This window comes from Streptococcus sp. OMI750, from assembly GCF_047463895.1.
GTDB lineage: Bacteria > Bacillota > Bacilli > Lactobacillales > Streptococcaceae > Streptococcus.
Genome location: NZ_JASHCZ010000001.1, coordinates 862812 through 912427, shown reverse-complemented (window position 1 = coordinate 912427; position 49616 = coordinate 862812). Strand labels below are relative to the sequence as shown.

General features: G+C 42.0%; 40 protein-coding genes and 5 pseudogenes (1 of these 45 only partly in view). 35 read left to right on the top strand and 10 right to left on the bottom strand.

The genetic code is table 11. The annotated features are described in order from the left end of the window. The 3 genes and pseudogenes from QM830_RS04590 to QM830_RS04580 all read right to left on the bottom strand — a co-directional run. Positions 1–71: pseudogene (locus QM830_RS04590) on the bottom strand (transposase); the annotation flags it as partial. 80 nt (positions 72–151) lie between these two features. Next, the gene (locus QM830_RS04585) at positions 152–841 is read right to left on the bottom strand and encodes an ABC transporter ATP-binding protein (RefSeq protein ID WP_414325777.1); all 690 of its coding nucleotides are present in this window, start codon (positions 839–841) and stop codon (positions 152–154) included. A gap of 1 nt (position 842) precedes the next feature. Further along, the gene (locus QM830_RS04580; RefSeq protein WP_414325776.1) at positions 843–1946 is read right to left on the bottom strand and encodes an ABC transporter permease; all 1104 of its coding nucleotides are present in this window, start codon (positions 1944–1946) and stop codon (positions 843–845) included. A gap of 249 nt (positions 1947–2195) precedes the next feature. On the opposite strand from QM830_RS04580, the gene QM830_RS04575 reads away from it, so the two are divergent. Further along, positions 2196–2735 (top strand): T6SS immunity protein Tdi1 domain-containing protein, encoded by a 540-nt coding sequence (locus QM830_RS04575; RefSeq protein ID WP_414325775.1) that lies wholly within the window; start codon positions 2196–2198, stop codon positions 2733–2735. Between the two features lie 1056 nt (positions 2736–3791). On the opposite strand, the gene QM830_RS04570 is transcribed toward QM830_RS04575, so the two are convergent. Next, positions 3792–4703, bottom strand: a complete 912-nt coding sequence (locus QM830_RS04570; protein WP_414325774.1) for a hypothetical protein — start codon at positions 4701–4703, stop codon at positions 3792–3794. A 289-nt stretch (positions 4704–4992) separates the two neighbouring features. On the opposite strand from QM830_RS04570, the gene QM830_RS04565 reads away from it, so the two are divergent. The 3 genes from QM830_RS04565 (at position 4993) to QM830_RS04555 (ending at position 7859) form a co-directional block, all read left to right on the top strand. Continuing rightward, a complete protein-coding gene (locus tag QM830_RS04565; RefSeq protein WP_414325773.1) occupies positions 4993–5934 on the top strand; it encodes an N-acetylmuramoyl-L-alanine amidase family protein in 942 nt (313 codons plus the stop codon). A gap of 414 nt (positions 5935–6348) precedes the next feature. Then, positions 6349–7365, top strand: a complete 1017-nt coding sequence (locus tag QM830_RS04560; RefSeq protein WP_414325772.1) for an N-acetylmuramoyl-L-alanine amidase family protein — start codon at positions 6349–6351, stop codon at positions 7363–7365. 188 nt (positions 7366–7553) lie between these two features. Continuing rightward, complete coding sequence (locus QM830_RS04555) at positions 7554–7859, top strand: hypothetical protein (protein WP_414325771.1); 306 nt, start codon at positions 7554–7556, stop codon at positions 7857–7859. Between the two features lie 268 nt (positions 7860–8127). On the opposite strand, the gene birA is transcribed toward QM830_RS04555, so the two are convergent. From birA to QM830_RS04540, 3 genes are all read right to left on the bottom strand, one after another. Continuing rightward, positions 8128–9063: a bifunctional biotin--[acetyl-CoA-carboxylase] ligase/biotin operon repressor BirA gene (gene birA / locus QM830_RS04550; RefSeq protein WP_414325770.1), complete on the bottom strand. Its 936-nt coding sequence runs from the start codon at positions 9061–9063 to the stop codon at positions 8128–8130. Positions 9064–9077: 14 nt separating this feature from the next. Then, positions 9078–10085, bottom strand: coding sequence for a LacI family DNA-binding transcriptional regulator (locus QM830_RS04545; protein WP_414325769.1), 1008 nt, complete (start codon positions 10083–10085; stop codon positions 9078–9080). A 67-nt stretch (positions 10086–10152) separates the two neighbouring features. Next, complete coding sequence (locus tag QM830_RS04540) at positions 10153–10986, bottom strand: AraC family transcriptional regulator (protein WP_414325768.1); 834 nt, start codon at positions 10984–10986, stop codon at positions 10153–10155. A 160-nt stretch (positions 10987–11146) separates the two neighbouring features. Here QM830_RS04540 and QM830_RS04535 point away from each other — a divergent pair, with 160 nt between their 5' ends. The 15 genes and pseudogenes from QM830_RS04535 to QM830_RS04465 form a co-directional block, all read left to right on the top strand. Continuing rightward, complete coding sequence (locus QM830_RS04535) at positions 11147–13309, top strand: alpha-galactosidase (protein WP_414325767.1); 2163 nt, start codon at positions 11147–11149, stop codon at positions 13307–13309. Between the two features lie 14 nt (positions 13310–13323). Further along, positions 13324–14583, top strand: coding sequence for an extracellular solute-binding protein (locus tag QM830_RS04530; protein ID WP_414325766.1), 1260 nt, complete (start codon positions 13324–13326; stop codon positions 14581–14583). A gap of 13 nt (positions 14584–14596) precedes the next feature. Then, a complete protein-coding gene (locus tag QM830_RS04525; RefSeq protein ID WP_000757161.1) occupies positions 14597–15463 on the top strand; it encodes a carbohydrate ABC transporter permease in 867 nt (288 codons plus the stop codon). 13 nt (positions 15464–15476) lie between these two features. Then, complete coding sequence (locus QM830_RS04520; RefSeq protein WP_129299155.1) at positions 15477–16310, top strand: carbohydrate ABC transporter permease; 834 nt, start codon at positions 15477–15479, stop codon at positions 16308–16310. Between the two features lie 472 nt (positions 16311–16782). Then, entirely contained in the window at positions 16783–18225 is a 1443-nt protein-coding gene (gene gtfA, locus QM830_RS04515; protein WP_414325765.1) for a sucrose phosphorylase, read from the top strand. A gap of 125 nt (positions 18226–18350) precedes the next feature. Next, positions 18351–20774, top strand: coding sequence for a glycoside hydrolase family 3 N-terminal domain-containing protein (locus QM830_RS04510; protein WP_414325764.1), 2424 nt, complete (start codon positions 18351–18353; stop codon positions 20772–20774). Between the two features lie 237 nt (positions 20775–21011). Then, entirely contained in the window at positions 21012–22190 is a 1179-nt protein-coding gene (locus QM830_RS04505; protein WP_414325763.1) for a galactokinase, read from the top strand. 12 nt (positions 22191–22202) lie between these two features. Further along, a complete protein-coding gene (gene galT / locus QM830_RS04500) occupies positions 22203–23675 on the top strand; it encodes a UDP-glucose--hexose-1-phosphate uridylyltransferase (protein ID WP_414325762.1) in 1473 nt (490 codons plus the stop codon). Between the two features lie 64 nt (positions 23676–23739). Continuing rightward, positions 23740–24738 (top strand): UDP-glucose 4-epimerase GalE, encoded by a 999-nt coding sequence (gene galE / locus QM830_RS04495; protein ID WP_414325761.1) that lies wholly within the window; start codon positions 23740–23742, stop codon positions 24736–24738. Between the two features lie 128 nt (positions 24739–24866). Further along, positions 24867–25451 (top strand): DUF1307 domain-containing protein, encoded by a 585-nt coding sequence (locus QM830_RS04490; protein WP_009731261.1) that lies wholly within the window; start codon positions 24867–24869, stop codon positions 25449–25451. 157 nt (positions 25452–25608) lie between these two features. After that, positions 25609–25917, top strand: a complete 309-nt coding sequence (locus QM830_RS04485) for a hypothetical protein (RefSeq protein WP_009731260.1) — start codon at positions 25609–25611, stop codon at positions 25915–25917. Positions 25918–26019: 102 nt separating this feature from the next. Beyond that, entirely contained in the window at positions 26020–26451 is a 432-nt protein-coding gene (locus QM830_RS04480) for a hypothetical protein (protein ID WP_414325760.1), read from the top strand. A gap of 91 nt (positions 26452–26542) precedes the next feature. After that, positions 26543–26965: pseudogene (locus tag QM830_RS04475) on the top strand (hypothetical protein). Positions 26966–26977: 12 nt separating this feature from the next. After that, entirely contained in the window at positions 26978–27187 is a 210-nt protein-coding gene (locus QM830_RS04470; RefSeq protein ID WP_009731257.1) for a hypothetical protein, read from the top strand. Positions 27188–27193: 6 nt separating this feature from the next. Continuing rightward, positions 27194–27577 (top strand): annotated as a pseudogene (locus tag QM830_RS04465) (ISL3 family transposase); the annotation flags it as partial. Positions 27578–27697: 120 nt separating this feature from the next. On the opposite strand, the gene gshAB reads toward QM830_RS04465, so the two are convergent. Next, complete coding sequence (gene gshAB, locus QM830_RS04460) at positions 27698–29962, bottom strand: bifunctional glutamate--cysteine ligase GshA/glutathione synthetase GshB (RefSeq protein WP_195529344.1); 2265 nt, start codon at positions 29960–29962, stop codon at positions 27698–27700. 324 nt (positions 29963–30286) lie between these two features. Between gshAB and QM830_RS04455 the strand changes: the two are divergent. From QM830_RS04455 to trxA, 10 genes and pseudogenes are all read left to right on the top strand, one after another. Continuing rightward, positions 30287–31413, top strand: a pseudogene (locus tag QM830_RS04455) (IS3 family transposase); the annotation flags it as partial. A gap of 130 nt (positions 31414–31543) precedes the next feature. Continuing rightward, a pseudogene (locus tag QM830_RS04450) lies at positions 31544–31908 on the top strand (hypothetical protein). Positions 31909–31920: 12 nt separating this feature from the next. Next, on the top strand, positions 31921–32304 hold the full coding sequence (locus QM830_RS04445) for a hypothetical protein (protein ID WP_414325759.1): 384 nt from the start codon (positions 31921–31923) through the stop codon (positions 32302–32304). A 395-nt stretch (positions 32305–32699) separates the two neighbouring features. Next, the gene (locus QM830_RS04440; protein WP_414325758.1) at positions 32700–33077 is read left to right on the top strand and encodes a hypothetical protein; all 378 of its coding nucleotides are present in this window, start codon (positions 32700–32702) and stop codon (positions 33075–33077) included. Between the two features lie 33 nt (positions 33078–33110). Next, complete coding sequence (locus QM830_RS04435) at positions 33111–33755, top strand: hypothetical protein (RefSeq protein ID WP_414325757.1); 645 nt, start codon at positions 33111–33113, stop codon at positions 33753–33755. Beyond that, entirely contained in the window at positions 33742–34188 is a 447-nt protein-coding gene (locus tag QM830_RS04430) for an NADAR family protein (RefSeq protein WP_414325756.1), read from the top strand. The genes QM830_RS04435 and QM830_RS04430 overlap by 14 nt, the downstream gene beginning before the upstream one ends. A 63-nt stretch (positions 34189–34251) precedes the next feature. Beyond that, positions 34252–35295, top strand: a complete 1044-nt coding sequence (locus tag QM830_RS04425; RefSeq protein ID WP_195529342.1) for a M42 family metallopeptidase — start codon at positions 34252–34254, stop codon at positions 35293–35295. A 327-nt stretch (positions 35296–35622) separates the two neighbouring features. Further along, complete coding sequence (locus QM830_RS04420) at positions 35623–37608, top strand: peptide ABC transporter substrate-binding protein (RefSeq protein WP_414325755.1); 1986 nt, start codon at positions 35623–35625, stop codon at positions 37606–37608. A 112-nt stretch (positions 37609–37720) separates the two neighbouring features. Continuing rightward, on the top strand, positions 37721–40750 hold the full coding sequence (locus QM830_RS04415) for a CocE/NonD family hydrolase (RefSeq protein ID WP_414325754.1): 3030 nt from the start codon (positions 37721–37723) through the stop codon (positions 40748–40750). A gap of 98 nt (positions 40751–40848) precedes the next feature. Next, a complete protein-coding gene (trxA, locus tag QM830_RS04410; RefSeq protein ID WP_003002728.1) occupies positions 40849–41163 on the top strand; it encodes a thioredoxin in 315 nt (104 codons plus the stop codon). 189 nt (positions 41164–41352) lie between these two features. On the opposite strand, the gene QM830_RS04405 is transcribed toward trxA, so the two are convergent. Next, a complete protein-coding gene (locus QM830_RS04405) occupies positions 41353–42834 on the bottom strand; it encodes an alpha-amylase (protein ID WP_414325753.1) in 1482 nt (493 codons plus the stop codon). Positions 42835–43046: 212 nt separating this feature from the next. Between QM830_RS04405 and QM830_RS04400 the strand changes: the two genes are divergently transcribed. From QM830_RS04400 to QM830_RS04390, 3 genes are read left to right on the top strand one after another with little or no spacing between them, the layout of a single operon-like run. Further along, complete coding sequence (locus QM830_RS04400) at positions 43047–44666, top strand: M20/M25/M40 family metallo-hydrolase (protein ID WP_414325785.1); 1620 nt, start codon at positions 43047–43049, stop codon at positions 44664–44666. A gap of 51 nt (positions 44667–44717) precedes the next feature. Then, positions 44718–45461 carry an ABC transporter ATP-binding protein gene (locus QM830_RS04395; protein WP_187540611.1) on the top strand — a complete coding sequence of 248 codons (744 nt, stop codon included), beginning with the start codon at positions 44718–44720 and terminating at the stop codon, positions 45459–45461. Next, positions 45451–47097, top strand: coding sequence for a hypothetical protein (locus tag QM830_RS04390; protein WP_414325752.1), 1647 nt, complete (start codon positions 45451–45453; stop codon positions 47095–47097). The genes QM830_RS04395 and QM830_RS04390 overlap by 11 nt, the downstream gene beginning before the upstream one ends. 194 nt (positions 47098–47291) lie before the next feature. On the opposite strand, the gene QM830_RS04385 is transcribed toward QM830_RS04390, so the two are convergent. Then, on the bottom strand, positions 47292–48134 hold the full coding sequence (locus tag QM830_RS04385; protein WP_414325751.1) for a DegV family protein: 843 nt from the start codon (positions 48132–48134) through the stop codon (positions 47292–47294). A gap of 129 nt (positions 48135–48263) precedes the next feature. Between QM830_RS04385 and QM830_RS04380 the strand changes: the two genes are divergently transcribed. From QM830_RS04380 to QM830_RS04370, 3 genes are all read left to right on the top strand, one after another. Further along, positions 48264–48833: a TetR/AcrR family transcriptional regulator gene (locus tag QM830_RS04380; RefSeq protein WP_037599347.1), complete on the top strand. Its 570-nt coding sequence runs from the start codon at positions 48264–48266 to the stop codon at positions 48831–48833. 99 nt (positions 48834–48932) lie between these two features. Then, positions 48933–49505 carry an HD domain-containing protein gene (locus tag QM830_RS04375; protein WP_414325750.1) on the top strand — a complete coding sequence of 191 codons (573 nt, stop codon included), beginning with the start codon at positions 48933–48935 and terminating at the stop codon, positions 49503–49505. A 37-nt stretch (positions 49506–49542) separates the two neighbouring features. Next, positions 49543–49616, top strand: the start of a protein-coding gene (locus QM830_RS04370) for a CPBP family intramembrane glutamic endopeptidase (protein WP_414325749.1). The gene runs 769 nt beyond the window's last position; the window shows 74 of its 843 coding nt (coding positions 1–74); its start codon is at positions 49543–49545; its stop codon lies beyond the right edge, outside the window.

The following is a 49616-nucleotide window of genomic DNA, read 5'->3' as shown; positions in this document are numbered from 1 at the left end:
AGTTGCTCTAAGCTATATCCTTGTTTTCTAAGTTCATAGATCTGAACTTTATCTTTATAAGTCAATTTCATAATAAAAACACCCCAAAAGTTAGATTTTTTCTGTCTAACTTTTGGGGTGCAGTTTAATTTCTCTTGTTCGCTTTTTGTATTTAATCAAGCTTTTCGACCTTTAGCAATTGGCCGTGTTTTAATTCATAAATGGTATCCACATAGGTCAGGATGGAGCGGTCATGGGTGACCATGATGGCGCTCTTGTTTTTGGATTTGACTTCTTTTTGGATCAATTGGGCGATTTCTTGCCCTCGATCTGGGTCTAGGCTAGCGGTTGGTTCATCGGCTAAGATGACCTGTGGATTTCCGATGAAGGCGCGAGCGATGGCTGCCCGTTGTTTTTGTCCACCGGACATCTGATTCGGATACTGGTGGTAACAAGCTTCGATGCCAAGATCTGCCAGTAAGGCTTTGACTTCCTCTTGGCGTTTTTTCTTGTCCTTTTCCCCTTTTAATTTGGCCACCAGTTCTAATTGGTCACCGATTTTCATATAGGAGAGGAGCTGGTGATCTTGAAAGATAAAGCCGAGTAATTCCAGCCGTTTTTGTGTCCACTGGCCTTGGTTGAGACCGGTCAAGTCTTGGCCAGCGATGCGAATCCGCCCCTCATCCGCTGACAAAAGCAAGCCAGCAATGGCCAAAAGAGTGGACTTACCAGATCCTGAAGGGCCCAAGATGGCGACGAATTCGTTGGGTTCGACGCTTAAATTAAGCTGGTTGAGGACATGGTGCATCTGGCTACCATCGGCGTAGGATTTTCTGATATTTTCTAATTCGATAATGGCCATCTTATTCTCCATTTCCACCAATGACTTCGATTGGATCTACTTTTTTGATTTTGACAAGGGACAAGGCACCACACAAGATAGAGGTCAGGATAAAGCTAACCGAGATGGTGAGATTGTCCTTCAGGGTCATAAAGGAAGGGACGCTATTGGGTAAAAATGGCGCCATCATAGTTGCCAAGCCAAGCCCCAGCAGTACTCCGATGAGGGAGATGATGGTGAGCTGGGATAGTTGGACATAGGTAATCTGGCTCATGGACATGCCAATGGCCTTCAAGACGCCGAACTGTTTCAACTTCTGCAGGGTGAGGATATAGAAGAAGACCCCAAGGATAGCAGAAGAAGCGAGTAAGAGAACCCAAGTGATCATCCTTAGCGTCAGGTTTTGAGCCTTGTAGCCAGGGATTTTATCAATCACCTGCTTCTTATCCGCCACCATTAAGTTGCTGGTTAGATCGTTAGAAGTGATACTTTTCTTGGTCACAAGGGTTTGGGCTTGCCATTGATAGCTTGGATCTGTCTTTTGTCGCATGCCTGTGTAGGTCTCCGAGCTGATAAAACCAATCTCGCTATAGCCGTATTTGGCATTTTTTGCGAAGGCCACGACCTTGAGTTTTTGCTTAGAGGTTTTATCGATCACGTGATCGCCGACTTGGATTCCCTCATCCTCTTTGAAAGAACTGTCCAAAATGACCTCGTTTTTCTTTAAGTCGGAGATCTTGAGGTCTGTATCTTCTATGATTGGATTGAGGATTTCCTCTTCGTTGTGATCGGTCGCGAAGTAGGTGATATCCAGAGTATTGGAATCCTCTGTTTTTGAGACGGTTGCTCGCTGGATGGACAAGCCCGAATAGTCCATCCCCTCTATCTTTTGGACCTCATCTAAATCCTTCGCCGTAATAGTTGAAAAGGGGATAATCCCTTCTGAATCCGTCGAAAGGATGTAGTGCAGGGCCCCATAGTTATCGATTTGGGCCGATACTGAACGCCCCAGTCCATTTGTCAGACCGGACAAGAACACCACCATAAACATGAGGATGGTAATGAGGAGTTCAATCAGGATAAACTTCTTGGGTTGGTATTTCATTTCATTCCATGCGATTTTCATATTCGTTCTCCTTTTAGCACGGAGGTGCTCAAGTAGTTTGGCACCTAAACATACTCTACCATCATACCACAAGTGGAGGGATAATATGGGGATGGTGTTTGGTAGAGTGTTTCAAAAACATTATTTTTTTAGATACTTAAATGCCTATGAAACTGTTATTCTTCTTGTTAAGTAGACTCTGATACATATGGTTTGTGGTATACTAGAGGCAGAGTGAAACGTGGATAGGAAATCAAATAGGAGGAAAATATGTTAGAAAACTTTGTAAAAGTGGCAGATATGCCCCAAGAAGTGATTGAAAAATACAAGGACCATGTCCCAGCTGAGTTGCTACAGATTTGGCAAAAGGATGGTCTGGGAACCTTTTTAGATGGTTATTTGAAGGTGATTAATCCAGAGGATTATCTTGAACTTCTCCGAGATAGCTATTTCAGAGGAGATGTCGCTTTTCCTATGTTCGTAACAGCATTTGGAGATATTATTACTTGGGAAGAGAATGCCTATGTGGGAATTGTCCAATATAATATTCAAGATTTGGATATTATTTGTAAGGGGATGGATTTATTCGTTCAATATTTAGATAACGAATATATTACAAAAAAATTTGAACTTGATTTATATAGACAAGCTGTGTCAAAACATGGTGCTCTGTCTTATAACCAATGTTTCGGTTTTGTCCCGCTCTTGGCATTAGGAGGCTTTAAAGAAGTGGATCACATGGATAAAGTAAAAGTCCTGGAACACATTTACCTCATGTACCAACTCACAGGCGGAGTGTTCGACGATTGATAAAAAAGAACCACCCTCGCGGTGGTTTTTTGATGAAAACAAGGTGTTAGATAAATAGCGAGTCTTGGTATGAGACTCGTTTATTTTGTGAATATAAAATTTTTGGTACAACACTTGGTACAAAAAACTATTGAAAATTTAAAAAAGCTTGATATATCAATCATTCTGTTGAATAATTGGATGCCCCCTGTAGAAATTTTCATTTTAGTATAGAATAAAATAGTAGCATAGCTAGAAATTGAGGGAGATTATAAAAAATTTCTTCGAATTAAAGTAATTTAAAATATAATTTGGTAGAAAAAAGTTTCAATTCTTATAATCAAAATATTATAAAGTACATAGCTAGCTGTTGATATTAAAGTTAAGATCCATGCTGATTGATAATTCAGTAGTTTTAGTAAATAACCATTTAAGTAGCGTGATTTGGTTAGCAAATTGAGAACATAATAAAAAAGGCAACTAAACGTCACCTATAATGGGTTAGGTGGGATTCGAACCCACCGCGGTAATTCTAACATAAGTACTACACATTATTAAACAACTGCTAACCCAACACCGCTTAAACACACCAAGATAATAAAGAATTTAATCATGCTTGCACCTCTCGTAATTTCTGTAAAACTTATAGCTAAATCAACAGTTGATAGAACAATAGGTAAGTCAATGTTTAAATTATAGTAGTACGCAACAAATGCTAGTAAATACTTATCAAATATCATAAACATTTGTTAGCATTCGACCTAAACATTATAACACTAAAAGGCAAAAAAATGTGCATTTTTTTGTTTTATAAGGAAAAATTTTTGAATGATAAATAATGAAATTATATTTCCCAAAAAAGAAACGATTCCCGGAAAGTTGAGAGTTTGCTATGATAAATATCAAAGACTTAATTTAAGACTTTTTAAATTTTGTTATTTTTCAAAATACTGGTTTTAGGGGATTTCGCAATCGATAAATGAGTCACATTATACTGGAGAGTAAATTGACAGTGACAGAGTGTTTGAAGGAGAGAAAAAGAGGCATAAGTGCCTCTTTTATTATAAACAATTCATGCTATTTTTTCAGTATGCCCTTGAATTTAACACTACTCGGATCCATAATATAATGATTTACCGCTATTTCTTCATTATCTATATAGTAGTAGAATCTCGGACTATTCACCCCATTATTTTTAGCTATGTTATAGAATGTTTCGTTCAGGGCACCTATGATTGTTCTTTGGTCAGATACTGAATAAGAAGCAATTAATGGAGAAAGGTTAATTTTTATTCCAGGAGTAACAGATGTTCTTTCCATAGAGAGCGTATCGCCAGTTTTATTATTCATCTCATCGATGGCTGATTGAATAGAATTATAATAGTTATCTAAATCAACTTTTTCAGTCGGAGTACTGGCCTCTGTTGTATCATCACTGTCAGGCATTTTTTTATCTGATCTGTTTAAACTTTCCTTTTCGTGAGAGTTTTCTACACCCAATAATTCAAGACTTGATCTTCCAATTCCTTTATAATTTTTAAGACCAATTGTAATACCGTTGAATTCTAGATTACTTTTAAGATATTGGTCCCAATCAACAAAATCATTAAAGGTAATAACAATAATATGTGCTTTATCTATCTCATACTTTTTACTTCCTGTTGAAGTTTGGATAACAATGCTTTCTACTTCAAACTCATATAGCATTTCCTCAGAATTTGACTCATACGGTAGACGTTTTAAAAGTTTACCTTCTATTGTGAAAACTTTTGAGTTACTATTAAGATAACTATCTAGTTCAGTATTACCGAACGGTCTCCATTCTTCGTTAGCTCGGGTCAATGTAGAATTAGATTCTTCATGAATTCTGTTTAGCTCTGTTTTAATAGCATTTGCTAATGGAAATATAGCAATTAACGATAGTAAAATGACTATCTTTTGCCAATGTATTTTGATTCCCAATTTAAAATCCTCTTTCTTAATTTTCATAAATGATTTTTAATATATCACTAGTTGATAATAATATACAGTATGTCATACTTGCTGTCAATAAATAATGGCATGATTTTATTTATAATTTTAGAAGTTAAAGGTGTTGGTGTGTATCAATAAAAAAGAAGAACATTTATTTTTAGGCATTCTTATTTTTATCAATTCGATATTGTAATCCATTGGACGCTAAAAATAGCAACCTCCTTATATTCACACATTATTTGATTTAGAGAAATAAACATGCTACAATGAAAGCGTATACAAAAAATATAAGGAGGAGAAGGAAATGAAAAAAGCAACTAAGTGTTTGCTAGGTGGTGCATTGCTAATATTGCTTTTAACTCCAGTATCTCAAGTTAAGGCTGATTGGCATCAAGATAATGTTGGTTGGTGGTATTCACTATACAGGGGTCACTATTATAAAAACGAGGAAGCTGAAATTAACGGGAAGAGGTATAAATTTGATGACAGAGGTTATATGATGACCGGTTGGCAGCTACTATGGGAGCGTAATGATAGTAATTATGGGAATATAAAAAACTGGTCTTATTTTGATCCAGTAAATGGTGATAAAAAAAATGGCTGGCAAAATATAGATGGAAAGTGGTATTATCTAACTAATGACGGTGCCCTTATGGGTGACCAATATATAGATGGGAAGCATTATTATTTTGATCCAGTTAATGGAGATATGCAAACGGGTTGGCTATCTAAACAAGAAAATTCAGATACAAATTGGTTATATTTTGATCCAGTAAGTGGAGCACAAGTAAAGGGTTGGCAAAAAATAGATGGAAAATGGTATTACTTTTCAAATTATGCAGTTAAAGGTTTCCAGAATATAGATGGAAAAACATATTATTTCGACCCAATTAATTGCGATATGCAAACAGGATGGGTATCTAAACAATTGGATTATGGAACAGAGGAGTATTATTTCGACCTAGAAAGTGGAGAACAGCTATTAGGTTGGCAAGACATAGATGGTAAAAGGTATTACTTTAGTAAGTTTGGAGCACATAGGTCGTATAAAGATATAGCTAATAAAAGATATTATTTTGATCCAGATACTCGTGAATTGAAGATAGGCTGGTTCGAAGTATACGGATACAAATATTATGCAGATCCTAACGATGGTGGTGCACTTGTATACGATAAAACTTTAGTTATTGATGGTGTTTCTTATACATTTGGTAAGCATGGCTTTGTTATCAATAATGAGCCTTAATTGCTTAGCACCTCAAAAATTATTTTTTCAAACTTTCGAGGTGCTCTTACTATGAAAATAAAGAATTGCATTATACAATCAGAGCGAGTTATTTAGGTTCCAAGAAACTTTTTTTAAAAAAATACTTACTTATAGCTAGTCAATGATAAAACTAGTTGATAAAATTTTATAAGTTCTGCAGTAATAGAGAAGTTTGTTTATTTAATTGTCTTTTTAGATCTATTACAGAAAGTATCTTCTAAAATTTCACCTAAAAGTGGGCATTGACAGACTTTTGAAGGATAAAAAAAGAGACCAGCTTTATATTTTATTTTAGTGATAATAACCTCACTCTATCCATACATTATTTGATTTTAAGTAATAAAGACACTACAATGAAAGCGTACACATTCGATGATATAAGGAGGAATAAAAATGAAAAAAATAACTAAGCTATTGCTAGGTGGTGTATTAGTAATATTGCTTTTAGCTCTAGCATCTCAAGTTAAGGCTGATTGGCATCAAGATAATGTTGGTTGGTGGTATTCACTAAACAATGGTTCCTATATTAAAGGCAGAATAGCTCATATTGATGGGAAACTTTATAAATTTGATGAAAGAGGTTATATGGTGACCGGCTGGCATAAAGAGGACTATGACTATAGGGATGCTAGAGGGGCACTAGAAAAAAGGTGGTCTTATTTTGATCCAGTAAGTGGAGCAAAAGTACAGGGTTGGCAAAAGATAGATGGAAAATGGTATTATCTCATAGCAACCGGGCCAATTACGGGTGAGCATGAAATAGGTGGAAAAAAATATTATTTTGACCCAGCTAATGGTGATATGAAAACAGGTTGGGTATCTAAGATAGGAGATTCTGGCACAGAATGGTATTATTACGACCCTGTGAGTGGGGAACGAGTAGAGGGTTGGCAAAATATAGATGGAAAATGGTATTACTTTTTTCCTCATGCGTTAAAGGGTTTCCAGAAGATAGATGGTAAAAGTTATTATTTTGACCCAGCTAATGGTGACATGAAAACAGGTTGGGTATCTTGGATAGGATTGTCTGGCACAGAATGGTATTATTACGATCCAGAAAGTGGAGAACAGCTATCAGGTTGGCAAACAATAGATGGAAAAACGTATTACTTTGATCATTTTGGTGAGGCCAGTATTGGTCTGGTTATGTTCCTAGATGGAAAAACGTATAACTTTGATCAATTTGGTTTGCCCAACATTGTTACTCAGGTTAAGTTACTAGATGGAAAAACTTATTATTTTGACCCGGATAATTGTGATTTAAAAACAGGTTGGCTTGATTTATTGGGAAGAAGATATTATGCAGATCCTAACGATGGTGGTGCATTTGCATCAAATAAAACTTTAGTTATTGATGGTGTTTCTTATACATTTGGTATTGATGGCTCTGTTATCAATAATGAGCCTTAATTGATTAACGCCTCAAAAGTTGGATTCTTTCTAACTTTTGGGGTGTTTTTAATTATGATAATAACGAACCACCCTCTAGGTGGTTTGTACCACACTGGAAATACATCGAAGCGGAGCTAGAAAAGAAGTGAGGAGAGGAGGATGTCTGTGCTAAAAAAAGAATGATCTTTCTATTGTTAGGAATGACTGTGTTAGTAGCTTGGCTTCTCTTTGTTACGGATGAACAACCAGCTCCAAATTTTTCATCTAAAAATAAAATTGAATTGCTGGCAAGAATACTTGATCATCGTAATGCTAATGCCATTAGAGAAGCTGGCTATGGGATTCCTTCAGACGCAAAGATCAGACATGTGGGAGGCATAGACCATCTGGAAATGGATGGGGATTTGAAATGGATCGTAGGAGTGCCAAGTCAAGATGATAATAAAAACTTGATTACCTCTTCAACGATCATTGAGGGTGAAAAAAATAAATGTAGCCTTTTCATTAGATAAAGAGTGGGAATTACTACATGCTAGTTATTTCCATACGGAGAAAGATGGGACCACTAAACGGGTTAAGGTCAGTGACTCTCAGAAAAAAGAGCTCCTAGAAAAAGTGCAAACAGAATTAAATCGCTTTGTAGAAAAATGGAGCAAGAGCTAAAGCCGTAACTAGTTTAGATATCTTAGAATAGATAAAGCTTCCCAAGTCTTTGAGAAGAAGGAGCTTTCAAAATAGATCAAAAAAACCACCCTCGGGTGGCTTTTTCTATACTTCATTTCACCATTTCGTCAAGGAAATTTCGCCACTATTGAGCCAGATTTCTTCTTGATTTTCTAACTGAACCAAGAGTTGGCCGGTATCGGAAATGTCTTTTGCAAGGCCCTGATAGGTCTGCTGGTTCTGCTCAAAGGTGACGGTTCGTCCTAAGACCAGGGAGCGCTCTTTGTAGAGGTAGACCAGTTCATCGATATCCGTATGAAGAAATTCCCTCCAAATCTCGCTGATGAGGTCATTGCGGGTGATGGGACAAGGGCCTTCAAATAAGGAACCAGCCTTGCTTTCTAGCTCATCTGGAAAAGTAGAGATAGCCAAATTGAGACCGACTCCGATAATGACATCCGTGACAAGGCCTGTCTCGATGGATGTGATAGCTTCGGTTAGGATTCCCCCAATTTTTTTATGGCGATAGTAAATATCATTGACCCATTTGATATCGACATCGATCAGGGTCAGATTTTTAATAGCTTTATAGATGGCTCCTGCGACCATGAGGGTATAAGGGGGGAGCTCCGCAGGTGGGAGTTGGGGCTTGAGATGAAGAGACATATAGATGCCGCCTTGATCGGGAGAGTAGTAGTCGCGACCAAAGCGGCCCTTTCCAGCAGATTGGGACTTGGCCAGGTAGAGAGCCCTGCCCTCTTTATGGGCTTCCATGCCTAATTTTGCGTCCAATTGGGTAGAATGACATTCTTCATTCAAAGTAACGGTCAACTGGGTATTGCTTGCGATGACTTCAGGAAGCAGAATATCGCCTGAGACCAGTCTATAACCCTTCTTTTTTAGAGATTCGATGACGACCCCATCTTTTTCCAGGCGCTGAATAGCCTTCCAGATGGAGGTGCGAGAAACACCTAATTCTTTTGCCAACTGTTCCCCGTTGACGTAATCATCTGCCTGAGAAAGGGTTTGAAAGAGGATTTCGTGTGTTTTCATAAGACTAAGATCTCCTATCGACTGCTGTCTCGAATCGTCAGTTTGGTGGCTAATTTGACCATGCAGGGAACGCTTGGTTGACTCCCTTGAAAGGTTTGCCGCAACAGCTGAATGGCTTGCTTGCCCATTTCTTCTGTGTATACGGTCACTGTAGAGAGGGCAGGAAAGACATACTTAGCAATCGAGGTATCATTGAAGGAAATGAGACTGACGCGATCAGGTACAGCGATTTGGTGTTCCTGAAGGGACCGGAGGGCCCCAACAGCTATGGCATCACTGGCCATGAAAAAGGCAGTTGGTAAGTCGTCGCCCAGTGCTTGAATCAGCTGCTCCATCATCTGATAGCCTGACTCAGTTGAGAACTGGCCGACAGCGACAAAGCGCTCCTCATAAAGCCCTTTTTCCGTGAGAAACTGTTGAAAGACTCGTTGACGAGGATCCATCTGAAGCGGTGTCGCATCTGCGGTCTCTTCCTGACCGACCAAGAGTCCAATATCCTTGTGGCCATGATCAAGGAAATACTCGAGAGCGGTGATGAAAGAATCTTCTAGATCGGTCGTCACGCAAGAATGCCCCAGATAGAGGGTATTGCTATCGACAAAGATCAGGGGTTTGCCGTAGCTTTCTAGATCTTGAATGGTCTTGGGACTGAATTTCCCAAGAGCAATAATGCCGTCTGCCTCCTGAATCAAAGACCAATCGTCCTTGTTGAAGATACGAAAGATCTCATAGCCTAATTCCTGGGCTTGTTTCTCCAAGCCCATCCGAATGGCATAGTAGTAGAGGTCCTCTAATTCTTCTTCGCGCGTGTACCATTCAAAGATGACGATTTTATGAGAATCTTCGACTGGTTGAGGCGCTGTTTTGCGGCTTTTCTTTTGGTAATGCAGGTCTTCAGCGATGCGAAGAATCCGACTGCGCGTGTCTTCACCAACCGATAAGGTCACATCTTGGTTGAGGACGCGAGAGACCGTTGCCTGAGAAACGCCTGCTTTTTCTGCAATGTCTTTAATCGTTGCCATGGTTCATCCTTTATTGCTTACTAGTTCCAGTATACTCTAAATGCTAGTAAAAAGAAATAAATTTTTACTAAATTTTATGTTTGCTGCGATATTGGCTAGGAGTCAGGTGGCTATAGGCCTTAAAGGCCTTTGAAAAATAGAGGGGATCTGAAAAGCCAACCGAGTAAGCCACGATCTTGATGCTTTCGTCTGTATTGGTCAGTAACTGCTGGGCACGTTGCATGCGGACCGAGTGCAAGAATTCTTTGGGAGAGATCTGGTGGAACTCCTTAAAAACAGTTGTCAGGTAAGACCGATGGACATTGAGGTCATCGGCGATCTCTTGAATACTGAGATGCTCTATAGCGTAATACTTCTCAATCACATGCTTGCAGGTCAGATAGAGTTGATAGGTTGGAGATGGATGGCTCCGATGGATATCGGGAGCCACTTCACTGATAAGAAATAGCAGTTCATAGATCTGAGAGAGAAGGTGGAGTTGGTAGTGCGAGGTCATCTTTGAAGCCTCTGCCTTGTGGACAAGTTGCTCCATAAACAGCCCGATCCGCTCTGTGTCCACTTCATTTTTCTTTAGAAAGCCTTTTGCATGAAGAGTTGAAAAGCGCATGAAATCACTCACCTTGGTGCCACTAATCCCAATCCAGTAGTAGGACCAAGGATCTTCTGCGTCTGCCTGGTAGTAGGTCACCATATTTTTAGGGAGAAGGAAGAGATCCCCGGCTTCTAAAGGGATTTCATTTTTATTGATGTGAAAGACACCTTTTCCCTCGGTGATAAAATGCAGAACAAAATTGTCTCGAAAGCTAGGACCAAATTCATAATTCTTAGGGCAATCTTCGTAGCCGTAAAAATCAAGGGCTAGATCAATGGTGTCGGTTTGGTATTCTGAAAAGACTAACATAGCTGAACCTCCTACCTAACATTTTACCATATAAGCCCAACAAAATTCTATTTTCGAAAGCGTTTACAACAGGTAAAATAAAGACATGTAAAAAAAGAAAAATATTGGAACTAAATATAAAAATACATAGTGATATTTTTAGGGTCCAATGGAGGAAGATATGGCAATTCGTATCGAACAAAATTTGTTCTATGTAGAAAGTAAGGGACTGAGCCTCATCCTTGAAAATCGCGATGGCTACCTGATGCTCAAGCATCTGGGACGTCCGATCCCGTCTTATCATTTTTCCAATACGGTGCATGAGAAGGACCATGCTTTCGCTGGAAATCCAACACCTGACAATCGAACTTTTAGTCTAGATACCCAGCGACAGGTTTTGGGCCAGCACGGACTAGGAGATTTTCGAAAGCCGTCTATTCAGATCCAGCACGGCGTTACAGAGGTGACGGATTTCCTTTATATCGGAGCCAATATCTACTCTGGTAGTGTCGAGGCGACCGGTCTTCCGAACCCTCACTCAGTAGATCAGGCTGAAACCTTGGCACTGGTCTTTGAAGATGATCAAGCGGCCTTGCGGTTGACCCTCTACTACACCGCCTACGAGGATCGGGCAACCATCACCAGCTTCTCAAAGATTGAAAACTTGAGTGATGAAAAGGTTGTAATCCACAAGGCTCTCAGTGTGTTGGCCGATCTGCCAGCCAGTGATTACGATATTATCACTCTGCAAGGAGCCTATGCGAGAGAAAAAACAGTCCGCCGTCAGCAAGTGGAGCAAGGAATTTTCTCCATCAGCTCCAATCGTGGTGCTTCTGGACACGCCCAGACTCCAGCCCTTATCCTTGCCGATCATGAAGTGACAGAAGATGCGGGCTCTGCTCTGGCTTTCCAACTGCTCTACAGTGGGAATTTTGAAGGATTTGTTCAGAAAAATCAACTCAATGAAGTTCGGGTTGGACTGGGGATCAATCCTGAAAACTTCGCTTGGGAATTGGAACCAAATCAGAGCTTTGATACGCCAGTGGCCATGATCACATACTCCCATAAGGGATTGACCGGTCTCAGTCAAGAGAGTCAAGCATTTGTCCAAAACCATATCATTCCTAGCCAGTTTGCCCATAAAGAACGTCCAATTCTTATCAACAACTGGGAAGCGACCTACTTTGATTTCAAGAAAGACAAATTATTGGAGCTAGCAGACGAAGCTCAAAAAGTGGGGATCGAACTCTTTGTTCTTGATGATGGCTGGTTTGGCAATCGTTATGATGACAATCGGGCCCTTGGTGATTGGACCGTCAATGAAGAAAAATTAGGTGGAAGTCTAACAGAATTGATCCAAGGCATCCATGACAAGGGACTTCAATTTGGCCTTTGGGTGGAGCCCGAAATGATTTCTGTTGATAGCGACCTCTATCGGGCTCATCCGGACTGGGCTATTCAAGTCCCAGGCTATGAACACACCTATTCACGGAATCAACTGGTGCTTGATTTCTCAAATAAAGAAGTAGTAGCTTATATCAAGCAGGTCTTGGATGACTTGCTTGGAAACCATGAGATCGACTATATCAAATGGGATATGAACCGCAATATCACCAAGCTTGGAAATGGGAAAACCTACTTAGAAACCAAGATGCAATCCCATGCTTATATCTTGGGTCTCTATGAAGTGGTTTCGTACTTGACGGAGAAATACGAGCACATCCTCTTTGAGTCTTGCTCAGGTGGTGGTGGTCGCAATGACCTGGGGATGATGCGTTACTTCCCGCAGGTCTGGGCGAGTGACAATACGGATGCCATGGCCAGACTTCCGATCCAGTATGGATCTAATTATCTCTATCCAACTATTTCCATGGGCGCTCACGTATCAGCGGTGCCAAATCATCAGATGGGACGGATCACACCACTAGAAACGCGTGGACATGTAGCCATGATGGGAAATCTAGGCTACGAATTGGATCTGACCAGTCTTTCTCAAGAAGAGTTGGATAGGATTGCAGATCAAGTTGCTCATTACAAAACGATTCGACCCCTTGTCCAATTCGGAAAACACTACCGCTTGATCAATCCAGGTCATGGTAGCAATCAAGCAGCCGTCCAGTTCACTTATCAAGACTGTACGGTTGTAACCTATGTAAGGGTCTTATCAACGGTTGAGGAGATCGAGCCGACTCTGAAGCTCAAAGGTTTGGAAGAAGATGCGCTCTATAGCTTAGAAGGGACCAACCAAGTTTATTCAGGAGCTGAGCTCATGTATGCCGGCTTAACCGTCGTTCTTCCTCAGGGAGATTTCCTTACTAAACAATATGTTTTTGTCAAAAAATAAAAGGAGACAGCCAAATGAAATGGTATAAAAAAATCGGACTTCTTGCGACAACAGGCTTAGCCTTGTTTGGGCTCGGTGCTTGCTCCAACGATGGAAAATCGGCGGATGGCACAGTGACCATCGAGTATTTCAACCAGAAAAAAGAAATGACTAAAACTTTGGAAGAAATCGCGCGTGATTTTGAAAAGGAAAACCCAAAGGTCAAGGTCAAAGTTGTCAATGTACCGAACGGTGGTGAAGTATTGAAAACACGTGTCCTCGCAGGAGATGTGCCAGATGTGGTTAATATATACCCACAGTCCATCGAACTACAAGAATGGGCAAAAGCAGGTGTCTTCGAAGATTTGTCCAATAAAGACTATCTGAAACGCGTGAAAAATGGCTATGCTGAAAAATATGCCGTGAACGGAAAAGTCTACAACGTTCCCTTTACAGCCAATGCTTACGGAATTTATTACAACAAAGATAAATTCGAAGAACTGGGCTTGAAGGTTCCTGAAACCTGGGATGAATTTGAACAGTTAGTCAAAGACATCGTTGCTAAAGGACAAACACCATTTGGAATTGCAGGTGCAGATGCTTGGACACTCAATGGTTACAATCAATTAGCCTTTGCGACAGCAACAGGTGGAGGAAAAGAAGCCAATCAATACCTTCGTTATTCTCAACCAAATGCCATTAAATTGTCTGATCCGATTATGAAAGATGATATCAAGGTCATGGATATCCTTCGCATTAAAGGTTCGAAACAAAAGAACTGGGAAGGTGCTGGCTATACCGATGTTATCGGAGCCTTCGCACGTGGGGATGTCCTCATGACACCAAATGGGTCTTGGGCGATTACAGCGATCAATGAACAAAAACCGAACTTTAAGGTTGGAACCTTCATGATTCCAGGAAAAGAAAAAGGACAAAGCTTAACTGTTGGTGCTGGTGACTTGGCATGGTCTATCTCAGCTACTACCAAACATCCAAAAGAAGCGAATGCCTTTGTGGAATACATGACCCGTCCAGAAGTCATGCAAAAATACTACGATGTGGACGGATCTCCAACAGCGATCGAAGGGGTCAAACAAGCAGGAGAAGATTCACCGCTTGCTGGTATGACCGAATATGCCTTTACGGATCGTCACTTGGTCTGGTTGCAACAATACTGGACCAGTGAAGCAGACTTCCATACCTTGACCATGAACTATGTCTTGACAGGTGATAAACAAGGAATGGTCAATGATTTGAATGCCTTCTTTAACCCGATGAAAGCGGATGTGGATTAGGAGTAGAGAGACTATGAAAAAAGTATTACAAAAATATTGGGCATGGGCATTTGTGGTCATCCCCCTCTTGTTACAAGCAATTTTCTTCTATGTGCCGATGTTCCAAGGAGCCTTTTACAGTTTTACCAACTGGACAGGTTTGACCTATAACTACAAGTTTGTCGGCTTGAACAACTTTAAACTCCTCTTCATGGATCCAAAATTCATGAATGCGATTGGCTTTACCGCGATCATCACGATTGCCATGGTGGTTGGTGAGATTGCACTTGGGATCTTCATTGCGCGTGTCTTGAACTCTAAAATCAAAGGTCAAACCTTCTTCCGTGCATGGTTTTTCTTCCCAGCTGTTTTGTCTGGTTTGACAGTAGCTTTGATCTTCAAGCAAGTCTTCAACTACGGTCTTCCAGCGATTGGGAATGCCCTTCATATTGAGTTCCTCCAAACCAGTCTTTTAGGGACTAAGTGGGGAGCAATCTTCGCAGCTGTCTTTGTCCTTCTTTGGCAAGGGGTGGCTATGCCCATCATCATCTTCCTAGCTGGTTTGCAATCTATTCCAACTGAGATTACAGAAGCAGCAAGGATTGATGGCGCGACTAGCAAGCAAGTTTTCTGGAACATTGAATTGCCTTACTTGCTACCAAGTGTCTCTATGGTCTTTATCCTAGCCCTAAAAGGTGGGCTGACTGCCTTTGACCAAGTCTTTGCCATGACCGGTGGTGGTCCAAACAATGCCACAACCTCACTTGGGCTCTTGGTTTATAACTATGCCTTTAAAAACAACCAATTCGGTTATGCCAATGCCATTGCCGTAATCTTGTTCTTCTTAATTGTAGTGATTTCGATCATCCAATTGAGAGTATCTAAGAAATTTGAAATTTAAGAGGAGAAGCACGATGAAACAAGATGAAAGAAAAGCCTTGATTGGCAAATACATTCTATTGATTCTAGGATCGGTTCTGATTTTAGTGCCCCTCCTTGCCACCCTCTTTAGTTCCTTCAAACCCACCAAGGATATCGTAGATAATTTCTTTGGCTTTCCAACCAACTTCACATGGGACAACTTTAGCCGTCTCTTAGCGGATGGGATCGGAGGCTATTACTGGAACTCTGTCGTCATCACTGTCTTGTCTTTACTTGCAGTAATGCTCTTTATCCCCATGGCAGCCTACTCCATCGCACGCAATATGAGTAAGAGAAAAGCCTTTACCATCATGTACACCCTCTTAATCCTTGGGATCTTCGTCCCATTCCAGGTTATCATGATTCCAATTACCGTTATGATGAGTAAACTCGGTTTGGCTAATACCTTTGGTTTGATCTTGCTCTACTTGGCCTATGCGATTCCACAGACCCTCTTCCTCTATGTCGGCTATATCAAAATCTCAATCCCAGAAAGTCTGGATGAAGCAGCAGAGATCGATGGGGCTAATAAATTTACAACCTATTTCCGCATCATCTTCCCAATGATGAAACCGATGCATGCGACAACCATGATCATCAATGCCCTTTGGTTCTGGAATGACTTTATGTTGCCACTCCTTGTCTTGAACCGGGATTCCAAAATGTGGACTCTGCCATTGTTCCAATACAACTACGCAGGCCAATATTTCAACGACTACGGACCAAGCTTTGCCTCATACGTGGTCGGCATTATCAGTATCACCATTGTCTATCTCTTCTTCCAACGCCATATCATCGCAGGAATGAGCAACGGCGCAGTGAAATAAGATACAAAGGGACGATTCAGCTTGCTGAAAATTTCTGTAGCACCCTAGGGCATCCACATCCGTAAACGACTGAAGTAGTAACGGCTGTGGAAATATAGGAAATCTGAATAAGAAGTCTTGGCTTCTTGGAAGATTCATCTTTTTCACACAGAGCTTAGGGTGTGTTCAATTCCGTATACAAAGGGACGATTCAGCTTGCTGAAAATTTCTGTAGCACCCTAGGGCATCCACATCCGTAAACTACTGAAGTAGTAACGGCTGAGGAAATATAGGAAATCGACGTAGTGTGCTTGCACACAAGGAGATTTATCTTTTTTCCTAAGAAATTAGTCCCGTGTTCAATTCCGTATACAAAGGGGCGATTCAGCTTGCTGATTTAAATCGTATCCTATGAAGCAATTCTTAAAATACATAAACTCATAAAAGCCAGGTCTCTTCAGACTTAGCTTTCAAAAAAGGAAAGGAAACCATTATGCCCATTCAAAATAAGACCATGTTAATTACTTACTCAGATAGTTTAGGAAACAACCTTAAGGATCTCTATGAAAATCTAGAGAAACATTTTGGGGATGCAGTCGGTGGGGTTCACCTCTTGCCTTTTTTCCCATCAACTGGTGACCGTGGCTTTGCGCCTGTGGACTATGACCAAGTGGATCCAGCCTTTGGAGATTGGGAAGATGTCAAACGACTGGGGGACAAGTACTATCTCATGTTTGACTTTATGATCAATCACATTTCCCGTCAGTCTAAATACTACAAAGATTATCAAGAGAAGCACGACCAAAGTGCTTACAAGGATCTCTTTCTCAACTGGGACAAGTTCTGGCCGGAGAATCGTCCGACTCAAGCGGATGTGGACTTGATTTATAAGCGCAAGGATCGAGCTCCCAAACAAGAAATTACCTTTGCGGATGGGACAACTGAGCATCTCTGGAATACCTTCGGGGAAGAGCAGATCGACTTGGACGTGACCAAGGAAGTGACCATGGACTTTATCCGCAAGACCATCGAACACCTGGCAAGCAATGGTTGTGACCTCATTCGCCTAGATGCCTTTGCCTATGCGGTCAAGAAATTGGATACCAATGATTTCTTCGTGGAGCCAGACATTTGGGACTTGCTGGACAAGGTGCGTGATATGGCAGCCAGCTACGGTGCGGAGCTCTTGCCAGAGATTCATGAACACTATTCCATCCAATTTAAGATTGCCGATCACGACTATTATGTCTATGACTTCGCGCTACCCATGGTGACCCTCTATACCCTCTATAGCTCAAAAGTGGATCGCCTTGCCAAGTGGTTGAAGATGAGTCCCATGAAGCAATTCACGACACTTGACACACATGACGGGATTGGGGTAGTTGATGTCAAGGATATCTTGACAGATGAAGAAATTGACTATGCATCAAATGAGCTCTACAAGGTAGGAGCAAATGTGAAACGCAAGTATTCAACAGCAGAGTACAACAACTTGGACATCTACCAAATCAATTCGACCTACTATTCAGCACTTGGAGATGACGATCGCAAGTACTTCCTAGCCCGCTTGATTCAAGCCTTTGCGCCGGGCATTCCACAAGTGTATTATGTTGGATTCCTAGCTGGGAAGAATGATTTGGAACTCTTAGAAAACACCAAGGAAGGACGCAATATCAACCGTCATTACTACAGCAATGAAGAAATTGCTCAAGAAGTAGAGCGTCCAGTTGTGAAATCCCTTCTCAAGCTCTTTAGTTTCCGGAACAACTCGCAAGCTTTTGACTTAGAAGGAAGCATTGAGGTGGAAACACCAGATGAACATACCATTGTCATTACGCGCCAAAACAAAGACCAGACCGTCACAGCAACAGCCCGAATCAATCTTGCTGACGGGACTTACCAAGTGACAGAAAATGGTCAAGACATTGTGTTTTAAAAAAATAGGAATGAACTAAAGGATAAGTGAAAAAGCGCTTATCCTATTTTTTATTTCAGGTATTGCAACCGTTTACAAAACTATAAAACAATGGTACAATATCCATGAAGAAAGGAGGTCGCTTTATGAAAAAAATCATTTATCCATCTGCGGCCCTATTAACGGCTTTTGCTCTATTATCGGTCCAAACAGCAAAGGCAGACACAGTTCAAACACCGGATCAAGCCAATGAACCGGCAGCAACAGTAGAGGAGGTTGTGGCATCTCCAGCTCCAGAAACCTCTACAGAAAATCAGGGAGGGGGAACTGAAACACCGGCTGCGACTGACCGTGAAGCAGTCCCTGCTACCTCGCCAACGGTGACAACAACGGAGACGGCATCTCCTCAAGTGGAAAAACTGCTTGAAGACATGCCTCTCAAGCAAAAGGTGACGCAAATGATCATGCCGGACTTCCGTAAGTGGCAGGAGGCAGGTCAGGAGTCGCCACAAGATCTCACCAAGGTCAATGCGGAAGTGGCAGAAGCTATTGATAAGTATGATTTTGGTGGCGTCATTTTGTTTGCTGAGAATGTGAAAGAAACCAAGCAAACACTGGCTCTGACACAAGATATGCAAAAGGCGGCTATTGAAAACAAGGCCAATAACGGGAAGATTCCGCTGTTGTTAGCCATCGACCAAGAAGGGGGGATCGTCTATCGATTGGGTAGCGGTACAGCTCTCCCCGGAAATATGGCGATCGGAGCGACCAATGATCCTAAACTAGCTAAAGAGGCCGGTCAAATCATCGGACGTGAACTTTCTGCACTAGGCCTGAATGTGGACTTCGCTCCGGTTCTAGATACCAATAATAATCCACAAAACCCTGTCATTGGGCTTCGTTCCTTCTCCTCTGATCCAAACCGGGTTGCTTACTTAGGAATTCCAATGATGAAAGGGATTCAAGACTACAATGTCGCTGTAGCTGCTAAGCATTTCCCAGGTCATGGAGATACAGCGGTCGATTCCCATACAGGTCTCCCCTTGGTGGACAAATCTCTTACCGAACTTGAAAAATTAGAACTCCTTCCATTCAAAAAAGCCATGGATGCTGGCGTAGACCTCTTGATGACGGCCCATATCCAATACCCACAAATTGAAAAAGATCAGGTTGTGTCAAAAGAAACTGGTGAGAAAATTTATGTTCCAGCGACACTCTCTGATGATATTTTAACGGGCTTGGTACGGAAGAAATACGGCTATAAGGGCGTGATTGTTTCTGATGCCATGGGAATGGATGCTATCGCTAAGAACTTCGGTGAAGTCGAAGCTGTAAAAATGGCCATCAAGGCTGGAGTTGACCTGGTCTTGATGCCAACGACCCTTCGCAGTAAAACCGATTTAAGCAAGATTGATACCATTGTCGATGAAGTGGTGCGTGCGGTGCAAACGGGTGACATCTCAGAAGAACGTTTAAATGAGTCAGTTCGTCGGATTCTCACCCTCAAAGAAAAACGCGGGGTCCTGAATTTTGATCCGAGTGCTCGGACGCCTGAAAAAGCAGAAGAAGCAGTCGGCTCCAACCTTAATCGTGATTTGGAACGCAAGATTGCGGCAGCAGCGGTGACAGTTGTAAAAAATGAAGACCATACCTTACCATTTAAGGTTCAAAAAGGAGATCATGTCCTCCTCTTAGGAGCTTTTGAAAATGAAGTCCCTGGACTAAATTTGGGCATGCGTCGCTTAATCGCGGATGGGGTGCTTCCAAAAGATACCTCCTTTGTGGCCAAGAACTTCACCAAAGAATCCACCCTTGATAGTCTAAAAGAAGACCTCGAAAAAGCCACTCACATCGTAGTGATTTCAGAGATCGGTTATGAAGGGCAACTGGATAAAAATTTCTGGCGAACCAAGATCCCAACTGAAATCGTCCAATATGCCAACACCAACCATAAGAAGGCAGCTGTCCTTTCCATCTCGAAACCTTATGATGTAGCCAACTATCCAGCAGCCAAAGCTATTCTAGCAGTCTATGGAAATAAGGGAATGGATCCGACAGAATCCCTCAAACCAGACAATGCCTTCGGTCCTAATATTCCTGCAGGAGTGGAAGTCATCTTCAATGGTAAGGAACACCTAGGTACCTTACCGGTGGATATTCCAAAAATTGTAGATGGAAAAATGTCGGAAACAGAGTATGCTTACCGTATTGGTCATGGTCTCTTCTATCCAGCACCTGCTCCATTACCAACACCATTACCAACACCAGAAGCCCAAGACCCAACTTCACCAGTTTTAGATCCAACCCATCAGACAAAACCAGTAGTGGTTGGAAATACAGAGACACAGGTCCTTCTTAGCAAGCAAGAAAATGCAAGCTCTCTTGATGGACCACAAGTTACTCCGGTCTCTGTGTCACATGACACTGCTCAGGCTCCTGCAAGTGTATCCGCTAGTCCTGCTTCATCGGTATTGCCAAAGACCGGTCAAACCGAGAACCTCCTAGCCCTTATGGGTGTCAGCCTCTTAACCTTCCTTGGATCCTTTGTCTATCCAAGAAAGAAAAACTAAGGAATGAAGAATCTCAATTGGGTCACTCCCAATTGAGATTTTTTGATAAAATTTTACTAAAATTAACTCAAAATAGAATAGTATAAGAGGTCGAGATAGAGCAGGGAAGCACTATTGTAAGCTTTTTGAAGACAATATAAAAAATAAATAAAATTTTACTAAAAATACTTGAAGTTTTACTTTTAATCGATTATAATACAAGTATAAAAACGTTTACAAAATTAAAAGGAGTTTCTCATGACTACATCAATCACGTCTCAAGATCTACAAGAAAAGTTTCAGGCTGTCTTTGGCGAGAAGGCTGATCATACCTTCTTTTCACCAGGACGGATTAATTTGATCGGTGAACACACAGACTACAACGGAGGGCATGTCTTCCCAGCAGCCATTACGCTTGGTACCTACGGGGCAGCAAGAAAGCGTGAGGATAAGGTCTTGCGTTTCTTCTCAGGAAATTTTGAAGACAAGGGGATCATTGAAGTCCCACTGGATCATCTTCGTTTTGAAAAAGAGCACAACTGGACCAACTATCCAAAAGGTGTGCTTCATTTCTTACAAGAAGCGGGACACGTCATTGATAGCGGCATGGACGTCTATGTCTACGGCAATATTCCTAATGGATCAGGCCTCTCCTCTTCAGCTTCCTTAGAGCTCTTGATTGGCGTCATCGCTGAGAAACTATTTGATCTTCAGTTAGACCGCTTAGATCTGGTCAAGATCGGGAAACAAACCGAAAATCACTTCATCGGGGTTAATTCTGGTATCATGGACCAATTTGCCATCGGTATGGGGGCTGATCAACGGGCTATTTATCTCGATACCAACACCCTAGAATATGATTTGGTACCGCTGGACCTTAAAGACAATGTCGTGGTCATCATGAATACCAACAAACGCCGGGAATTAGCGGATTCCAAATACAATGAACGTCGCGCGGAATGTGAAACCGCCGTCTCTGAACTCCAAGAAAAACTAGACATCCAAACCTTAGGGGAATTGGATCTCTGGGCTTTTGATGCTTACAGCTACTTGATCAAGGATGAAAATCGCATCAAACGGGCTCGTCATGCTGTACTTGAGAACCAACGGACCCTCCAAGCACGCAAGGCGCTTGAAGCAGGTGATTTGGAAGGCTTTGGCCGTCTCATGAATGCTTCCCACGTATCTTTGGAGCATGACTATCAAGTGACTGGTCTAGAATTGGATACCTTAGTGCATACAGCTTGGGAACAAGAAGGAGTGCTTGGTGCTCGTATGACGGGAGCAGGCTTTGGTGGGTGTGCCATCGCCCTTGTCAACAAAGATAAGGTTGAGGCTTTTGAGGAAGCTGTCGGCAAACGCTATGAGGAAATCGTTGGCTATGCGCCAAGTTTCTACATTGCAGAGGTTGCTGCGGGAACACGGGTGCTTGATTAAAAAGGAGATAGGATGACAGAACTGGTATTAGATGCATTTGTCACAGCCGTCATTGATGCAAGTGACTATGAAGAGATGGATCGGATTTATCTAAAAAACCGCGTTATGAGTCGCATTGGAGAAGAAGGGCTAGACGCCCCAGCTCATCAAGCTGACTTGATCGCACTCAAAGATCAGCTGGTGGAAATCGCAGTTGCGAATAGTAAGATCCAAGATAGCATGGCCGCAAAGGACAGCTTGGGAGCAGAGTTGATGGATTGGATCACACCCAGTCCTAGTCAGGTCAACCGCTATTTCTGGGAGACTTACGGTCAGTCCAAGGAAGATGCGATTGCTGATTTCTACGCCCTCTCTAAGCGCAATGATTACATCAAGGTCAAGGCGATTGCACAAAACATTGCCTTTGAGGCAGAAACTCCCTATGGCTCCCTTGAAATCACCATCAATCTGTCAAAACCTGAAAAAGATCCTAAAGACATCGCAGCGGCGAAGCTGGCTAAAGCTAGTCATTATCCAGCCTGCCAACTGTGCTTTGAAAATGAAGGCTATCAAGGTCGCCTAGACCATCCTGCCCGTGCCAATCATCGGATCATCCGCTTTGACATGGACGGTCATGACTGGGGCTTCCAGTATTCCCCTTATGCCTACTTCAATGAACACTGCATTTTTCTCGATAGCCAGCATGTTCCTATGGCCATTAGCCGCAAGACCTTTGAGCGACTCTTGACCATTGTCGAGACTTTTCCAGGCTATTTTGCAGGCTCCAATGCAGATCTACCCATTGTAGGAGGATCCATCCTGACTCATGACCATTATCAAGGCGGACGCCACACCTTCCCTATGGAGCTGGCTCCTGTTGAGGAAAGCTTTACCATTGAGGGCTTTGAAGCTGTATCGCTAGGAATTGTAAACTGGCCTATGTCAGTTCTTCGTTTGCAATCGGACGACAAGGCACAATTGATTGCCCTGGCAGACCATATCCTAACAGCCTGGCGAAGCTACTCGGATCCAGCTGTGCTAGTCTTAGCGGCATCCGACGGTCAGCCCCACCATACCATTACCCCTATTGCACGGATCCGTGATGGGCATTATGAACTGGACTTGGTGCTCCGTGACAACCAAACCTCACCAGAGCATCCCGATGGTATTTATCACCCACATGCGGATGTGCAACACATTAAAAAAGAAAATATCGGCCTGATCGAAGTCATGGGCCTAGCGATTTTGCCACCACGACTCAAGGAAGAGCTCAAGCAGGTCCAAAACTATTTGCTTGACCGTGAGAGCACACTGGCAACCTACCACCAGGACTGGGCTGCTGACTTGAAAGCCACTCACCCATCCATCACAGAAGAAGCAGAAGCAGAAACCATTGTTCGTGAATCAGTCGGTCAGATCTTTGCGCGCGTGCTCGAAGATGCCGGTGTCTACAAGAGAAGCGCAGAAGGACAAGCTGCGTTTAGACGCTTTGTTGCGACACTTTAAGTGTGGAGAAGCGACAGAAATTTGATACAATAAGAGAGAAGACAAAGAAGCGAAAGGAAAACAAATGGCAATACTCGTACTCGGAGGAGCTGGCTATATCGGTTCCCACATGGTAGACCGTTTGGTCAATGAAGGACAGGAAAAAGTCGTCGTGGTCGATAGCCTGGTCACAGGCCACCGTGCAGCGGTGCATCCAGATGCCGTCTTTTACCAAGGAGACCTAGCGGATCAAGACTTTATGCGCACTGTTTTTAAGGAACATGCAGATATTGATGCGGTCATCCACTTTGCGGCCTACTCACTGGTCGCGGAATCTATGGCGGATCCATTGAAATATTTTGACAACAATACAGCTGGCATGGTCAAACTCTTGGAAGTCATGCATGAATGTGGGGTGCACTACATCGTCTTTTCTTCAACCGCTGCCACCTACGGTATTCCAGAAGAGATTCCGATTCTTGAAACCACTCCACAAAAACCAATTAATCCTTATGGCGAAAGCAAACTCATGATGGAAACCATCATGCGCTGGGCCGATCAAGCCTATGGCATCAAGTATGTGCCCCTTCGTTACTTTAATGTGGCTGGTGCTAAGCCAGACGGGTCGATTGGCGAAGACCACGGACCAGAGACCCACCTCTTACCAATCGTTTTACAAGTAGCCCAAGGTAAACGCGAGAAGATCGCAATTTTTGGAGATGACTACGATACACCAGATGGTACCAATGTTCGGGACTATGTCCATCCATTTGACTTGGCAGATGCCCATCTGCTTGCGGTGGAGTATCTCAGAAAAGGGAATGAATCGACTGCCTTTAATCTGGGCTCATCGACCGGATTCTCTAATCTTCAAATCGTTGAAGCAGCCCGCAAGGTGACGGGACATCCGATTCCACTTGAAATTGCAGATCGTAGACCAGGAGATCCAGATACCCTGATCGCATCCTCTGAGAAGGCGCGTGCAATTCTCGGCTGGCAACCAAAATTTGATAATATCGAAACCATCATCCAAACAGCCTGGGCTTGGCATTTCAGCCACCCAGATGGCTACAATGATCGATAAGGAGGGGGCTGCAACCATCATTTTGAGGCTTTTCTAATAACATCTAAAACGACAGTTGATCTTGCTAAATGACTCATTTCAGACGTCAGTCATTTCCTTAACCATCATAAAATAGTGAGGGATTCAAAATGAATAAAACCACAAAATTGTTAGCCGTCTTCTTGACAGCGGGTCTTCTTTTAGCTGGTTGCGCACAAAAAGAGACTACAAAATCTACTAGTCAATCGTCCAGTAAAGCGACGAGTAAAGCAACAAGCAAATCATCCGCTAAAGAAAAGACAGAAGAGTCATCAACTGATGAAAGCAAAAAAGAAGATGCACTAGCAGGTGCTCAAAAAACCGTTCTTGAAACGAGTGATGAAGCAGGTAAGACCACTGTAACCTTGTATTACAAGGGAGATACCTTGTTGGTACAAGAAAAAGTTGATGATTACGACGTCTCAAAAGTGCCTGGTGAGAACCCTCTTGAATCCATGAAAGAAGCCGTTGCCAAGAGCCAAGAAACATTCAAAGATCTGATGGGCCATGGATTTGAACTGACATCAGAATATAAAGATGGAATCTTTTATATTCGCAATACCATTGATTACACAAAAATCGATTTGAAAAAATTAAAAGAAATCGTACCAGGCTTTAATCCGCTAGATGACAATACAGTCAGTTATTCAGTAACGAAAGACAGTCTGATCAAGGGCGGAATGGTAGAAAAATAAACAAAATGGAGAGCAGCTCAGTTTGCTGCTCTCTTTTTGTTTTAGTATGAATTCATGGCCATATTTTGGTAGAATAGGATTTAAACAAAAGTGAGTTTAAAGAAATTTAACTTAACTGTAGTATGAAAAAATAGCATTAGTTAATGAGGTTTTTCTAATGATGAACAGTAGTATGAAAGAAATTTTTTTAGAAGAGATCGATCATTTGTTGTCTATCATTGACAAATATAATATTAAAAATATTGGTCCACAAGTGGATGAGCTACATATTTTGAAAGAATATGTAAATACTAATAAAGAAATGAGTTTAAGGGATAAATTGACAATTTATCAAGCCCTTTTTCCACCACATGGGGGATTATCTGACATTTACTATTGGAATAATGATATTGAAATAAGAAAACAGACTAACGAGACTATTGCTGAATTAACGATGATTATTGCTAATTATTTATTGGAACGGTAACCTTTGCTGATATTAACGAATTATGTAAAGCCATTAAAATTAGAACTCGAATGATGAATTAAAAAAGTAGATTTTTACTTAGATTGAAATAGAAATAATAAAATGATAATAAAATTAAAAAACAAAATTGAATCCGAAGTTGCAAAAATTGGAAATTTAAAATTAGATGAATTTGGAATTTATTTTTCCGAACAACCTCCCTACTTTCCAGAAGGAATTTCTGTAATAGAGGATGGAAATGGAAGATATAATATGGCTTTTACTGAACGAGGGGAAATAAGATCTGAGATTTCTAAATTAGATGATAACGAGGTAATTTATCAAATTTTAAAGATAATCATGAAAAATATTTCATCACATAACATTGATGAAAAAGATGTAGATTTAATTGATAAATTGATCAAAAATAATGAATTTGAAAAAGTTAGTCAATTGGTTGAGAAAGTAAAAGAGAATAGATATAGATATGAAAAGGAATTATTTGAAAAGATCAGCCCATTATATACATCATGGTACGAAAGAGAGCATTCATAATTTATATAATTCAGATTGCTAAGTAAATGTGGATTGAAGAAGCAAACTTCCAGATGATTATGAATCGCAGCTTAAGTAAGGAACGTATAAAATGAAACCAACAAAATTTGAATGGGAAGATGTTACCCAATTTGAGGAAATTGAAGGATATGGAAAATCCATTTGGAAAAATGAGGACAAATATTATTTAGTTTTAGAAGAAGGCACCGTAGCTTCTTGGTTAGTAATCTATGAACTCCCACAAGAATTATTTGCTCTATTAGAGAGTGGGGAGAGAACGTTCCAAGAAGTTTCCTGGAAAGTTCAGAATGACTCTTAGCCACCGACGGAAGAAGAGAGAAAAGAGTCTAGAAGAAAATTTATAAGTAAATATCCAGCTTCTTTGATAGATGTCCCTAAAAATAGGAAACTGTTCTCTAAGGAAGAACTTGAAGAATTGATTCCAATTGCGGAGAAACAGTGGATTGAATCTGAAGGCAAACTTCCAGATGATTATGTATTACCACTTAAGTAAAAGAGGTATAGAATGAAACCAACAAGACTACAATGGGAAGATGTTATCCAATTTGAAGAGGTAAAAGGATACGGTCAGCATATCTGGAGAGATGGTAATCATCTTTATTATGTTGATGAGGAGGGAGGAATTGCCCCTCAGCGTGTGGTTTATGAATTCCCATTAGAACTATTTCAATCACCCTACCAAGTTTTTCTGAGTTACTTGAAAAGTCTAACTTAATTTGACAATTTAGGCAATAAAGAAATCCTAGACAAGCTTTTGAGCTATTCAGAAGACTTGAAATACCACTATAATCTCTATCAGCTCTTGCTTTTTCACTTTCAGAATAAGGAACCAGAGAAATTTTTTGGACTCATTGAAGACAATATAAAGAAGGTTCATTCTCTTTTTCAGACTGTCTTTAAAACATTTCTAAAGGACAAAGGGAAAATCATCAATGCCCTTCAGTTATCCTATTCCAACGCAAAATTGGAAGCGACTAATAATCTCATCAAACTTATCAAACGCAATGCCTTTGGTTTTCGGAACTTTGAAAACTGCAAGAAGCGAATTTTCATCGCTCTGAATATCAAAAAAGAAAGGACGAAATTTGTCCTTTCTCGAGCTTAGCTTTTCTTCAACCCACTACAGTTGACAAAGAGCCGTAGATTTTAGGTATTTACCTTGTCTACTTAAGAGGTATCATATCATCGAGATAAAGGTGATTTGTTTGTTCCTAAGAATGAGGTTTTAGGTTTGACTCGTGGCAACTTCTGGAAAAAGCTTGTCTAGGATTTTTGGAGTGATAGCTTGTCCAGGACCTTCAGCACAATAGGTGTGAATATACATAGAGGGATTGAAGTTGAGCTCGATACAAGTGCAATGAGGTTTTTCCTTGCTAGCAGGCTGAGTTTTATCTGGAATGATGAGGTCAACCCCGCAAGCCCAGGCCCCCATGCTAGTCGCCATAGCTGCAGCTAATTCTTGATAGGATGAATCCATGGTCTCAGTGACATCAATAGAGTCGCCACCTGTAGAGATGTTGGAGTTACGGCGGAGATTGACCTTTTTCCCTTCTGGGAGAATATCATCAGGTGCATAACCTTGCTGAGTTAACATCAGTTGTTCGATGTCTCCTAGCTCAATGATTTCCAGAGGTGAGCGGTGGTCACGGCCTCGCAATGGATTGGCATTTTTCTGAGCGACTAATTCACGAATGGTATGTTTGCCATCACCGACAATATTAGCAGCGACACGAAGGAGGACGGCCTCACAACTCCTGTCCAGAATGAAGAAACGGTATTCGGTTCCTGGGATAAATTCTTCAACAAGAACAGCTGTATCTTCTGCAAAGGCAATCTCGAGAGCTTTCTTATAGTTATCAAGGCTGGCAGGCTCTTGGAAAATGGAAATGCCCAGACCGAAGTTGGTTGATTTTGGTTTAACCACAATTTGCTTGCCCTTGATAAGAGGATAGTAGGTTAGACCTTGTTCTAGACTGGTAAATTCGTCGCCGGCAGGGACAGGGAAGCCAGCATCAGCCAGGATTTTTTTGGTCACGGTTTTATTAGCCATGGCAAGAGGAACTACATAGTTGTCTTTTGAGGTCATGTTACCATTTTTGACGTACTCAACATGATCTTTATGCCAGAGTTTAAGGAATTGATCCTGCTCATCTAGGATTTCAAAATGAAGCCCTTTTTGAATGGCATCAAAGAGCAGCATCTGGGTAGAAAGTTCCATCTCCTCATAACCCTTAAGGGCATAGTGGGCAGTCCAGTCGTAATCATGATAGGCAAGCGCCTTGTCAAGGGCAAAGTCAGAAAGGGACTTGTCTTTGATATGAGGAAGAAGTTGAGCAGCTAGTGTCTGACTGGAATCTGCAAAGGCATCTTTAACTTGTTTGACCAGACCTTGATGATAGTCACCAAGCCCAAAATGTTGCACCAGTTGGTCTAGAGCTGTCGTAATGTTCTGAGTTTCAGCTTCAGAAGGTAGAGGTTCTAAAGGATGAGAGAGGGCAATTTTTTCATTCAGCGCGTGACCTTGAGCCAGAGCCTGATCAACATTTTCAGGGGCATCCAGCCAGAGGAAGGCTAGAAGGAGTAGGTGTACGGTATCCATGGTAGTTTGGCTAATACCGATACGCTCAAAGGGGTTGAGGTCGAAGTTGCGGAATTCTAGGTAGGTGATTCCCTTGTCAAGGAAGGAGCGATTAACCTTTTGTCCACGGAAACGAACAGCCGAGTAAAATTCCTTTTCCGCAATCAAATCACCTTGTTCGATATAGTTTTCGATGGCAGAGACATAGTCTTCTAGGCTTGCAAAAGATACTTGTATTTCTTCCTTATTGACATAACCATGGTCGCTGTTTCGGAAGGAACGCACGAGTTCTGGCACTTCTTGGTCGAAGAAGCCTTGCTCAGCAACAGGTGCAGCACCAAAGAGATAGGTAATCACCCAACGATAGCGCAAATAGTTCTGAGCCAGCTTAAGATAGAGGGCGTTTTTGAAAGCAATTATATCAATCTGGTCACTTTCTTGGAATAGGGCTTCAACCAAATCTTTCCCTAGTTCCATATTATAGTGGATACCTGAGATAGCTTGTAGTTTAGTTCCGTATTTTTCGGCCAGGTAGTTACGATAATAGCGTTCAAATTCATTTTCCAGTTGGGCAACTTGGATTTCTTGGGCGTTGATACGAGGAGGCATGGACAAGGGCCAGAGAAGTTCATCTTTACTGATGGAACGTCCAGCTACATCGGTAATGGCTCCAAGAAATCGACGAGCCTCAGTGGTAGATTTAGCAACTGGTGTGATGAGTTCCATCTGAAACTCACAAAAATCTGTTTGAATATAAGGGTGGAAACTTCGAGCTCCTAGGCATGAAGGGTGAGGCGTATGTGCTAATTTTCCCTGTCTATCGACACGAAGACTTTCTCGTTCAATTCCAAAGTTAGCTTGAAGGATAGGGCTAGTAGGCTCCAGCTTTTGAAGCAGTTGATTTATAGTCATAGAGTCACCTTTTCATCTAATGTTAGTGATAGTCTATTATAAATAGGAGAAGAAAACAACTTTCCGCTACGGTTAAGGGGAATTTCCGAATGTTTCAGATAAGAATTCTTAAAACCAGTTGTTTTTTAGCTCTATTATATGCAAAAATTGTAAAATACCCACTGATTTTTATGTAAAATGTTATTTCTCTTGGAATTTAAATCAAATTAGCCTATACTAATGACGTATATATGAGAACGAAAGAATCCCTAGGGTCGGCACTGCACCCATAAAATGTGACACAAGAAAACACTCCCGTTGAATTCTGGTAAACTAGAAACAGGGATGTTTTGTTATGGTCAAAAAGCATATTCAGTAGAAACTAAGCTAGCCAGTATCGAAATGAAGAAGGCAGGCAAATCAAATAAAGTTATCATGGATACCCTCAGCATCAAAAATGCTAGTCAGGCCAAGACTTGGTGGCAATGGTATCAGAATGATGAATTGTACCGTTTCCACCAACCTGTGGGGAAACAATATACTTATGGTAAAGGGATGAAACAATTATCTGAAGTAGAACAGTTACGTTTGCAGGTAGAATTACTAAAAAAGTATCAGAACTTGATAAGAGAATCGACAAAGTAAGTCTTATCAAGCTAGTAGAAGAGTATAAGAAAACGTGCCCTGTATCGATTATTTTAGAATGTTTCGGCGTCAAACGCTCCACCTTTTATCGCTGGAAACAGGAGTGTAAGAATTCTCAGAAAAGAGGCGAAATAGCAGATAAAATCGAACAACTCTGTATAGAAAATCACTTTATTTACGGCTATCGAACCATCACTCGCTTACTAAAGAAAGTTTATAACCTCGTCGTTAATCGCAAGAAGGTCTATCGTATCATGAAGGAAAAGGGCTACCTTTGCCGTGCCCGTCCCAAGAAGGGACCTAAATTAGGGAAGCCTTACCATGTAACAGACAATAAGCTGGATCGTGATTTCCAGGCAGACAAGCCTATGGAGAAGCTTGTCATAGACATCACCTACCTCTACTTTGGAAACTGTAGACTTTATCTATCTTCGATCATGGATCTCTATAATCGTGAAATAGTAGCTTATACCATCTCAGAGTGTCAAGATACTAACTTTGTACTCGATACACTTCATCAACTTGAGCTACCTCAAGGGGTACTTTTACACAGCGATCAGGGATCTGTCTACACCTCAAAAGCCTACTATCAGCCTTGTATAGAAAAAGGCATCACCCGCTCCATGTCCCGAAAAGGAACACCAGCAGATAATGCCTGTATCGAATGGTTTCACTCTGTTCTCAAGTCTGAAACCTTCTCTCTCCATAAGTGAAGAAACATAACTGGAGATAGTATAACCGATATTGTCAAAAATTACATCATATTTTATAATGAAACTAGAATTCAACAAAAATTGAATGACCAGTCCCCTGTAGAGTACAGAGAATTGGTCGTAGAAGGGATCCAGCAACCAAAGGGCGCTAGCCTTCAAATTTTCCTCCCAAAATGTGTCCAAAATATTGACAGAATTCCAGAATGTATAAATGAAACCAACAAAACTAGAATGGTAAGATGTTATTCAATTTGAGGAAATTGAAGGATATGGAAAATCTATTTAGTTTTAGAAGAAGGCACAGTAGCTTCTTGGTTAGTAATCTATGAACTCCCACAAGAATTATTTGCTCTATTAGAGAGTGGAGATAGAACGCTGCAAGAAGTTTCCTGGGAAGTTCAGAATGACTGTTGGCCACCGACGGAAGAAGAAAATAGGGCTAGTGAGAAACGATTTATATTAAAAGGCTTAACTCCTTTAATAGCTAGTCCTAAAAGTTGGGAATTTTTTACTCAGGAGGAGCTTAAGACATTAATTCCGATTGCTGAGCAGATGTGGATTGACTGGAGAGGCAAACTTCCTGATGATTATGTATCACTGCTAAAATAAGGAAGGTATAAAATGAAACCAACAAGACTACAATGGGAAGATGTTATCCAATTTGAAGAGGTAAAAGGATACGGTCAGCATGTCTGGAGAGATTGTAATCATCTTTATTATGTTGATGAGGAGGGAGGAATTGCCCCTCAGCGTGTGGTTTATGAATTCCCATTAGAACTATTTCAATTATTAAAGTCTGGGGAAAAAACACTTAAAGAAATTCATTTCAAGCTAAAAAACGACTGTTGGCCACCGAACGTGACACAAGAAGAAGCTAATAAAAACTTCTTTAGGCAATTTCCAGAGGCTTTAAGAGGAAATCCAAAAGCACAAGGCTTATACACAATGTCTGAACTGGAAGAAATATTACCCGAAGGGGCTGAAATTCTAGCGAGTAAAGATTAAAATAACTCTTTATATCTATGTTGGAATATAAACAAATAAGAGTTTATAAATTAAGTATTAGTAAGCTCTTTCTTTAATTCTCGCCTATAAAAATTCTGTAGTGAAAATCCAACAGAGCACTCACAATATCAATTATCCCTTCATGAACCGAAATATTCAGCCTGAATTACAAGGGGAACAAAAAGACGAATTAAAAAGCAGTGAGGACCATTTTTGAGGTATTTTTGGAAGTCAAGAGGACAAACTTTTCCAGAAGTATCTCAAAAGGGATAGAATAGCCTCACAGGATGCTTGGAATAAAGCTAGTGGGGAGGCATTGAACTCTATGATAAGTTTTTTCAAGAGGAACAAATATAATTTTTCAATTCTTGAGGATTAGAAATAGGCTAGAACAAATGTTAAAAAGACAATATAAATTATTCAAGAGTGTCGACGACAAAATAGAACTCACCGTCCTATATAGCAGAGAAAATTATAAAATTTTAACAACCTTTATGATGACAGAAGTTACGGATTTTTATCTGTATGTCAGAGAAGCTTTGGAAAATGTAATTTCTGGGAATATGGAAGAATATGCTTTTGATGGTAATTTGTTAGGGATTGAAATTGGAAAAGAAATAACAGAAGTTTACTTCCAATTTGAGGAAGAAATATTAGGCGATCCATGCTTTATTCCTACAAATGAACTTTATAAATTGGTTTTAGAGTGGAAAGAAATGCAAGAAAAAATGCACAGAGGGGAAGATATTTTTCCGGTGACTTTAGAGGATTGATGTTGAAATAATTCCCCAAATAATGGAGAAGTGATGAACAATAAAGAAGTAAAAGATTTATTTTATAAAGTCCCTGAAGGGGTTGATTATGCAGACATATTAGAAGATGTTGATCTAGAGGATGTTCCTGAAGAAACGATTCAAAAGTTGACTTCATTATTGGACAGTGATAATGACTATATACGCTATCAAGCTTCTAGATTGTTGACCATTTGGGGAATCAGAGAAGGCTTTGATATCCTGACTCAGATGTTCAGTCAAGGGCAATTAGAGTGGATGATTTCGCATCGTCTGTATGGCTATGATGATACCAATCGGATCATATTAGATGCCCTTAAAAGCTACTGGGCTACTCAGTCGGATAGTGGTAATGGCGATCAAGCGAGGAAAGATATATTTCCTTATGTCTGTCAAATTATAGAGCAGGCTGGAAACAGTTATTATGATATTTCATATTTTTACTACTTAGTTGAGGGTAATGGTTTTTCTGAATACATCCCCTACTTGAAACACTTCCTTTCAACTATTATGGACAAATCTGAGGATAATTATTGGCGAATTCATGATACCTTGAAGCTATTCTTAAAGGTAGAGCCTGGTTATGTGCCACAGTTATTAAAAGAAAAGCAAAAATCATTAGGAGATTTTGGAATCGAGGATAAAGGTGAAAGAAATTAAATTTTATAAAGTAAATGATGATTATGGTTTTATGTCCAATTTTGCTCCCTATCCTTTTTCAGATGGTAGCAAAATCTGGCCGACATCAGAGCATTATTTTCAAGCACAAAAGTTTTTAGTGCCCCAAATTCAAGAGAAAATTCGTCAGATAGCATCTCCAATGGATGCTGCCTTAGAGGGGCGCAATCGTCAAAATCCCTTGAGACCAGTTTGGGAAGAGGTCAAAGATGAGGTGATGCTTCAGGCCCTTCGGATGAAATTTAGCCAAAATCCAGAAATCGCGAAAGAATTGCTCGCGACAGGAGATGCTATAATCATCGAACATACGCGAAACGACGCCTACTGGGCTGATGGGGGAGATGGCTCTGGAAAGAACAAACTAGGCATTCTCCTAATGCAAGTACGGGAAGAGTTGAAAAACTCCAACCTGTAATCTCTCCTCTAGCTATTCCACCTATTTCATGCTAGAATAAAGAAAAACACATTTGGAGGCATTATGAATCAGACAGTGACTTATTTGCAGGAATTGACAGCCATTCCTTCACCGACCGGTTTTACACGGGAGATCGCAGACTACTTGGTCAAAACCATTGAAGGCTTTGGGTATGAAGTAACTCGGACTGCTAAGGGTGGGGTAAATGTGACCGTGCCTGGTGTGATCACAGACAAGCAACGCTACGTCACAGCCCATGTGGATACCTTGGGGGCTATTGTCCGCGCTGTGAAAGCAGATGGTCGCCTCAAGCTAGACCGTATCGGTGGTTTCCCTTGGAATATGATTGAAGGGGAAAATTGTACAGTCCATGTAGCCAATACAGGAAAGACCCATTCGGGGACAATTTTGGTCCATCAGACTTCATGTCATGTATACAAGGATGCGGGAACTGTCGAGCGGACCCAGGACAATATGGAAGTCCGTCTGGATGAAAAAGTGACCAATGAGAAAGAAACTCGTGCACTTGGCATTGAAGTGGGTGATTTTGTCAGCTTTGATCCACGGACCATTGTGACAGATACCGGCTTTATTAAATCTCGTCACTTGGATGACAAGGTGAGTGCAGCGATTCTTTTGAATCTTCTGCGCGTCTACAAGGAAGAGAAGATCCAATTGCCAGTAACGACCACCTTTGCCTTTTCAGTCTTTGAAGAAGTAGGGCATGGTGCTAATTCTAGTATCCCGTCTGAAGTGGTAGAGTACTTGGCAGTGGATATGGGGGCTATGGGAGATGACCAAGCGACGGATGAATACACGGTATCCATCTGTGTCAAAGACGCTTCAGGACCGTATCACTACGAATTCCGTCAGCATTTGGTAGCCTTGGCAAAAGCTCAAGAAATCCCTTATAAGTTGGATATCTATCCTTTCTATGGATCAGATGCCTCTGCAGCCATGAGCGCAGGAGCAGAAGTGAAACATGCTCTCCTCGGAGCAGGTATCGAGTCTAGCCACTCATATGAGCGGACCCACTTGGATTCTGTAGTTGCAACAGAGCGCATGGTCGATGCCTACCTCAAGAGCGACTTGGTAGAAGTTCGCTGACGTCCGTACTCACCTAAGGAAAGTCTCAAATTAGTTTTAAACGAAAATAAAAAGAGGCTGGGACAAAAGTCCTAGCCTCTTAATTGTTTTTGGATTGTCGAGCAAGACGCAGTGGTTGAGTGGGCTCTACTACGCTGATTTCATCAGCTTTTACAGCCCTACTCAACTGTGCGGAGGTGGGACGACGAAATCGAATTCTAACGAATGACTGATTTCTGTCCCACTCTCTTTTTCGAAAAAAAAATAATTTTCTGACAATTTCTTTCCTTCTGAAATTCTTTATGGTATAATCTAAAAATAAACTTAAAATTTCTTAAGGAGTTTTATATGAAAAAAAGAAATGTCATTGCACTTGCAGGAGTTGCTCTCCTTTCCGCAGGGATCTTAGCAGCTTGTTCTGGAGGTTCTAAATCATCTAGCTCAAGTAACGGCCAAAAATTCTCATATGTCTATGAGACGGAGCCTGAAAACTTGAACTATATCACATCTGGTAAAGCAGCAACCCATGAAATCACAGGGAACTTGATTGATGGTCTGTTTGAAAATGATAAGTACGGAAATTTGGTTCCTTCTCTTGCAAAAGATTGGACAGTTTCTAAAGATGGTTTGACTTATACCTATAAACTTCGTGATGATGCCAAATGGTATGATTCAGAAGGGGAAGAGTACGCAGATGTAACAGCTAAAGATTTCGTAACAGGAATCAAATATGCGGCTGATAACAAATCAGAAATGCTCTACATCATCCAAGATTCTATCAAAGGCTTGAACGACTACGTCAGCGGAAAAAATAAAGATTTCTCTGCTGTAGGAATTAAAGCAGTTGATGATCATACCCTTCAAGTTACTTTAAACCAGGCAGAGCCTTTCTGGAATTCTAAATTGACTCTTGGAATTACCTTCCCAATCAACGCGAAATTCGTAGAATCTAAAGGGGATAAATTCGCCCAAGCAAGTGATACAAGCTCCCTTCTTTACAATGGTCCATACATCTTGAAGAGCTTCACTTCTAAATCATCTATCGAGATGAGTAAGAATGAAAACTACTGGGACAAAGACAATGTTCACGTCACAGATGTTAAGCTAGAGTACTATGATGGTCAAGACCAAAGTAAATTGGCCAACTCATTTGAGGACAATGCTCTTAGCCTTGCTAAATTGTTCCCAACTGGACCTGGATTTACAGACCAAGCTAAGAAGTTTAAAGATGAGATCATCTACACTCCTCAAGATGCCAGCACTTTCGTTATCGGGGTTAATATCGACCGTCAGTCTTACAAGTACACTGCAAAAACAACAGATGAAGAAAAATCATCTACTAAGAAAGCTCTTTTGAACAAAGACTTCCGTCAAGCGATCAGTTTTGCCTTCGACCGTGAATCTTATGCTGCCCAAGCAAATGGTAAAGATGGAGCAAGCAAACTGATCCGTAACCTCTACATCCCACCTACATTCGTTCAAGCAGATGGCAAGACCTTTGGTGAAATGGTTAAAACTGAGTTGGTGACTTATGGAGACGAGTGGAAAGATGCAAATCTTGATGATGGTCAAAATGGTCTTTACAACGCAAAACAAGCCAAAGAAGAGTTTGCGAAAGCGAAATCTGCACTTGAAGCAGATGGCGTGAAATTCCCAATCCACTTGGATATGCCAGTTGACCAAACGACTCCATCGAAGGTTCAACGTGCTCAATCTTTCAAACAATCAGTTGAAAGCTCACTTGGAAAAGACAACGTCGTTGTCGACATCCATATGCTATCCAAAGAAGATCTCTTGAACGTGACCCTCTTTGCTGCTAAAGCAGAAGACGAAGACTGGGATATCTCAGATAACGTTGGATGGAGCCCTGACTACCAAGACCCATCAACTTACATGGATATCTTGAAAGCTTCATCTGGTGAAAATACTAAGACTTTCCTTGGATTTGATCCAAGCGAAAACAATGAGGCAGCTAAGAAAGTTGGCTTGTACGACTTTGAGAAGATGATAACGGAAGCAGGAGCTGAAACAAAGGATCTTAACAAACGTTTTGAGAAATATGCAGCAGCTCAAGCTTGGTTGACAGATAGTGCCTTGGTAATTCCTACAACATCTAAGACTGGTCGTCCATTCTTGACTCGTGTAGAACCATTCTCAGCACCATTCGGCTGGACCGGTGGTAAAGGGAAAGACAACGTTGTCTATAAAGGCATGAAGCTTCAAGACAAGCCTGTAACAACCGAAGACTATAACAAAGCTCTTGAAAAATGGAAGAAAGAGCAAGCAGAGTCTAACCAAAAAGCTCAAGAAGAATTAAAAGATCATGTGAAATAAGTATCTTTAGATCGAGGCAAATTTGCCTCGATTTTTTCTTGGAAAGAAATTGATATAAAAGCGCTTACATAGTATAATAGCTATATTGATTACAAAATGTAAGGAGACTGACATGAAAAAGAAAACAATGGTTTCCATTGTCGCATCGAGCTTACTGCTCGCGCCGATGGTCTTGCATCAAGTAGCAGCGGCAGATGAGCAGACAGAAGAGCTAGCTCCATCGACAGAAGTGGTCCATGCTCCATCTACTGAAGCAACACCGACAGCACGTGACACAAGTACTAGCTCTAGTGAAGAAAGCGCAAGCTCAAGTGAGGCATCGCTGGATCGGGCGGCAGGTGCCAATCAAGTAGCTCCTACAAGAGAAGCCCACACAGCCCTAAGTGAGCCTACTGTCCCAGTAGCAACTCCAGCAGCAACAAATAGGGAAGCTGGACCTCAATCCACTCCTACTTCAGAAGCACCGGCAACAAGTCAGGATTTGGCAAAGGTCACAGATTCGACCCTTGCAGCGGATCAGAGCTCTAAAGAGTTGACTGTCCAGGATGCTGTTAATGGCTTGCTTCAATGGGCAGCAACAGATCCTAGCCAATTGGGCCAAAGCCAAGCAGATCGCGAACGCTTTGCCAAGAGTTTAGGCTTGATTGAAAAATCAGAAGATCTGACTCGTAAGGTTAGTCAGCCAGAATTGGCCAAGATGTACGAAAGAGCTAAGAAACTCTACGATGCCTATCGTGCTGAAAAGAAAAGCCCGCTCTTTTTAAATGGTCGTGCCCAGCCGATTTTCCCTTATACGACGGGAGAAAAAGAAGACCAAGACTACAAATATGAAGACAGCCAAATTGTACGCTTCCCAGTCTATGTCGAAACGGACTACGATACCGATGCAGATGGCAAGCCTGACTTAGTCAAAGCCATTGTTCAATTACCAAAAGCAGTCGCTCAAGGGGATTTTAAGGCAGCAACCATTCTGGAAGCGCGTCCTTACGTAGCGGGAACCTTGGATGAAAACTATGTGACTCTTGAAAGTCTGGGCTTGCCGACAGATGGATCCTACGACATGAAGAAGTTGCGGGAGCAACCAGCTAAACGCCAAGCAGTCGCCAGTGAAACAACAGTAGAAGCAGCGAAAAAAGCCAAAGCATCGGATTGGTACTACTACAGTCCCTACGAGTATATCTATGACTACGAAGATCTCAACTGGTACGACTATTTCTTGGTCAGAGGCTATGCCTTTATCTCAAGCGCTGGACTTGGGACCAAGGGATCAGAAGGATTTAACACGACAGGGTCTGACCTCGAAATCAATGCCTTCAAGAATATCATCGAATGGGTCAATGGCAAACGCAAAGCCTACACCGATAAGACTAGCAATATCGAAATCAAGGCAGACTGGGCAAGTGGCAATGTCGCAATGACCGGTCTATCCTGGGCTGGTACCACAACCTTTGGTGTGGCAGCGACTGGCGTAGAAGGCCTAAAGACCATCGTTCCAGCAGCAGGGATTGCTTCTTGGTATGATTATTTCAATAGCCAAGGGACACAATTTGGCAATGCACCTTATAGTGACCTTTCATGGCTCTCCCTCTACGTTAGCACGCGGATGCTGGATCAAGACGACTGGGCAGGGATTTGGCAAAACTATTCCAACTACATCAACCAATTGAACAAGGACCAGTACGCTCATGATCGCAACTACAGTGATGTCTGGAAAGAGCGGGATTATACCCTTCATCCTAAAAATCTCAAGACCAGCGCCCTGATCGTCCATGGCTTGAATGATGACAATGTCAAAACCAAACACTTTGAACTCATGTACGATGCCCTCAAGAAAGCGGGCCAAGATGTCAAGCTCTATCTCCACCAAGGAGACCACGTCTATCCAGCAGCTATGTCTCGTGGCTATGGGATCACAGCCAAGGGCCAAGATTTCTATGACCTACTCAATACTTGGCTGACCCATTACCTCTATGGTGTGGACAATCACGTCGAAAGTTTGCCAGCAGTTCTAGCTCAAAACAACTATGATCCAAGTAAGTGGACCAGCTATGATAACTGGAAGAGCAGTCAGCGTCTCTTCTTACATGCAAGTTCGAAACGGCTAGAAGAAACCATTTCAAGTGACTATGCGGCTGCGGGTGTTGAGATCGCTAACCGTAATGAAACAGTCAGCAAAGCCTCTTCTAAGGCTAATCTGACCTTTGTTTCTGATGTCACTGAGGACACTACGATCAAGGGACACATTCCCGTTCATTTCAAAGCAGCTCTTGCTAAAGGTCAAGGGAAGAATTTCCAACTCAATGCCCTCTTGGTAGACGTGGCAGATGAGGACTTTGATGTCGTAGGAAATGGTAGCGTCAAGCAAGATAAAACAGCAGACGCTTTCTGGATGGGAAGCAATTTAAGCAACTTATCTGTAGCCGAATACGAAACCATCAAGACCAAGTACAAGGTGATCGCTAAAGGGTGGATCAACCTTGCCAACCCTGAGTCTGGCTACGATTCAGCAAGTTCACGAGCTAGTATCGAGCCAAAAGTTGGGGAATACCATGATTATACGGTCTATCTCCAACCAAATCTCTATACGGTTAAGAAAGGTCACAAGTTAGCCCTAGTCTTTAACACCTATGACCCATCTGATTTAACGGTGGAGCATCCATATGAAGTAACCTTTAAGACAGATTCTATCCAGGCTGCGATTCCAATTGTCGAAAAGACCCGCGCCCAAAAGGCAGTCTATGTGCCAAGTGCAGGCGATACAGACTATGCAAACTTGCCAGAAATAGAAGGAGCTGCTCTAGTAGCACCAGAAGTACACGACAAGGAGGAATATATCCTTCCAACCCCAGAACATCTTGTCCAACCAAGCCCAACTATTCCTGACAAGGTAGAGGAGATGAAGACAGGATCAGCTACACAAGAGCAACCTCATCATACAGTAGCAGTATCCTATGGCCCTCAATTTGTTTCATCAGGATTGGTAGAAGATTTTCCTGCTACCAACTCTACAGCAGGAGGAGAACATCTAAACCATACGCTTCCACAAACAGGGAACAAAGAACATGCTCTGGGTCTCTTAGGTCTGTTTACCCTGACAGCTTCTAGCCTCATCTTTTGGCGCAAGAAGAAAGAAGAGGCCTAAGGAGTAACCGTAGCAAATATTTCTAAAATGGCCTCTTTTAGTGTAAAATAAAAGTAGAAATGTTAGATCAGTAGATGGCTACTGAAAAAGGAGGAAATATGGCACACGTAATCACAGATGCAACTTTTGAACAAGAAACTAGCCAAGGACTTGTCTTGATTGACTTTTGGGCAACTTGGTGTGGCCCATGTCGCATGCAAGCACCGATCTTGGATCAGTTGGCAGAAGAAGTACATGAAGATGATTTGAAAATCTGTAAGATGGATGTCGATGAAAATCCAAATACAGCCCGTCAATTCGGTATCATGTCGATCCCAACTCTTCTCTTTAAAAAAGATGGACAAGTCGTGAAACAAGTGGCTGGAGTTCATACCAAAGCCCAATTAAAAGAAATCATTGCAGAATTGAGCTAAAAAGAAGACTCGTTTTCCAAACTGGAAAACGAGTTTTTTTTGATGCTCTTTATTTCTTTCAAATAGACGCGATACCCATTGACAGCGTTTTCTCATAGTGCTAAAATGAAACTGTATTTCCTATAAAATTTTTACAGGAAAAAATCTCCTAGGAAGCTATAGGTCTTAGGAGAAAATTACATATAAAGGTTATTGGCCATCTGTATCTTGGGCTACCCAGACGCTGATGGAGCGTTCTGCCACTGGGAATTCAGCAGTACCGTCTTCTTGAACTTGGACAGTTTCGCTACAATTTTCTAGGACATCATAGTAGGTGAGACCTGCATATGATGAGCCAATCTCCATGACTTTTGTAGCAGCTTGGTTATTCGAAATCAAGCAGGCGATTGGTGCTGAATCTTCTCTTCCTGAGCGTGTCCAACCGATGCAATTTGGATCATCGAAGTAGTCCGTTTGTTCCCCGTAGGCCAGATCTTTACGGACCCATAAGAGACGATCGAGAACCTCTTGGAAACTTTCTTGTGCAAATTTGCCCTCGATACCGTAGTAGTCTCCATAGAAGACACAAGGCAAACCAGCTTCACGAAGTAAAATTAAGGCATAGGCTGCAGGCTTAAACCATTCTTCAATGGTAGATTCCAAGGCTTGCCCTCTCTGGGTATCATGGTTGTCCACGAAGGTTACAGCCTGTTCAGGATGATTTAGGGCCAGTGTTCCATCAAAAATGGTTCGCAGGTCGAAATGTTCACCTTCTTGGCTGGCTCTAAAGAGGTTTTGGTGGAGAGCTACGTCGACCAGGTCATACAAGTAATCAATACTTTCCAAATACTCATCGTTGGTCTCTTTATCCCCATTCCAAAACTCGCCAAAGACGTAGAAATCTTCTCCAAATTTTTTAGTGATATTGTGGATGAAATTCTTCATAAAGAAGGAGTCGATGTGTTTGACTGCATCCAGACGGAAACCTTCTACACCAGTCGTTTCGATAAACCATTCAGCCCACTGATCGAGATTTTCTACAACCTCAGGGTGTTTGAAATCGATATCGGCGTACATGAGGTAATCGTAGTTTCCATTCTCCTTGTCCACCAGATCCCCATGAGCCCAACCTTTGTTGTCTCCTTGGATTTGGTAGATCCCATTCTTATTACGAGAAGCATCGTAGTCAGTACCGGTGAAGTGGTACCAATGCCAGTGGAAGTCATTATAGGCTCCATTTCGGCCATCAAAGGTAAATTTAGTCCATCCTTGAATGGTGAAGGGCTCAGTGAGGATGTTGTTTCGATCCATGGGATCGACTTCAACGACCTCGAACTCCTCTAGACCATCTGCTGCAGCTTTGTGGTTAAGAACGACATCAGCCATTGGTTGAATACCCACAGCTTTGAGGGCTTGAATGGCTTGCAGATAATCTTCTTTGAAGCCATATTTTGTACGAATCGTCCCTTTTTGGTCGAACTCTCCCAAATCAAAGAGGTCATAGACACCGTAACCAACGTCATTGTTAGAAGTAGCTTTAAAGGCAGGTGGCATCCAGACTTTACGAATACCCAAGTCTGCTAAGTGTTGCGCATCTTCAGCAAGACGCATCCAGTGGTTTCCATCAGCTGGCAGGTACCACTCAAAATATTGCATTAAGGTTTGATTTTCCATTGTTATTTCTTCTTTCATGTGAATGGTCCTATTTTACCAAAAATAGTTGGATGCGACAAACGTTTGCACTGGAAGCAAGCCCTTTCTAGAAAAGAAATCGCATACAGGAAAGAAGTGAGGTCGGGAGATAGAGTCATGGTTGCCTGTTGGCCACAGAGACATAGAAGTCTGATAGTAGGGATATCCATTATTCTATTTATATATAGTAGCAAAGAAGGGTGGTTTTGAAAGTGAAAGGAACCAATAGAGAGAGTATCGAAACGATTTTTACCGAAGCCTTGGCCATTCCAAGCTTCACCAACACGGAGACAGAGCAAGGAATCGAAGCCTTACTGGATCAACGGATTGCCCAAATCCCCTATTTTAAGGAACATCCGGACCACTTTGGGCGCTATCAGGTACCACAGGATCACTTGCATCGGTCGGTCAATTGGGCCTTGGTTGATAAGGGCAAGAAAAAAACAGTTATTCTATTCCACCACCATGATACAGTCGATCTAGAAGACTATGGACATTTGTCAGAGATCGCGCTCGATTCTGATAAAGTAGCAGTAGCCTTGAAAACACTAGATAGGCGACCAGATATCCAGGCTGATTTAGCTTCTGGTCAATGGAAATTTGGCAGAGGATCTTGCGATATGAAAGCAGCTCTAGCCCTGCAACTAGGGGTTCTGGAAGCCTATGTAGCAGATCCTATTGGAGGTCAGGTCAATCTGCTCTATCTCTCTGTTGGAGACGAGGAATCCTATTCACGTGGGATGCGGGGAGCTTTGGGGCTCCTGACAGATTTGCAGGAAAAGTTTGATCTGGATTATGTCTTAGCAGTAGATTCGGAGCCCTTTGAATCGGATCTAGAAAAAGAAAAAGTCCTTCACATTGGCACAGTGGGTAAACTCATGCCAGTCGTTGTGGCGCAAGGCGTCTTATCCCATATGAAGGAGCCCCTTAAAGGGATCAATGCCTTGTCGCTCTTAGTGGCCATCGCAAGCCAGCTAGATCTTCATCCCGATCTGGCAGATCAGGCCTTGGGAGAAACGTCTCCCCTTCCTTCTTGGTCCTATCTCAGAGATTTGAAGGAGCAGTACGATGTATCGACCGTGCTCTATGCGGCTGGTTATTTCAGTGTATTGCATTTGAAGAAAACACCGCAAGAACTCCTGCAGCGGATTTATGAGCTTAGTCAGGAGGCCTTGGATGCCTTTTACAAGAAGTATGAGCACTTGCAGGATCAGGCTGGCCAAGACCATATGATTGCAAGGCCAAGAGTTATCACCTATCAAGAACTAGAGGAACGATGCCAAGCCATCGAGGACTACCAAGTCTTTAAGGAAGCTTCCAACAAAAAAGCGGAACAAGATTTTCGTGCGGGTACTAGCTACCAGAGCCTTGCGATTCAGCAAATCCAGCGGCTCCTTGAGTTTCTCGGAGATAAGGATCCCATGGTGGTCATCGGTTTTGCGCCCCCATATTATCCTTCTATGAATTGTCGCTTTTTGGACAATACAGAACTCAAAATCGAGTCCTTGATCGAGGATTACCGCCAGTATCTGGACCAAAAGGGTTATACCTTAAAAGTCGAGGAATACTTTATGGGGATTAACGACACCAGTTATTGCGCCTTGGAAAAGGATGTGGCCTCTTACCAAGTCGTCCTAGATAGTCTGGCCACTCCGGCTCAAATTTATGATCTGGATCTAGAAAAAATTGCCCAAATTCAGGTGCCAGCAGTCAATCTAGGCCCCTGGGGCAAGGAATTGCACAAGCGAGGGGAGCGGGTTTACCAAGAAGATTTCTTAGCAACCATTCCAAACTACCTGCTAGATTTGCTCTATCATTTCGATGATCTCTAATGACAATAGAAAACAAACACGATCCCAATGAGGATCGCACAAGGAGTTAGCATGATTACATTTCACGGAGTTACAAAAGATTACGATGGGCACATTGCCCTCAACCACTTGGATCTGACCATCGAAGATGGACAAATTGTCGGCTTGATTGGCCACAACGGAGCCGGTAAGTCCACAACCATCAAGAGTTTGGTCAGTGTGATTACCCCAACCACTGGGACCATCGAGGTAGATGGTCAGGACCTTTATAGCCATCGGCTTGCGATCAAAAAGAAGATCGGTTACGTGGCGGATTCGCCGGATCTTTTCTTGCGTCTCACAGCCAATGAATTTTGGGAGTTGGTTGCGACCTCTTATGATATGAGTCAGAAAGACTGTGACCAACGCTTGGAAGAGCTTCTTACGATCTTTGATTTTCAGAGCCACCGCTATGAAGTAATTGAATCCTTTTCACATGGGATGCGCCAGAAGGTCTTCGTCATTGCAGCGCTCTTATCAGATCCAGATATCTGGGTCTTGGACGAACCGATGACCGGGCTGGACCCGCAGGCTTCTTACGATTTAAAACAAATGATGCGCCAACATGCGGATCGTGGAAAGACGGTTATTTTCTCTACCCACGTCTTAGAAGTAGCTGAACAACTCTGTGATAAGATCGCCATTCTCAAAAAAGGCAATCTCATTTTCTATGGGACGATCGAGGAATTGAAGGGCCAACACCCCGAACAAAGTCTGGAAAGTATCTATCTCAGTCTAGCGGGGCGGAAGGAAGAAGGTGGCGATCATGCGTCTTAAGATCATCCAACAGTTGGTCAATGTCAATATCATCTATGCCAGCCAGCCAGCTCAGATCGCAAAATTACGTGCCAAACAGGCCAAAAAACCGGACGTCAAACTCAATGTTGCCCGAAGATCGGTATTGAACTATCTCTCTTTAGGGTTTTTCTATTTCGTCTTGTTTGGTTTGCTCTTTAGTATCTATGATTTTGTCCATCAACCAGCCTTCTTTGTCAACATGGTGGCCCTTTTTTCCTTGATGACCATTTCCCAAGGTTTTATGAGCTTTTACAATGTCTTTTATGAAAGCAAGGACCTGCAGTTTTACCGGCCCTATGCTTTCTCAGATGCAGAAGTCATAGCAGGAAAGAGCATCTCAGTCATCCTGACTCTTCTCATGGCTATCCTTCCCTTGATCAGCTATTTTCTGATCCTCCCTGTACAGGCAGGTGGCTTTAATCCGTTAGGGATCCTACTAGGTCTCTTTTGTGCTTTGATTCTCTTAGCCGTTCTCTTTTTAGCGACGATCATCCTATCCCATCTGATCACCAAGACCCTCTTTTTCAAAAAACACACGACCTTGGTCTCTAATCTCATGGTCGGAATCGGCTCCCTCTTGAGTTTAGGGGCTTATCTTTATCTAAATCTAGTCCAAACTCACCGGGTAGAAGTGACGGGTGGCGCAGAGATTCCCATTCTATTTCCACCTTTTACGGCCTTTCATCAGTTCATTCTCCATCCTTTTGATGGTGGAGCGATCCTTGGCCTTCTGGGCTGGATAGCGGTGCTGTTGGTCTTGATCGGCCTAGTTCGCAAAATCGTGATCCCACAATTCTATGATGCAGCCCTTGCAGTTGCGACCAACCAAACTGTCAAAGAGCGCGTAAGAGTGCTCCATGTTGGTCAGAAAGACTCCTTTAGACGATTTGTCATTCAGTATCATCGCAGACTCTTGCTTGATGGAACCCTTATGGTGCAAGTACTCTTGATGATGAGCATTCTGCCTTATATTTTCCTACTCAGTGGAGCAGCAGGAGCATCGAAAAATATAGGAGGCCTCAGTCCTTACTTGACGCCCCAGTATTTGGTGCCACTGGCTCTCGTTGCCTTCTTGATCGGTGTTTTCAATAGTTTTGGAGGCTTGACCAGTATCGGTATCTCGCTGGAGCGTGAAAACTTTGAGTATTTGAGATCGCTCCCTATTGATTTCAAACGCTATCTCTTCATGAAGTTTTGGTTGCTCTATCTAGTGCAATCCATTCTTCCTGTCATTCTTCTGGTTGGTGTTTGTCTCTATTTTGGCGTCCATCCATTAGCCATCCTAGCCATGTTGCTGATCTGGGTCGTAACCACCATTCCGATCTGCATTCGAGACTATGTTAAAGATTTTCAAAATTTTAGCACCAATTGGACCAATATCACGGAGTTGATGACCCGTCATCGTGGGAATGCAGCTCTTCAGTCTATTCTCTTGATTGTCTTTCTCTTTGTGATGTTTCTCTTAATCATTGGCAGCTTCATTTGGACCTATCATTCCGTCAGCACCCTGCTGGCTGTGATTCTTTATAGTGTTATCCTGCTAATCGGAGCAGGAATCAGCTATAGCATCTACCGCAAAAAAATCCGCACTCTCTACCAAGAGATCGGAGAATAAAAAGAGAGAGTGGGACAGAAATCGGTCATTCGTTAGAATTCGATTTCGTCGTTCCACCTCCGCACAGTTGAGTAGGGCTGTAACAGCTGATGAAATCAGCGTAGTAGAGCCCACTCAACCACTGCGTCTTGCTCGACAATCCAAAAACAATTGAGAGGCTAGGACAAAAGTCCTAGCCTCTTTTTAGTGGTAACTTAGATCTCATAGCCCATGAGGAGGCCGCCTTCTTCGGCGTAGAAACTACAAAGTCCGGAAGTAGGAAGAACTTCGATGTTTGCACGGGCAAATTTTTCACGAACCAATTCAGAGAATTGCTCGATAAATTTTTCATTGTTGCGGTGGGCGATGGTAATATGCCCGCCATTATAGCCTGCCTTGATTAATTCATCAAAAGCAGCCTTGATCGCTTTCTTTTGGCCCCGTGCTTTTTGAAGCAACTCGAGGGTACCCGTCTTACCAGCTTCCCCAACCATACGGATATTGAGGAGCCCGACAACCGTTCCAATCAATTTGCTGAGACGCCCATTTTTGACCAGATTATCAACCTTGGCCAAAACAAAGAGCAACTTGGTTTTTTCTTGATATTTGGTGATGACTTCGACTACTTGATGAAAATCGAGACCTTCAGCGACCAACTGATTGAGCTTGCGAACGATTAGGTCCACCTCGCCCCCAGCTGACAAGCTATTAATGACGTGAATATTGGTATTCGGATGCTCTTCCAGATAAATTTTCTTGGCCACCTCAGCACTATTGTAACTACCAGAAAGGGTACCTGTGATGGTAACAACGAAGATATTATCCGCCCCTTCAAAAGACTTCATATAGTCATCCGGACTTGGACAGGCAGACTTAGAAGCAGTCGCAGTCGCATACATCTCCTCCATCATATGATCGATATTGAGTTGGGCGTCATCTGTATAGATGGTCTCGCCCACTTGGATGGTCAATGGAACACTGACAAACTCTGTATCTGGTGCCAGATTGTCCAAAGAGCGGTAGTCGCAGCCTGAATCCGCAATAATTTTCCATTTCATTAGTAATTACCTCATAGTTATATAAAAATGTACATTGACAAGTAGTATGTCTTCTTTTACAATTATATCATGAAGTGCAATGCTATCCAAGCAGATATCATCAGGTGAGACAGATAGAAAGTAAATGTTATGGCAGAAAGAAAAATATCCGAGAAATCCTTGGAAAATCTCAAACGATTTAACCAAGAAAACAATGCGATTACACGAGAATCCATTGAAATCTCTCTCCTGCAACTATTGGAGAAAAAAGATCTGAAAAAGATCACCATCTCTGAGCTGGTTCAGCGTGCGGGTGTCTCTCGCGCGGCCTTTTACCGCAATTATGGATCAAAAGAAGAGATTCTAGAGTCTATCTTTCAATCTAGTATCGCAAAGATTACCAAGTCTTTAGATGGCTATAACCTCAAGACAGATCTCTACCAAGTCTGGGTCTACCTCTTTAAGGAAGTCAAGAAAGAAGCCAAGATCATTAGCCTGGCCATTGATTACAATTTCGAGCGCCTCTTGACCAAGGCAGTCTATGACTTTTTAGAAAAGCGAAATGGCAGCTCATCAAATGGCGCTGGCAGCTACCTCAATTCTTTCTGGAGCTCAGCTATTGTCTCTGTCATCTCCAAGTGGATCAAGGATGGCATGAAGATCCCAGCTGAAAAAATAGCTACGTTAGGTCTCCCCCTCTTTCCACAAAAGAAGAAGTGATCACCACCGAGAGGTGGTTATAAAGTAAACTGCCCCTCTCCATAACTAGTTCAAATGAATAGATAAAACTGAGCACAGATTGAACAAAGGACAAGAACGATGATGGAAGAACGAATTCTTGCTGCTAAGCAGTATGTGAAAAGCTTATTTGCTGATCGAGCGGATGGCCATGATGTGGAGCATACCCTCCGCGTCTATACCAATGCTATGATAATCGCTCAAGCAGAAGGTCCATGTGATCTGGAGATAGTAGGCTTGTCGGCTCTTCTTCACGATGCTGATGATGATAAATTGTTTCAAACAGAGAAACATGCGAATGCTCGTAAGTTTCTAGAAGAGATCGGTACTCCTAAAAACCAAATCGACCAGATTTGTCGGGTAATCAATGCTGTTTCTTTCAGCAAAAATCGCGGTAAACATCCAGAAACCTTAGAAGGCAAGATTGTCCAGGATGCAGACCGCCTGGATGCGATAGGAGCTGTAGGAATTGCGCGAACTTTTTCCTATGGTGGCCACAAAGGGAGGTCCCTCACTGATACCGTCCAACATTTCCATGACAAGTTGCTCCTCTTAAAAGATGAAATGAACACGGAGACTGCTAAACAAATGGCAGAAAGTCGCCATCAATTTTTAATTACCTTTCTAAATGAACTAGAAAAGGAATTGGACTGAGTAAACTATTGAAATTAGACTCATTTGAAAGGAAGATATGCTAAATAGACTATTGAAAACCCCCATTTTAAGTTGTTCAATGATATTTATTATCTGTTCAGTAGCAAGGGT

Bases quoted from the DNA above. Each gene is read 5' to 3' on its own strand.
- QM830_RS04510 (WP_414325764.1), top strand. From the start codon at position 18,351: ATGAAAAAAATCATTTATCCATCTGCGGCCCTATTAACGGCTTTTGCT.
- QM830_RS04415 (WP_414325754.1), top strand. From the start codon at position 37,721: ATGAAAAAGAAAACAATGGTTTCCATTGTCGCATCGAGCTTACTGCTC.
- QM830_RS04585 (WP_414325777.1), bottom strand. From the start codon at position 841: ATGGCCATTATCGAATTAGAAAATATCAGAAAATCCTACGCCGATGGT.
- QM830_RS04405 (WP_414325753.1), bottom strand. From the start codon at position 42,834: ATGAAAGAAGAAATAACAATGGAAAATCAAACCTTAATGCAATATTTT.
- QM830_RS04470 (WP_009731257.1), top strand. From the start codon at position 26,978: ATGAAACCAACAAGACTACAATGGGAAGATGTTATCCAATTTGAAGAG.
- QM830_RS04480 (WP_414325760.1), top strand. From the start codon at position 26,020: ATGATAATAAAATTAAAAAACAAAATTGAATCCGAAGTTGCAAAAATT.
- QM830_RS04540 (WP_414325768.1), bottom strand. From the start codon at position 10,986: ATGTTAGTCTTTTCAGAATACCAAACCGACACCATTGATCTAGCCCTT.
- QM830_RS04435 (WP_414325757.1), top strand. From the start codon at position 33,111: ATGAACAATAAAGAAGTAAAAGATTTATTTTATAAAGTCCCTGAAGGG.
- QM830_RS04395 (WP_187540611.1), top strand. From the start codon at position 44,718: ATGATTACATTTCACGGAGTTACAAAAGATTACGATGGGCACATTGCC.
- QM830_RS04535 (WP_414325767.1), top strand. From the start codon at position 11,147: ATGGCAATTCGTATCGAACAAAATTTGTTCTATGTAGAAAGTAAGGGA.
- QM830_RS04375 (WP_414325750.1), top strand. From the start codon at position 48,933: ATGATGGAAGAACGAATTCTTGCTGCTAAGCAGTATGTGAAAAGCTTA.
- QM830_RS04485 (WP_009731260.1), top strand. From the start codon at position 25,609: ATGATGAACAGTAGTATGAAAGAAATTTTTTTAGAAGAGATCGATCAT.
- galE (WP_414325761.1), top strand. From the start codon at position 23,740: ATGGCAATACTCGTACTCGGAGGAGCTGGCTATATCGGTTCCCACATG.
- QM830_RS04425 (WP_195529342.1), top strand. From the start codon at position 34,252: ATGAATCAGACAGTGACTTATTTGCAGGAATTGACAGCCATTCCTTCA.
- QM830_RS04520 (WP_129299155.1), top strand. From the start codon at position 15,477: ATGAAACAAGATGAAAGAAAAGCCTTGATTGGCAAATACATTCTATTG.
- gshAB (WP_195529344.1), bottom strand. From the start codon at position 29,962: ATGACTATAAATCAACTGCTTCAAAAGCTGGAGCCTACTAGCCCTATC.
- QM830_RS04385 (WP_414325751.1), bottom strand. From the start codon at position 48,134: ATGAAATGGAAAATTATTGCGGATTCAGGCTGCGACTACCGCTCTTTG.
- QM830_RS04380 (WP_037599347.1), top strand. From the start codon at position 48,264: ATGGCAGAAAGAAAAATATCCGAGAAATCCTTGGAAAATCTCAAACGA.
- QM830_RS04545 (WP_414325769.1), bottom strand. From the start codon at position 10,085: ATGGCAACGATTAAAGACATTGCAGAAAAAGCAGGCGTTTCTCAGGCA.
- QM830_RS04525 (WP_000757161.1), top strand. From the start codon at position 14,597: ATGAAAAAAGTATTACAAAAATATTGGGCATGGGCATTTGTGGTCATC.
- birA (WP_414325770.1), bottom strand. From the start codon at position 9,063: ATGAAAACACACGAAATCCTCTTTCAAACCCTTTCTCAGGCAGATGAT.
- QM830_RS04445 (WP_414325759.1), top strand. From the start codon at position 31,921: ATGAAACCAACAAGACTACAATGGGAAGATGTTATCCAATTTGAAGAG.
- QM830_RS04505 (WP_414325763.1), top strand. From the start codon at position 21,012: ATGACTACATCAATCACGTCTCAAGATCTACAAGAAAAGTTTCAGGCT.
- galT (WP_414325762.1), top strand. From the start codon at position 22,203: ATGACAGAACTGGTATTAGATGCATTTGTCACAGCCGTCATTGATGCA.
- QM830_RS04530 (WP_414325766.1), top strand. From the start codon at position 13,324: ATGAAATGGTATAAAAAAATCGGACTTCTTGCGACAACAGGCTTAGCC.
- QM830_RS04575 (WP_414325775.1), top strand. From the start codon at position 2,196: ATGTTAGAAAACTTTGTAAAAGTGGCAGATATGCCCCAAGAAGTGATT.
- QM830_RS04490 (WP_009731261.1), top strand. From the start codon at position 24,867: ATGAATAAAACCACAAAATTGTTAGCCGTCTTCTTGACAGCGGGTCTT.
- QM830_RS04440 (WP_414325758.1), top strand. From the start codon at position 32,700: ATGTTAAAAAGACAATATAAATTATTCAAGAGTGTCGACGACAAAATA.
- QM830_RS04560 (WP_414325772.1), top strand. From the start codon at position 6,349: ATGAAAAAAATAACTAAGCTATTGCTAGGTGGTGTATTAGTAATATTG.
- QM830_RS04570 (WP_414325774.1), bottom strand. From the start codon at position 4,703: ATGAAAATTAAGAAAGAGGATTTTAAATTGGGAATCAAAATACATTGG.
- QM830_RS04420 (WP_414325755.1), top strand. From the start codon at position 35,623: ATGAAAAAAAGAAATGTCATTGCACTTGCAGGAGTTGCTCTCCTTTCC.
- gtfA (WP_414325765.1), top strand. From the start codon at position 16,783: ATGCCCATTCAAAATAAGACCATGTTAATTACTTACTCAGATAGTTTA.
- trxA (WP_003002728.1), top strand. From the start codon at position 40,849: ATGGCACACGTAATCACAGATGCAACTTTTGAACAAGAAACTAGCCAA.
- QM830_RS04390 (WP_414325752.1), top strand. From the start codon at position 45,451: ATGCGTCTTAAGATCATCCAACAGTTGGTCAATGTCAATATCATCTAT.
- QM830_RS04580 (WP_414325776.1), bottom strand. From the start codon at position 1,946: ATGAAAATCGCATGGAATGAAATGAAATACCAACCCAAGAAGTTTATC.
- QM830_RS04565 (WP_414325773.1), top strand. From the start codon at position 4,993: ATGAAAAAAGCAACTAAGTGTTTGCTAGGTGGTGCATTGCTAATATTG.